The sequence below is a fragment of the Porticoccus sp. genome, assembly GCF_965660005.1.
In the GTDB taxonomy this organism is placed as follows: Bacteria; Pseudomonadota; Gammaproteobacteria; order Pseudomonadales; family Porticoccaceae; genus Porticoccus.
Genome location: NZ_CBFHYF010000002.1, coordinates 1 through 57,671, shown reverse-complemented (window position 1 = coordinate 57,671; position 57,671 = coordinate 1). Strand labels below are relative to the sequence as shown.

51 protein-coding genes and 3 pseudogenes (1 of these 54 running past the window's edge) are annotated in these 57,671 nt (G+C 54.9%); 25 read left to right on the top strand and 29 right to left on the bottom strand.

All coding sequences use genetic code 11. The annotated features are described in order from the left end of the window. Window positions 1–245, top strand: the final stretch of a protein-coding gene (gene coq7, locus ACTF5G_RS01005) for a 2-polyprenyl-3-methyl-6-methoxy-1,4-benzoquinone monooxygenase (RefSeq protein WP_438950953.1). The gene continues 403 nt to the left of window position 1, outside the view; only the last 245 of its 648 coding nucleotides appear in the window; its start codon lies off the left edge, out of view; the stop codon is at window positions 243–245. On the opposite strand, the gene ACTF5G_RS01000 is transcribed toward coq7, so the two are convergent. Then, window positions 246–1,217, bottom strand: coding sequence for a LysR substrate-binding domain-containing protein (locus ACTF5G_RS01000; RefSeq protein WP_438950952.1), 972 nt, complete (start codon window positions 1,215–1,217; stop codon window positions 246–248). 545 nt (window positions 1,218–1,762) lie between these two features. Further along, a complete protein-coding gene (locus ACTF5G_RS00995) occupies window positions 1,763–2,182 on the bottom strand; it encodes an OsmC family protein (RefSeq protein WP_438950951.1) in 420 nt (139 codons plus the stop codon). Between the two features lie 222 nt (window positions 2,183–2,404). Here ACTF5G_RS00995 and crp point away from each other — a divergent pair, with 222 nt between their 5' ends. After that, window positions 2,405–3,010, top strand: a complete 606-nt coding sequence (gene crp / locus ACTF5G_RS00990) for a cAMP-activated global transcriptional regulator CRP (RefSeq protein ID WP_438951005.1) — start codon at window positions 2,405–2,407, stop codon at window positions 3,008–3,010. A gap of 126 nt (window positions 3,011–3,136) precedes the next feature. Here the strand turns inward: crp and trpC are convergent, their stop codons facing one another. The 6 genes from trpC to ACTF5G_RS00960 form a co-directional block, all read right to left on the bottom strand. After that, window positions 3,137–3,946, bottom strand: coding sequence for an indole-3-glycerol phosphate synthase TrpC (gene trpC / locus ACTF5G_RS00985; protein WP_438950950.1), 810 nt, complete (start codon window positions 3,944–3,946; stop codon window positions 3,137–3,139). Beyond that, entirely contained in the window at window positions 3,943–4,974 is a 1,032-nt protein-coding gene (trpD, locus tag ACTF5G_RS00980; RefSeq protein ID WP_438950949.1) for an anthranilate phosphoribosyltransferase, read from the bottom strand. The genes trpC and trpD overlap by 4 nt, the downstream gene beginning before the upstream one ends. Window positions 4,975–4,977: 3 nt before the next feature. Further along, window positions 4,978–5,559 carry an anthranilate synthase component II gene (locus ACTF5G_RS00975; RefSeq protein WP_438950948.1) on the bottom strand — a complete coding sequence of 194 codons (582 nt, stop codon included), beginning with the start codon at window positions 5,557–5,559 and terminating at the stop codon, window positions 4,978–4,980. A gap of 11 nt (window positions 5,560–5,570) precedes the next feature. Beyond that, entirely contained in the window at window positions 5,571–7,037 is a 1,467-nt protein-coding gene (gene trpE / locus ACTF5G_RS00970; RefSeq protein ID WP_438950947.1) for an anthranilate synthase component I, read from the bottom strand. Between the two features lie 213 nt (window positions 7,038–7,250). Further along, the gene (rpe, locus tag ACTF5G_RS00965; protein WP_438950946.1) at window positions 7,251–7,913 is read right to left on the bottom strand and encodes a ribulose-phosphate 3-epimerase; all 663 of its coding nucleotides are present in this window, start codon (window positions 7,911–7,913) and stop codon (window positions 7,251–7,253) included. 123 nt (window positions 7,914–8,036) lie between these two features. Further along, window positions 8,037–9,590, bottom strand: coding sequence for a 4-hydroxyphenylacetate 3-hydroxylase family protein (locus ACTF5G_RS00960; protein ID WP_438950945.1), 1,554 nt, complete (start codon window positions 9,588–9,590; stop codon window positions 8,037–8,039). A 51-nt stretch (window positions 9,591–9,641) separates the two neighbouring features. Here ACTF5G_RS00960 and ACTF5G_RS00955 point away from each other — a divergent pair, with 51 nt between their 5' ends. From ACTF5G_RS00955 to purU, 3 genes are all read left to right on the top strand, one after another. After that, window positions 9,642–10,313, top strand: a complete 672-nt coding sequence (locus ACTF5G_RS00955; protein ID WP_438950944.1) for a TetR/AcrR family transcriptional regulator — start codon at window positions 9,642–9,644, stop codon at window positions 10,311–10,313. Beyond that, window positions 10,307–10,843 carry an isochorismatase family protein gene (locus ACTF5G_RS00950; RefSeq protein ID WP_438950943.1) on the top strand — a complete coding sequence of 179 codons (537 nt, stop codon included), beginning with the start codon at window positions 10,307–10,309 and terminating at the stop codon, window positions 10,841–10,843. Before ACTF5G_RS00955 ends, ACTF5G_RS00950 begins: the two co-directional genes overlap by 7 nt. A 119-nt stretch (window positions 10,844–10,962) precedes the next feature. Beyond that, complete coding sequence (gene purU, locus ACTF5G_RS00945) at window positions 10,963–11,820, top strand: formyltetrahydrofolate deformylase (protein ID WP_438950942.1); 858 nt, start codon at window positions 10,963–10,965, stop codon at window positions 11,818–11,820. Between the two features lie 14 nt (window positions 11,821–11,834). Here purU and ACTF5G_RS00940 read toward each other — a convergent pair whose 3' ends face one another. Together ACTF5G_RS00940 and ACTF5G_RS00935 are read right to left on the bottom strand one after the other, a co-directional pair. After that, entirely contained in the window at window positions 11,835–12,278 is a 444-nt protein-coding gene (locus tag ACTF5G_RS00940) for a potassium channel family protein (protein ID WP_438950941.1), read from the bottom strand. A gap of 2 nt (window positions 12,279–12,280) precedes the next feature. Beyond that, the gene (locus ACTF5G_RS00935; RefSeq protein WP_438950940.1) at window positions 12,281–12,640 is read right to left on the bottom strand and encodes a DUF2784 domain-containing protein; all 360 of its coding nucleotides are present in this window, start codon (window positions 12,638–12,640) and stop codon (window positions 12,281–12,283) included. A gap of 124 nt (window positions 12,641–12,764) precedes the next feature. Between ACTF5G_RS00935 and ubiD the strand changes: the two genes are divergently transcribed. After that, window positions 12,765–14,237 (top strand): 4-hydroxy-3-polyprenylbenzoate decarboxylase, encoded by a 1,473-nt coding sequence (ubiD, locus tag ACTF5G_RS00930; RefSeq protein WP_438950939.1) that lies wholly within the window; start codon window positions 12,765–12,767, stop codon window positions 14,235–14,237. Between the two features lie 63 nt (window positions 14,238–14,300). Here ubiD and ACTF5G_RS00925 read toward each other — a convergent pair whose 3' ends face one another. After that, complete coding sequence (locus tag ACTF5G_RS00925) at window positions 14,301–14,588, bottom strand: encapsulin-associated ferritin-like protein (RefSeq protein WP_438950938.1); 288 nt, start codon at window positions 14,586–14,588, stop codon at window positions 14,301–14,303. 155 nt (window positions 14,589–14,743) lie between these two features. Continuing rightward, complete coding sequence (gene nspC / locus ACTF5G_RS00920; RefSeq protein WP_438950937.1) at window positions 14,744–15,919, bottom strand: carboxynorspermidine decarboxylase; 1,176 nt, start codon at window positions 15,917–15,919, stop codon at window positions 14,744–14,746. Between the two features lie 342 nt (window positions 15,920–16,261). Between nspC and ACTF5G_RS00915 the strand changes: the two are divergent. From ACTF5G_RS00915 to ACTF5G_RS00900, 4 genes and pseudogenes are all read left to right on the top strand, one after another. Beyond that, window positions 16,262–16,558: pseudogene (locus ACTF5G_RS00915) on the top strand (MASE1 domain-containing protein); the annotation flags it as partial. 19 nt (window positions 16,559–16,577) lie between these two features. Then, window positions 16,578–18,110: a CHASE domain-containing protein gene (locus ACTF5G_RS00910; protein ID WP_438950936.1), complete on the top strand. Its 1,533-nt coding sequence runs from the start codon at window positions 16,578–16,580 to the stop codon at window positions 18,108–18,110. Next, window positions 18,088–18,267, top strand: a complete 180-nt coding sequence (locus tag ACTF5G_RS00905) for a hypothetical protein (protein WP_438950935.1) — start codon at window positions 18,088–18,090, stop codon at window positions 18,265–18,267. The genes ACTF5G_RS00910 and ACTF5G_RS00905 overlap by 23 nt, the downstream gene beginning before the upstream one ends. Beyond that, complete coding sequence (locus tag ACTF5G_RS00900) at window positions 18,264–21,839, top strand: EAL domain-containing protein (protein ID WP_438950934.1); 3,576 nt, start codon at window positions 18,264–18,266, stop codon at window positions 21,837–21,839. Before ACTF5G_RS00905 ends, ACTF5G_RS00900 begins: the two co-directional genes overlap by 4 nt. 33 nt (window positions 21,840–21,872) lie before the next feature. Here the strand turns inward: ACTF5G_RS00900 and ACTF5G_RS00895 are convergent, their stop codons facing one another. The 3 genes from ACTF5G_RS00895 to ACTF5G_RS00885 all read right to left on the bottom strand — a co-directional run bounded on the left by ACTF5G_RS00895 (window position 21,873) and on the right by ACTF5G_RS00885 (window position 27,301). Further along, window positions 21,873–23,090, bottom strand: coding sequence for a saccharopine dehydrogenase family protein (locus ACTF5G_RS00895; RefSeq protein ID WP_438951004.1), 1,218 nt, complete (start codon window positions 23,088–23,090; stop codon window positions 21,873–21,875). A 64-nt stretch (window positions 23,091–23,154) separates the two neighbouring features. Next, the gene (speA, locus tag ACTF5G_RS00890) at window positions 23,155–25,074 is read right to left on the bottom strand and encodes a biosynthetic arginine decarboxylase (RefSeq protein WP_438950933.1); all 1,920 of its coding nucleotides are present in this window, start codon (window positions 25,072–25,074) and stop codon (window positions 23,155–23,157) included. Window positions 25,075–25,399: 325 nt separating this feature from the next. Continuing rightward, the gene (locus ACTF5G_RS00885) at window positions 25,400–27,301 is read right to left on the bottom strand and encodes a beta-ketoacyl synthase (protein WP_438950932.1); all 1,902 of its coding nucleotides are present in this window, start codon (window positions 27,299–27,301) and stop codon (window positions 25,400–25,402) included. Between the two features lie 59 nt (window positions 27,302–27,360). Between ACTF5G_RS00885 and ACTF5G_RS00880 the strand changes: the two genes are divergently transcribed. Continuing rightward, window positions 27,361–28,407, top strand: coding sequence for a GlxA family transcriptional regulator (locus ACTF5G_RS00880; RefSeq protein ID WP_438950931.1), 1,047 nt, complete (start codon window positions 27,361–27,363; stop codon window positions 28,405–28,407). Window positions 28,408–28,419: 12 nt separating this feature from the next. Here the strand turns inward: ACTF5G_RS00880 and ACTF5G_RS00875 are convergent, their stop codons facing one another. From ACTF5G_RS00875 to pilG, 10 genes and pseudogenes are all read right to left on the bottom strand, one after another. After that, window positions 28,420–28,836 (bottom strand): MaoC family dehydratase, encoded by a 417-nt coding sequence (locus ACTF5G_RS00875; RefSeq protein WP_438950930.1) that lies wholly within the window; start codon window positions 28,834–28,836, stop codon window positions 28,420–28,422. Window positions 28,837–28,867: 31 nt separating this feature from the next. Continuing rightward, window positions 28,868–29,686, bottom strand: a complete 819-nt coding sequence (gene phaZ, locus ACTF5G_RS00870; RefSeq protein ID WP_438950929.1) for a poly(3-hydroxyalkanoate) depolymerase — start codon at window positions 29,684–29,686, stop codon at window positions 28,868–28,870. A 19-nt stretch (window positions 29,687–29,705) separates the two neighbouring features. Beyond that, window positions 29,706–31,406, bottom strand: coding sequence for an alpha/beta fold hydrolase (locus ACTF5G_RS00865; protein WP_438950928.1), 1,701 nt, complete (start codon window positions 31,404–31,406; stop codon window positions 29,706–29,708). Window positions 31,407–31,602: 196 nt separating this feature from the next. Then, window positions 31,603–32,082, bottom strand: a complete 480-nt coding sequence (locus ACTF5G_RS00860) for a chemotaxis protein CheW (protein ID WP_438950927.1) — start codon at window positions 32,080–32,082, stop codon at window positions 31,603–31,605. An 84-nt stretch (window positions 32,083–32,166) separates the two neighbouring features. Continuing rightward, on the bottom strand, window positions 32,167–37,911 hold the full coding sequence (locus tag ACTF5G_RS00855; protein WP_438950926.1) for an Hpt domain-containing protein: 5,745 nt from the start codon (window positions 37,909–37,911) through the stop codon (window positions 32,167–32,169). Beyond that, entirely contained in the window at window positions 37,912–38,730 is an 819-nt protein-coding gene (locus ACTF5G_RS00850; RefSeq protein WP_438950925.1) for a CheR family methyltransferase, read from the bottom strand. It abuts the gene before it with no gap. 564 nt (window positions 38,731–39,294) lie between these two features. Beyond that, a pseudogene (locus ACTF5G_RS00845) lies at window positions 39,295–41,296 on the bottom strand (methyl-accepting chemotaxis protein); the annotation flags it as partial. A gap of 70 nt (window positions 41,297–41,366) precedes the next feature. Beyond that, a complete protein-coding gene (locus ACTF5G_RS00840; RefSeq protein WP_438950924.1) occupies window positions 41,367–41,900 on the bottom strand; it encodes a chemotaxis protein CheW in 534 nt (177 codons plus the stop codon). Window positions 41,901–41,920: 20 nt separating this feature from the next. Further along, window positions 41,921–42,283, bottom strand: a complete 363-nt coding sequence (locus ACTF5G_RS00835; RefSeq protein WP_438950923.1) for a response regulator — start codon at window positions 42,281–42,283, stop codon at window positions 41,921–41,923. Between the two features lie 46 nt (window positions 42,284–42,329). Beyond that, window positions 42,330–42,722 (bottom strand): annotated as a pseudogene (pilG, locus tag ACTF5G_RS00830) (twitching motility response regulator PilG); the annotation flags it as partial. A gap of 235 nt (window positions 42,723–42,957) precedes the next feature. Here pilG and gshB point away from each other — a divergent pair. From gshB to ruvX, 4 genes are all read left to right on the top strand, one after another. Next, window positions 42,958–43,905, top strand: a complete 948-nt coding sequence (gene gshB, locus ACTF5G_RS00825) for a glutathione synthase (RefSeq protein ID WP_438950922.1) — start codon at window positions 42,958–42,960, stop codon at window positions 43,903–43,905. After that, a complete protein-coding gene (locus ACTF5G_RS00820) occupies window positions 43,905–44,774 on the top strand; it encodes an energy transducer TonB (protein ID WP_438950921.1) in 870 nt (289 codons plus the stop codon). Before gshB ends, ACTF5G_RS00820 begins: the two co-directional genes overlap by 1 nt. 67 nt (window positions 44,775–44,841) lie before the next feature. Beyond that, entirely contained in the window at window positions 44,842–45,423 is a 582-nt protein-coding gene (locus ACTF5G_RS00815; RefSeq protein WP_438950920.1) for a YqgE/AlgH family protein, read from the top strand. Then, window positions 45,407–45,880, top strand: a complete 474-nt coding sequence (gene ruvX, locus ACTF5G_RS00810; RefSeq protein ID WP_438950919.1) for a Holliday junction resolvase RuvX — start codon at window positions 45,407–45,409, stop codon at window positions 45,878–45,880. Before ACTF5G_RS00815 ends, ruvX begins: the two co-directional genes overlap by 17 nt. A 6-nt stretch (window positions 45,881–45,886) precedes the next feature. Here the strand turns inward: ruvX and ACTF5G_RS00805 are convergent, their stop codons facing one another. Together ACTF5G_RS00805 and ACTF5G_RS00800 are read right to left on the bottom strand one after the other, a co-directional pair. Beyond that, window positions 45,887–47,029 carry a PilT/PilU family type 4a pilus ATPase gene (locus ACTF5G_RS00805; protein WP_438950918.1) on the bottom strand — a complete coding sequence of 381 codons (1,143 nt, stop codon included), beginning with the start codon at window positions 47,027–47,029 and terminating at the stop codon, window positions 45,887–45,889. Window positions 47,030–47,095: 66 nt separating this feature from the next. Beyond that, complete coding sequence (locus ACTF5G_RS00800) at window positions 47,096–48,130, bottom strand: type IV pilus twitching motility protein PilT (protein WP_438950917.1); 1,035 nt, start codon at window positions 48,128–48,130, stop codon at window positions 47,096–47,098. A 71-nt stretch (window positions 48,131–48,201) separates the two neighbouring features. On the opposite strand from ACTF5G_RS00800, the gene ACTF5G_RS00795 reads away from it, so the two are divergent. The 4 genes from ACTF5G_RS00795 to ACTF5G_RS00780 are packed head-to-tail and all read left to right on the top strand — an operon-like array spanning window position 48,202 to window position 50,666. Further along, complete coding sequence (locus tag ACTF5G_RS00795) at window positions 48,202–48,903, top strand: YggS family pyridoxal phosphate-dependent enzyme (RefSeq protein WP_438950916.1); 702 nt, start codon at window positions 48,202–48,204, stop codon at window positions 48,901–48,903. Window positions 48,904–48,936: 33 nt separating this feature from the next. Beyond that, window positions 48,937–49,758, top strand: a complete 822-nt coding sequence (proC, locus tag ACTF5G_RS00790; protein ID WP_438950915.1) for a pyrroline-5-carboxylate reductase — start codon at window positions 48,937–48,939, stop codon at window positions 49,756–49,758. A gap of 21 nt (window positions 49,759–49,779) precedes the next feature. Next, window positions 49,780–50,367: a YggT family protein gene (locus tag ACTF5G_RS00785; RefSeq protein WP_438950914.1), complete on the top strand. Its 588-nt coding sequence runs from the start codon at window positions 49,780–49,782 to the stop codon at window positions 50,365–50,367. After that, window positions 50,367–50,666, top strand: coding sequence for a DUF167 family protein (locus ACTF5G_RS00780; RefSeq protein WP_438950913.1), 300 nt, complete (start codon window positions 50,367–50,369; stop codon window positions 50,664–50,666). Before ACTF5G_RS00785 ends, ACTF5G_RS00780 begins: the two co-directional genes overlap by 1 nt. On the opposite strand, the gene rph is transcribed toward ACTF5G_RS00780, so the two are convergent. After that, complete coding sequence (rph, locus tag ACTF5G_RS00775; protein WP_438950912.1) at window positions 50,663–51,391, bottom strand: ribonuclease PH; 729 nt, start codon at window positions 51,389–51,391, stop codon at window positions 50,663–50,665. The genes ACTF5G_RS00780 and rph overlap by 4 nt on opposite strands. 115 nt (window positions 51,392–51,506) lie before the next feature. Between rph and ACTF5G_RS00770 the strand changes: the two genes are divergently transcribed. The 5 genes from ACTF5G_RS00770 to ACTF5G_RS00750 all read left to right on the top strand — a co-directional run bounded on the left by ACTF5G_RS00770 (window position 51,507) and on the right by ACTF5G_RS00750 (window position 56,067). Continuing rightward, entirely contained in the window at window positions 51,507–52,370 is an 864-nt protein-coding gene (locus ACTF5G_RS00770; RefSeq protein ID WP_438950911.1) for a YicC/YloC family endoribonuclease, read from the top strand. A gap of 161 nt (window positions 52,371–52,531) precedes the next feature. After that, entirely contained in the window at window positions 52,532–53,149 is a 618-nt protein-coding gene (gmk, locus tag ACTF5G_RS00765) for a guanylate kinase (RefSeq protein ID WP_438950910.1), read from the top strand. A 106-nt stretch (window positions 53,150–53,255) separates the two neighbouring features. Then, window positions 53,256–53,543 (top strand): DNA-directed RNA polymerase subunit omega, encoded by a 288-nt coding sequence (gene rpoZ, locus ACTF5G_RS00760; protein WP_438950909.1) that lies wholly within the window; start codon window positions 53,256–53,258, stop codon window positions 53,541–53,543. A 19-nt stretch (window positions 53,544–53,562) separates the two neighbouring features. Then, window positions 53,563–55,665, top strand: coding sequence for a RelA/SpoT family protein (locus ACTF5G_RS00755; RefSeq protein WP_438950908.1), 2,103 nt, complete (start codon window positions 53,563–53,565; stop codon window positions 55,663–55,665). A gap of 18 nt (window positions 55,666–55,683) precedes the next feature. Then, complete coding sequence (locus ACTF5G_RS00750; RefSeq protein ID WP_438950907.1) at window positions 55,684–56,067, top strand: RidA family protein; 384 nt, start codon at window positions 55,684–55,686, stop codon at window positions 56,065–56,067. Window positions 56,068–56,075: 8 nt separating this feature from the next. Here ACTF5G_RS00750 and ACTF5G_RS00745 read toward each other — a convergent pair whose 3' ends face one another. Then, window positions 56,076–56,939, bottom strand: coding sequence for an NAD(P)H-binding protein (locus ACTF5G_RS00745; protein WP_438950906.1), 864 nt, complete (start codon window positions 56,937–56,939; stop codon window positions 56,076–56,078). Window positions 56,940–56,995: 56 nt separating this feature from the next. On the opposite strand from ACTF5G_RS00745, the gene ACTF5G_RS00740 reads away from it, so the two are divergent. Then, the coding region (locus ACTF5G_RS00740; RefSeq protein ID WP_438950905.1) for a LysR substrate-binding domain-containing protein at window positions 56,996–57,671 on the top strand (676 nt) is incomplete at its 3' end.

The following is a 57,671-nucleotide window of genomic DNA, read 5'->3' as shown; positions in this document are numbered from 1 at the left end:
ATAAACTCAGCCTCGGCTTTGTATCAGCCACGGAGCAGCAGGTCTGCCAACACCTCGAAAATCATCTTGAAATTCTGCCAGAAAATGACACCCGAAGCCGCGCCATTGTGGAGCAAATGCTGGAGGATGAGGGCAAACATGCGGATCTGGCGAAGGAGGCCGGGGGCCTGGAATTTCCCTCACCAGTGAAGGGGTTGATGACACTCATTTCCGGTGCCATGACCAAAACCAGCTACCGCATTTGATCAGCGAGCCCGAGCTGCCAGCCTGGCCTGCTCTTTGATGTCCTGAACAATGCCAATAATCTGTTCTTTTACCCACTGGTGCGCCGGGGACTTGATGGTTCTGGCATGCTGCACCAGGACCACCGGAACGGTATTATCGAACTCCAGCTCCGCCGGATAGGGTTTGCGCACAATACCGTAAGATTCACTCTCAATTTTCAGGTCGTGCATGGTGGCCATCATCAGGCAATCGGTATGCCAAAGTGCATCCATGGCCGTCATCAGCTGGGTGGTAACCAGCGTTTTTTGCCTTTTCAAACCGTGCTTGGCCAACTCCCGGTCGAAGCGACTCTCGGCATTGGCCGAGATGGGGCCCGTCAGTAGCAAATAATACTGAATAAACGGGTATTCAAGCATTTCCACCAGGGTCAACTTGTCTTTTTTGGCAAGAGGATGCTCAGAGCGCATCCACACAGCCGGTGTAAAACTGCCCAACGGGGTCACATGGTATTCACTGCCGTAGGGACGGGCAATTTCGATGGCGAAATCCAGATCACCATCCTCCAACGCGCGACCTTCTTCCTCGGATTCACTGGTCAACGTCAATGACATCTTTGGCGCCTCCCTGATTATTCTCTGGGTGAGGGTAGGCACCACCTGTACCGCGATGAACTCTGCTGTCATGATGCATATTTCCCCCTCATACGTCAGCGGGTCAAAGCTGCTCCTGGACACCAGTTCCGACACACCGGCCAGCAAGGTCGGCAGATGCATTGCCAATTCGTTGGTTCTGGGTGTGGGGATCAATCCCCGTCCACTGCGGATAAACAGCGGATCATCAAACAGGTCCCTGAGGCGCTGCAGGGTTTTACTCATGGCCGGCTGGGTGATGAACAGTCGTTCGGCTGCCCTCGTCACACTGCGCTCTTCCAGTAACACTTGCAAGGCTACCAGTAAATTCAAATCAACCCGGGACAAAATTTTGGTATCCACAAAAACATTCCTATAGATTATGAACAACATTATCTTAATACATTTGAGTCATATTTTCCCAATGACTATATTGAAACTGTAGCAAGCGGGGCTGAGGAGTGATCTTCACCAAGCGACCCCCCTCACTGGAAATCCGGTGTCGCCGAACCCGAAGTCTCGAGAATGTGCCGGATGAGTAACATACTCCCAGTATCGAATTATCAGGCCATTCAAGTGTAGTTCTCTTACTCCCTCTATATCTTTTCAGGCAGCGCAAGCTGCCTGTTTTTTGTGTGCAGCGCATACATAAATACAGGGAATAAAGCAGATAAATTTAATACATTTCAATCATGGTTAGGCGGGATTTATAGTTATTCCATCGTTTGATTTCTTAGGCTTTTTCAACACCAGCGTCTGCCATTCAAACAAATCGTTGATACTTTTTTGCCTCCCTCACCTCTCTTAGAATCCCTTGGGCAGCTCCGCTGCCCTTTTTTTACCCACGGGTAAGGAGCCGGTGGAGTCAGCAGGGCCGGTCAAGCAGTAGGGTGGCCCAGTTCGAGGCTTCAGGCAGAATGGATTTCGTAGCTGTGGGTTATTTCCACTCCACCTCTGGACAACATGATGGATGCGGAACAGTACTTTTCTGCGGACAGTTTCACCGCGTTACTCACCAGATTCTCCTTCAGGCCGCGACCCGTCACCACGAAGTGAATATGAATGGCGGTGAAAACTGCGGGTACATCATCCGCACGTTGCGCCGCAATTTCTGCCACACAACCTGTTACATCCTGGCGACTCTTTTTGAGAATATGCACCACATCAAACGATGAGCAACCACCCATACCACAGAGAACCATTTCCATGGGACGCGGCCCCTGATTGGTGCCACCGTGATCCGGCGGACCATCCATCACAACCTGATGCCCTGTTTCCGTTTCTGCAGTGAATTTTACATCGCCACCCCAAATCACTTTTGCTTTCATGCTGTTACTCAATCGAAAATTTGCCAAGAGGCTAACATAATTGATGTGCTGTTACTCTTAGAATCGTCTGGCCAGATACATGGATTTCACAATAAGGAGAAATGGATGATGACAAAATCCAACTTGGCCGACGAGGCGTTTGTGCCCATAATGGGTTCTCTGTTCGAAAAACATCAGCTTGAGGAGGACGCCAAGTTGGCACCCGCACCCATTACACCCCACATGCCAAATGCGGAAGCATTCCTCGCCCACTGCCACCGAAGAAAATACCCGGCTAAAAGCACCATTATCTATGCAGGCGATGAAGGCGATACCCTCTCCTATATCATCAAGGGCTCAGTCACTGTGCTGATTGAAGACGACGATGGTCGGGAGATGATTGTGGCATACCTGAATGAGGGTGATTTTTTTGGTGAAATGGGGCTATTCAAGCAGCCGGATCGCAGTGCCTGGATTCGCGCCAAAACGGAATGTGAAGTCGGTGAAATCAGTTACGGCAAGTTTCAGGAGCTGTCCAACCAGTATCCCGAGTTTCTCTTTGCCATCGGCGTACAAATGGCCAAACGCCTTCGTGATACCACCCGGAAAGTAGGTGATCTGGCGTTTCTTGACGTCACTGGCCGAGTCGCGCGAACACTACTGGATCTTTGCAAAGAACCCGATGCGATGACCCACCCCAATGGAATGCAGATCAAAATTACTCGCCAGGAAATCGGCAGGATTGTGGGTTGCTCCCGGGAAATGGTTGGCCGGGTGCTGAAAACCCTTGAGGATCAGGGGCTGGTATCGGTGAAAGGCAAAACCATGATCTTATTCGGTACCCGCTAGGACCGTCAACCATTAAACCTAAGCCGGGAGTCCTCTAAGACAACCGGTGATATCCAATATCGGGCAAAAGAACATATCGCGCAACACCGGAAACAACTCCGCCTTCATCTGCCCAGCTGGCTCGCCCTAATTAAACATTTCCAGTAATTTCAGGCCCGGCTCCTCGGCGCGCATAAACGTCTCACCAACCAGAAAGGTATTGACGTTATGCCCCCGCATAGCGGCGACGTCATCTATAGTGAGAATTCCACTTTCCGTGATCACAATACGATCCTCGGGGATTTTTTCCAGCAGCCGAAAAGTGGTCTCGAGGGTTGTCTCAAATGTTTTCAGATCGCGGTTATTGATACCGATCATGGGATTTTCAATCAACAGGCCCCGATCGAGCTCCGCTTCATTGTGCACTTCAACCAGCACATCCATGCCCAGTCCCACGGCAATATCGTGAAGCTCCTCCAGCAGGGGCTGCTCAAGTGCGGCCACAATCAACAGAATACAATCGGCACCCAGCACGTAGGATTCGTAGACCTGGTATGGATCAATAACGAAGTCCTTGCGCAGTACGGGCAACCGGGTGGCTTCCCGGGCCATCTTTAAATACTCGTCAGCACCGAGAAAAAAGGCTTCTTCCGTGAGCACCGACAGGCAGGCTGCTCCGCCTTTTTCATAACTTCGTGCAATACTCACCGGATCAAAATCTTCCCTGATAAGCCCCTTGCTGGGGGATGCTTTTTTTACTTCGGCAATCACCGCCGCAAGCCCCTGGTCAAGCTTGTGCTGCAAGGCAGCGGAAAAACCGCGAACTTCACGCGGCTCCCGGCATTGCTCCCTGAGCTGATCCATTGAAGCCTTTACCTTTCGACGGTTGACTGATTCAATTTTGTGATCGAGGATTTTTTTCAACACAGTCGGTGTATCCAGAGCAGTATTCATCATCTATCCAGCGCCTTGAGACAGCGAGTGAAGGCTGCCAGGTCGCCCATTTTGGCTTTTGCGAGGCCGCTGCCGAGCGCATCCTGGGCCAGGCTGACGCCTTCCGCCAGATCCTCAGCAACCCCCGCTGCATAGAGTGCAGCACCGGCATTCAATGCCACCATGTCCGAGGCTGCGCCCCCTTTCTCAGAAAGAGCAGACCTGACCTTATCCAGGCTATCCCTGGCATCACTCACCTTCAGACTGTCCAGCGAGCCACGCTGAAAACCGAAATCCTCCGGCCGAATCATATATTCGACAATTTCGCCATCTTTCAACTCGCCCACCAGCGTGTCGGCGGCAATACTGATTTCATCGAGCCCGTCTGTGGCATGCACCACCAGTACATGCCCGGCACCCAGTTCGCGCATCACCTCAGCCACCGGTTTCAGCCAGTGGCGGTCATAGACACCCAGCAACATATTCGGCACCCCGGCCGGATTGGTCAGGGGTCCAAGCAGGTTGAATACGGTCCTCACGCCAAGCTCGCGCCTGGGACCAATGGCATATTTCATGGCACTGTGATGGTTCACCGCAAACATGAAACCGATACCGACCTCTTCAACACAGAGCGCCACTTCTTCGGGCGAAAGGTCCAGTTGCACTCCCGCACATTCCAACAGATCGGCACTGCCGCTTTTGCTGCTCACTGAGCGGTTGCCATGCTTGGCTACCCTTGCACCCGCCGCCGCCGCCACAAAGCTGCTCGCTGTAGAGACATTGAAGATACCGGCACTGTCGCCGCCGGTGCCGACAATATCGACCAGATGATCACCGGTTATCACAACCGGAGTTGCCAGCTCACGCATCACCTGTGCAGCACCGGTGATTTCCGCAACAGATTCTCCTTTCATGCGCAATCCCACCAGAAAGCCACCGATCTGGGCCGCCGTAGCGCCACCGGTCATAATCTGCTGCATCACCAGCCGCATCTCGCTGGCATCGAGGTCCCGACGCTCAAGGACTCTGGCTATCGCTTGCTGTATGTGCATTTTTTATCCGCCCCGGAGAAAGTTGCGCAACAGGTCATGACCGTGCTCGGTGAGAATGGATTCCGGGTGGAACTGCACCCCCTCAATATCATAATCGCGGTGACGCAAGCCCATAATTTCATCGACCTGACCGTCCTCGGTTCGGGTCCAGGCTGTAATTTCAAAACAATCCGGCAGCGTCTCGCGCTCCACTATCAGAGAGTGGTAACGGGTGGCCTCGAAGGGATTGGACAAGCCGCGAAACACCCCGACATCCGCATGATAAATCGATGAGGTTTTACCGTGCATTACCTGTCGGGCACGCACCACCCTGGCACCAAACGCCTGGCCGATACTCTGGTGCCCCAGACAGATACCCAGCATGGGAATTTTTCCAGCAAAGGTTTTCACCAGCGCCACAGAAATACCGGCCTCGTTGGGAGTGCATGGGCCCGGCGAAATCACGATTTTTTCCGGTGCCATGGCCTCTATCTCGGCAATGGTGATCTCATCATTGCGAAAGACCTGCACATCGGCTTTCAGCTCACCGAGGTACTGGACCACGTTGTAGGTAAAGGAGTCGTAGTTATCGATCATCAGTATCACGGCAGCACTCCTCAGATGACCAGATCAGCGGCGCGAAAAATGGCGCGGGCCTTGTTCATGGTTTCCTTCCACTCCAGTGCCGGCACCGAGTCCGCCACAATGCCGGCACCGGCCTGCACATACAGCTTGCCATCCTTGATTACTGCCGTGCGAATCGCAATGGCGGTGTCCATATTGCCATTCCAACCGATATAACCCACCGCGCCGCCATACACACCGCGCTTGACCGGTTCCAGTTCGTCGATGATTTCCATGGCGCGAATTTTCGGTGCACCGCTCAGGGTTCCCGCAGGTAGCGTAGCCCGAAGCACATCAATAGCCGTGGTACCCGGAATGACCTGTGCGGTGACATTGGAGATGATGTGCATGACATGGGAGTAACGCTCCACCGACATTTTTTCCGTCAGTTTGACCGTCCCCGTCTGTGCCACACGACCCACGTCATTGCGGCCGAGGTCAATCAGCATCAGATGTTCGGCAATCTCCTTGGGGTCAGCGAGCATATCCGCCTCCAGCGCACGGTCTTCCTCCGGCGTGTGGCCGCGGCGCCGGGTGCCGGCAATCGGTCGCACGGTCACCTCGCCATCCTCGAGTCGCGCCAGAATTTCCGGCGAGGAACCGGCAATCTGAAAGTCATCCATGTCCAGATAATAGAGGTAGGGCGAGGGGTTCAGACAGCGCAATGCGCGATAAAGGTTGAGCGGCTCCGCGTCGAAATCCATGGAAAGGCGCTGGGAGGGAACCACCTGCATCACATCACCGGCCAGCACATAATCCTTGATTTTGTCGACCGCCTGCTTGAAGTTCTGCTCACCGAAACTCGAGACAAACGCCGACTCCTGCAGACCGCTGCCCTGCATTTTTAGAGGGGGCAGTTCCAGCAGGGGTTTGGCCAGTTTGGTTTCGAGCTCATCCAGGCGGGCCTGGGCGAGGTTCCAGGCATTCGGTTCTGAGGCATCTTCATGTACCACCAGAATCAACTTGCCCAGCAGGTTGTCGAAAATCACCACTTCGTCGGACACCATCAGCAGAATATCGGGTGTTCCCAACGCATCCGGGGGCACGCATTGCTTTAGCCTTGGCTCTATGTAACGAACGGTGTCATAGCCGAAATAGCCCACCAGTCCTCCGGTAAAGCGCGGCAGTTGCGGCAGTTCCGGCATCCGGTAACTGCTCTGGAATTCCTCGATTTCCCGTAGGGGATCTTCCGTGGTTCGCGAGACCAGCTGCTCACCATCGCGCTCGATGGTCAATTGATCGCCGTAAACTTTCAGAATGGTGGTGGCGGGCATACCGATCAGCGAATAGCGCCCCCATTTTTCACCACCCTGAACGGATTCAAACAGATAGGAATAGGGGCCTCGAGCCAGTTTAAGGTAACAGGACAGGGGAGTTTCGAGATCGGCCAGCACCTCGCGGGTCACCGGAATGCGGTTGTAGTTCTGCTCGGCCAGCGCGGCAAATTCTGTCGGGGTCATGGTCATTCCCTTGCGTCATTGGACGCAGATGTATCAGACAACAGGCGGTTGGGATGCCGCCCTTCAGGCAGCGGGTTTCAGCAACTGCGCCATCGCCAGCTGAGGTGTGCAGAAGAACTACAAGATTGGCCGCTACCGGATACCACAGATCCCTCCAACAGTCAGAGGGCGCATTCTAATGGATTCACCAGAACCTGCAAAGTCATCGACCATTCAACGCAATACAGACCGCATGGCCGCAATGGCAGCGACGTAGCTATCGGCACCGAAAATAGCCGAACCGGCGACAAATGTATCGGCACCGGCATCGGCAATCGCGCGGATATTGTCGACCGTCACACCACCGTCAATTTCCAGCCGGATATCGCAACCACTGGTGTCAATCAGCGCTCTCGCCTCACGCAATTTACCGAGTGTCGCGGGAATAAATTTCTGTCCTCCAAAACCCGGATTGACCGACATCAGCAGAAGTATATCGACCTTGTCCAGTACATACCTGACCTGCTCGAGACTGGTGGCCGGGTTGAGCACCAACCCGGCTTTGCAGCCGGCATCGCGAATTAACTGCAGCGAACGATCCACATGTCTTGACGCCTCCGGGTGAAAGGTAATCCAGCTGGCACCGGCCTCGGCAAAGTCGCCGATCAGCTGATCCACTGGCTCCACCATCAGATGCACATCGATTGGTGCATCGATCCCGTAGCTGCGCAACGCCTTGCAAACCATGGGGCCAATGGTCAAATTCGGCACATAGTGGTTGTCCATCACGTCGAAATGGACAACATCGGCGCCCGCTGCGAGAACCGCGTCCACCTCCTCCCCCAGTCGGGCAAAATCAGCCGAGAGAATGGAGGGCGCTATCAGATAGTCTGTCATGGTAAGGCCTGTGTGCTGATCAATGGCGGCTTACTATGCCGCACAACAGACCTAGTCGCAATCTGATACACAGTGACTCCTGATACACGGCGACTGCAGGATTCTGCCAGCGACAACCGTGCACTACTTTCCGGGCGGCGACTCGGGCATGTCACAGCCCTTGATACAGCAGCGGCCGGGCTGTCTTGAAGGACGCTGCCCCTCGTCGAGCACGCCGCGATCCAGCAATCGCTCCACCAGACTCTGCTTTTCATAGACGGGGTAGTTGCGCCAGATCTCGCGCTTCATGGCCTCGGGTGAGCCGCCGCCGTGCAGCGAGATCACCGAGTACCAGCCACCCTGATGCGAAGCCGTCAGATCCTCGATAAACCGGGCCACTTCGAAGCGCTGTGCCGCCGGAATATCCGGTCGACCACCCAGTACAGCGGCCAGTGATGCGGCGGTTTCAGGATTGTGATCTTCATCGGGGCCGGGCAGGGAGACGATCAACCCGCCGGACACATAATGCGCCAGTTTGTGCATGTCATAAATCTTGGTGGCCAGCAACAGCTTGCCGATATTGGCAAAAACCGGGTCCGGCATCGCCACGCCGGCAGGGTCCTGCACGCAGTAAACCGAAGCGGCCACACCACAGGCAAAAAAGCTTTCGGTGATGGTGATCAGCTCCACCATGGCATCCCGAATATGACCGTGGCGATCCGGATCCAGACCGTTGGCCTCGGTGATCAGCGCGCCGGCACCGATCAATAAATCACCAAAACCGGCCCGGGCACCAATACAGGAATGACGGTGGTGGGTGGCATAACTGGTGGTCAAAAAACCACCCTCCTCGTATTCACCCGCCAGAAACACCCGCTCGTGGGGCACGAAGACCTTGTCGAAAATGACCACGCCGGTTGACTGGCCATATTTGGCCGAGAATTTTGCCGCGCTCTCGCCGGGCCGACCTGCGGGCCGGGCTACGATGGTAATCCCCGGCGCGTCGACCGGCACAGCACAGGCCACAGCAAAGTCGGCATCTTCTTCCGTGTGAGTGCGACAGGGCATCACCAGAAACTCATGCATGTAGGGTCCGCCGGTAACAATCGCTTTGGTGCCACTGATGACAATCCCGTCCACCCGGCGCTCCACGATATGCACATAGGTATCCGGATTTTCCTGCTGGCCAGGTCGCCGGGACCGGTCGCCCTTGGCATCGGTCATGGCCACGCCCAGGGTGAGATCCTGTTGCTGAACTTCATGCAGGTAAGCGAGAAAACGCGAGTGGTAATCGGTGCCGTGATTGGCATCCGTCAGGTGGGTTGACTGAAACAGCGCATTCAGACCGTCCTGGGACAGATAGCGCTGGGCACAACCGGATTCAGCACACACCAACCTGACCGCCTCCAGTTTGCTCAGCAGATCGGTGGCAGTTTCATTGATATGCAACATGCGGTTGACCTGCTTACCGGAGGTGCTCTGGGTCGCGGTCATCAATGCTGCATGGCGAAGATTGCAGGCAAAGTCATAGGTCACGCCTACCGCCGCAATACCCGGGGCCAACAGTGGCTCATCCGCCACACTGTCCACCTGCCTGCCATTGATAAATACCCTCGGTTGATAGCGCCGCAGGGATTCACGATACTCAGCCGCTGTCATCAGCATGGAATAATCTCTCAAGTGGTTCTTTGCAGACATAATCTAACACTGTTAAAATTTTTATGTCAAACCAAGCTGAGTCTGTCCGCCATGCCAACTTCGCCGACCAAGCAACCCATCACGAAACCTCGCCCCATCGCCAAAAGCAGGCGCTCCCCGGTCAGCCGCGAACTGAAACGGGACAGCATTCTGCTCGCGGCCCGCCGGGTGTTCGAGACGGAAGGCCTCGAGGGGGCGAGTTTGCGCGCTATCGCCAAACAGGCCGGATACACTCCCGCCGCCCTGTACTTCCACTTCGACTCCAAAGAGGTGGTCTATGCGGAACTGCTGAGCCAGTCATTAGGGCGGCTGAAGGCCGAAATCGAGTCCGCCATCCAGCAGGCCGACAACCCCGCTCTGCAATTCAAGGCCTCCGCCATGGCGTTTTTTAATTACTATCGAAATAATCCCGGCGACCTCGATCTGGGTTTTTACCTGTTCCGCGGCGGTATGAAGCCCAAGGGACTCGGCCGGGCGAGGGATATCGAACTCAATCAACAGCTGCAATCCGGCCTGCAACCCATGGCGGATGCCGCACTGGCCATGAATGCCAGTGCAGCCCGTGCCAGCGAAATAACGGCCAGCGTATTCGCCTACGCCACGGGCCTGCTGTTGCTGGCACATACCGGCCGTATCAGGATTTTCAATGCCAGCGCCGAGCAGATGATGGCCAGTTTTTCCGACACACTGGCCAGCCGGATTTGTGGAGAAACCGCATGCTGACAATTGACCCGACGCAATCCCTGCTGCTGGTCATTGATATGCAGGCCCGACTGTTACCGGCCATCAATCAGGGCGAACAGGTCGTCCGCAACCTCGAACGACTCATTCAATCGGCCAGAACCCTGGGTATACCCGTCGTTTACACCGAACAGTATCCCCGGGGCCTTGGTGCCACAACGCCAACATTGGCCGCCCGTGAGGGGGAGACGGTTCTGGAAAAGATGACCTTTAATGCAGTTAAAACCGGACAACTGCTGGCACTGGCTGGCAGCCGTCAGCAGTGGGTGATCGGTGGCTGTGAAAGCCATGTCTGCGTCCTGCAAACCGTGCTTGGGCTCAGGGAGGCGGGCAAAAAAGTCTACCTGGTGAGCGATGCGGTCGGCTCCCGAAAACCGCATGATCGCGAGGCTGCCATTGCCAGAATGGCCCACCACGGCACTGAAATCGTCACCGCCGAAATGGTAATTTTTGAATGGCTGGGAAGCGCTGAACACCCCCGGTTTCGCGACCTGCTGCAACCGCTGAAATAATCAAAGAAAACCGGCCCGGTAATACCAGCGCCAAAGTCCCGTACTTTTTTGGCGTGGCGGGTGAAATTCACCCGCAAATATGCCACAGTCGAGTTTCGCTAACCCCAGCCCGAACACCCATGAACACACACAGTTTTCGTCTGATCATATCCTGCCCGGACCGGGTTGGCCTCGTGGCCGCAGTGAGCTCATTCCTCGCCAGCGAGGGCGGCCTGCTGACCGAAGCCAACTACTACCGGGACCCCGATAGCAACTGGTTCTTTATGCGCCAGGTGATTGCCGCAGATTCCCTACCCTATGGCGCGGAGGAACTCACTGCCCGCTTCGCTCCCCTAGCGCAGCAATACAATATGCAGTGGCGGTTGACGGATACCAGTAAAGCAAAGCGGGTGGTATTGATGGCCAGCACCCAGGCTCACTGCCTGTCTGACCTTTTGTACCGCTGGCGCAGCGGTGAAATGCAGTTTGATGTTCCCTGTGTGATCTCCAACCACGACGAGCTGCGTAGTTATGTGAGCTGGCACAATATTCCCTACCACCACATTCCGGTGGATCAGCGTGACAGGGCTGCGCACTTTGCAGACGTGGCAACGCAAATTGCCCAGAGCAGGGCGGATGTCATCGTACTGGCCCGCTACATGCAAATCCTGCCGACGGAAATTTGTGCCAACTACCCGGGACAGATCATCAACATCCACCACAGCTTTCTGCCGGCCTTTGTCGGGGCGAAGCCCTACCACCAGGCGGCAGAAAGAGGCGTGAAGCTGATTGGCGCCACCTGCCACTATGTGACCAGTGACCTGGACGCCGGACCGATCATTGAGCAGGATGTGGTTCGCATCAGTCATCACGACAGCGTTCCGGATCTGGTGCGCAAGGGCAAGGATGTGGAAAAAAATGTACTGGCCAAAGGCCTGCGTTATCACCTCGAGGATCGCGTGTTATTGCACGGCAACAAAACCATCGTTTTTGAATAGCCCGGTTTACGCTATCAGCGACCGTTTTTTCCCGACATCCAGAACTTCTGCATCTCGATGTACATGAAGGATGCGGTCCAGCCGATCAGGATAAGGCCGATAAGGGCTTCCAGTACCGCCAGAAAACGAATATGACCGAATGGTTCGATGTCGCCATAACCGAGCGACGTGTAGTTGCTGAAAGAGAAATACACACAATCCAGCAGCGAACCGTCAAAGTTGCCGCCCAAAGCACTGCCCCCCGATTGCAGCAGCAGGTAGTAGGCCGAGGCAAAAACCCATATCTCCGCCACGTGGGCAACAAATGCCACAAAAATTGCCACCAGGACCCGCAACCGTGGCCGGATATCCAGTCTTGGCAGAAGCGTCGCGAGGCGCGACAACACTTCATAGTGAATCAGCACAGCCAGGGCAACCACCACCGAGTTGAAGCCAAAGACACCAGCAAGCTCTGTCAACCCTAACTCCCCACGATGACAAACCGATATGCCCGGTAGTTGAACAGCACCATTGCCATCATCAATACCACCGTAATAAACCACTCGTTGCCCCGCAAACCGATATGGGACCAGAGGTAGTGGCGCAGAAACTCCCACTGGGTTACCAGTCGCTCGCCACGCCGCTCGCGCAACCAGGCCTCCAGCCTGGTTAGCGGGCAACGCCAGCCCACCAGCATAATCGAGATGCCATACAGTGCCCCGACCAGGTGCCACCAGAGTAACACGGGCCACTGAAAGACCAGCAAACCGCCGGCGATCACAAACAGCACAAAACCGAAATGTACTATTGCCACAAACACAATCAGAAAAGGGTAAGCCATGGAACTAATGTAACGCCAATAACCGGGTTTTGCATCTACCCCAACGGCGCCGCACATCATTAGAGTTATTGCATTCGCCAACCGTTGCCGTAACACTTGCCGGAGTTATTGTTCAGGCACACTTATGACGTATTCCGACCTGCGAGAATTTATTCAGTTTCTGGAGCAACGCGGCGAGCTCAAACGTATCTCCGTGGAAATCGACCCCTATCTGGAAATGACCGAAATCTGTGACCGAACCCTGCGCGCCGGTGGTCCGGCGCTATTGTTCGAAAACCCCAGGGGCTTTGATATCCCGGTATTGGGCAACCTGTTTGGCACACCGGAACGGGTCGCGATGGGTATGGGCCAGGAGAGTGTCACCGCCCTGCGCGAGGTGGGCGAACTGCTGGCCTTTCTGCGGGAACCGGAACCGCCAAAAGGCGTTCGGGATCTTTGGGAGAAACGCCATAAATTCAAACCCATTCTGAATATGCCCGCCAAGGTGGTAAAAAATGCACCCTGTCAGGAAGTGATTATTGAAGGCACCGAAGTAGATCTAGGTAAACTGCCCATCCAGACCTGCTGGCCCGGCGACGCAGGCCCGCTGATCACCTGGCCCCTGGTGATTACCCAGGGACCGGAAAAAGAACGCCAGAATCTGGGTATCTACCGGCAACAGGTGATCGGCAAAAACAAGCTGATCATGCGCTGGCTGTCCCATCGCGGCGGGGCACTGGATTTCCGCGACTGGCAACTGGCACACCCGGGCGAACCCTTCCCGATAGCTGTCGCGCTGGGCGCAGACCCGGCCACCATTCTGGGGGCCGTCACCCCAGTGCCTGACACCCTCTCTGAGTACGCCTTCGCCGGGCTATTGCGCGGCGAGAAAACCCGGGTGGTCAAATGCCTGGGCAGCGACCTTCAGGTGCCCGCCAGTGCGGAATTCATTCTCGAGGGTTATCTCTACCCCGATGAAATGGCCGATGAGGGACCTTTTGGCGACCACACCGGTTACTACAACGAGGTGGACCGGTTTCCGGTATTCACCGTGGAGCGCATCACCCATCGTCACAACCCCATCTACCACAGCACCTACACCGGCAGACCACCGGATGAACCCGCGATTCTGGGCGTGGCACTGAACGAGGTGTTTGTACCCATCCTGAAAAAACAGTTCCCGGAAATAGTCGACTTTTATCTGCCACCCGAGGGTTGCTCCTACCGGATGGCCGTGGTCACCATGAAGAAACAATACCCCGGCCATGCCAAGCGGGTAATGATGGGAGTATGGTCATTTTTGCGGCAATTCATGTACACCAAATTTGTGGTGGTCACCGATGACGATATCAATGCCAGGGACTGGCAGGATGTGATCTGGGCCATGACGACCCGCATGGATCCGCGACGGGATACGGTGATTGTCGACAACACCCCTATCGACTATCTGGATTTTGCGTCACCGGTCTCCGGCCTCGGCTCAAAAATCGGCTTTGACGCCACCAACAAATTCCCCGGCGAGACTAACCGCGAATGGGGCCGCCCTATTGCGATGAATCCCGAGGTCAAGAACAGAATCGACGATATCTGGGCATCTCTGGGGATCGAAAAAGACTGATCCCGGGCTGAGCGCCGGAAGAGACGACAGTAGGGCGCCTCTTCCAATCACTCAGGCACCTGTTTACTTGTGGGCAATGGATTTGTCGGTAAACAGATAGTCTTTCAGTTCGTGATCAAACGCGGGATCCTGGCGGCGAATCCACTCCAGCACCATCGCGGCGTGTTCTTTCTCCTCATCGCGGTTGTGGGCAAGAATGGCTTTCAGCTCGGGATCCTTGCAGGCATCCACTCGCTGGTTGTACCAGTCAACGGCCTCCAGCTCCTCCATCAGTGAGGTGATGGCACGGTGCATATCCCGGGTTTTGTCGGACAATTCATTAATGGGTTCGTGGTAACCTTCATTGGCCATATTGGCATCTCCTGTGTATGTCTGATTAAACGATTTCTGTGATTAATCCGTTTGGCCGACTATCAATCTAGCGACTGCCAGCGACGAAATCAAATAGCGGGGGCAGTTTCCAGCAAGCCCTGCTCTGCACCACACTGTCACCATAATACGTCCGATCAGCTCAGGCGTTGCTTGAAATCTTCATAACCAAATTGGCGGATCATCTGCAACTGATCGGTTTCCGGATTCCACAGGGCAATCGAGGGCAAATTGATGCCATTGAATGTCGTCGTTTTGACCATGGTGTAATGGCTCATATCATCAAAGACCAGTCGCTGCCCCACTTCGAGAGGTGACGCAAAGCTGTAATCGCCGATCACATCCCCCGCCAGACAGGTCATGCCACCAAGCCGGTAGGTGTGGGACAATTCGCTGGGCAACCCGGCACCGTTGACGGTCGGACGGTAGGGCATCTCCAGAATATCTGGCATATGACAGGTGGCCGAGGTATCGAGAATTGCCTGTGGCATATCGTTCCAGCTCAAATCCAACACCTCGGTGACCAGCACCCCGGTGTGAATCGCGACCGCTTCGCCGGGCTCGAGAAATACCTGCACCTTGTAGCGGGCGCTGAAATCCCTGATCAGCTCGATCAACTCATCCACCTGATAACCCGGCTCGGTAATGTGATGGCCACCGCCAAAATTGACCCACTCTATCTGTGGCAACAGGTGTCCGAATTTCTCCTCCACCGCCAGCAGAGTCCGCTTCAGGGGTTCCACATCCTGTTCACAGAGGGTATGAAAATGCAGCCCGGTAATACTCTCCAGGGATTGCCCCTCGAATTGCGACAGGGGAATACCCAGCCGGGAGCAGGGGGCACAGGGATCATAGATGGGCACATCGCCCTCGGAGTGCTGGGGGTTGATACGCAGACCAAAGCGCAAACCCGGGCGGGCTTTTCTGGCTTCCTGCAACAGTGGCTGGAAACGCTGCCATTGACCGAATGAGTTGAACACTATATGGTCAGCCAGCTTGAGGATTTCCCGTAGATCCTGTTCGGTGTAGGCCGCCGAAAACACATGCACTTCGCCACCGTACTCCTCTCGCCCAAGCTTCGCCTCATGCAACCCACTGGCGCAGGTGCCGGACAGGTATCTGGCCACCAGCGGTGCCAATCGCCAAAGGGAAAATGCTTTCAGGGCCGCCAGTACCTTCGCGCCACTTTCTTCCTGTACCCGATGCAGAATTTTAAGATTCCGCTCCACCGCCACTTCATCCACCACAAAACAGGGTGAAGGCACTCGGCCGGGATCAAAGGTTTCCAGCGCGTTTTTTGCAGCCTCTGTCATTGCTTTATCACCTATCAAAACTGAAACTCCTGCAGCCGACAAAAACGGCTAACCGGCTTTAACCACCGGACACCACCACTCCGGCACTACACCAAAACGCGCCATTATACGCCTTTCAAAAGCTGGATAACCGCACAGGTACTGCTAAACTGTGGTTCGGTGATAACGCAATGTGCCGCGGCTGGCTTGCGTTTCGCTTTTAACGGACAAACGCACATTGAGAAGATATTTCATCATGGATGCAACTGAACCGCGAGTGGGTGATCAACGCAGAGGGCCCGCCCTACGACAACCCCAGCTATCAGTCGTTCTGTCAGTCAATGGATTGGCTACACCGCCGCCGTGGCAGTACTGTACTTCACCGCGGCCAAAGCATCACTGCTTCTTCAACTCTCCACAGGGCCTGCATCCCCTCTCTGGCTTCCGGCCGGGCTGGCAGTTGCCGTGTTATTGATCGGCGGACAGCGCTTCTGGCCCGGCCTATTGCTGGGGGCTTTCCTGTCAGACCCGATGCTGGCACCCACTGCTGCCGGGGTAACGCTACAGGCGCTGCTCGGCGCAACCCTGGCAAGGCCCTACCTCGACCGGCAGACATTATCGGTTGTATCCGGTCGCGAGTGGCATTTTTTATTGTCGGCAGGTCCACTAGCCTGCCTTAATGTCACCCACTATTGGCATCGCCGCCCGCTATATGCTGGACATGCTGTCTGCCGACGATGTGGCCCAGCAGTGGTTACTATGGTGGGCAGGCGATTCCGTCGGGGTGGTTCTGTTTGCCCCCCTGTTGCTTTTACTCTGGCCCAGCAACCAGCCCGGCGCCATGCCACGTTACCGGTTTCTGTTGCCGCTGTTGATGACCACGATACTGGTAGTAGCAGGCAGTATGACCCTGTCACGACTTGAACTGGCAGAAGCCAGAGCCAAGCTTTCCCAACAGGTGCAAACACTCACGGACCTGAGCTTCCTGACTCTGAAGGAGAAGATTTCGCCACTCTACGCAGTGCAGTCCTTTTTCTCTGCAAGCGAACGGGTAACAGAGGAAGAATTTCTTCGCTTCAGCGAGCATATCTCGAGTCAGCCCCATATTGTGCGGGTCGACTGGGCACCGCGCGTTGCCGCCAATCAGCGGCAGGGCTTTGAGGCCGGGGAGCGTGCGCAGGGCACAAGCAAATTTGCCATCAGCACCGTGGATGAGGATTGGCAAAAAATCAGCGCACCGGCGGGGGAGGATTATTATCCGGTTCAATTCAGTGCCATTTCAGAAGACGCTACTTTCAACTCGGTGGGGCTTGATCACGGCCATTTTGATGATCGCCGCCGTGCCATAAACACCGCCATTCGTACCGGGGAGGCTACTGCCCGGATTATCAACCTGCATCCCTCTCTCACCAATGTACTGGTGTTGTTTATCCCTGTGTTTGAACCCGAGGTGGACAGGGCTTCTGAGCGGCAGGACGGGATCAAGGGCTTTGTGATCGGTATCATTGATTTCAGACAGCTGTTTCTGCCATTTGATCTCGCCGCCCGGGCTAATCAACTTCGTTATCAGATCACTGGCTTCTCGAACGACGGCGACCAGACGCTACTGGCCGGGGCACTGCCTGCCGATACCCTGCCCGCCTGGAGCCACAGCATCCGCGTGGCCGATCAGATCTGGCGACTCGATATTGCAGTCGGGAGAGAGGCCATCAACCGTATGGTGCGCTGGAGTTACATCGGCTTCTCCCTGCTGGCGGGATTACTGGTCGCTTTTGCCGTGCTCAGCAGCAGAGCTTATCAACTGGCGACCGATCAACAGCACCGTGTCATACGCAACAGCAGGGAGTTGCTGAATGCGATTATTGACAGCACGGGCGACCAGGTCGCTGCCGTGGATACCGAGTTCAAAATCACGACATTCAACCCGGCCTACGCTGAATACGTTCAGCAAGTGTTCGAGACGAATCCCCAAGTGGGTCAGGTTATCGACAGCATGCCACCCAGATCCAGTGCCGACATGGAATACGCCAGTGATATTCGCAGCAATATCAAAAAAGCTCTGGCCGGGGATCCCACCAGAACCAGCAAAAAAGTTTCCCTGGCAGGCCGGACGAAGGTCTTTGAAGTCAGCTATACCCCGATTATCAGCAGTGACGGCAGCGTCATTGGCGCCACTCGAATTGCCCGGGATGTCACCCCACAGAGAGCTTGAGGCCGGCCTCAAGCAGCGGCTCGATGAGTTGCGCCGCTGGCAGGAGGCAACACTTGGCAGGGAATCACGCACCCTTGAGCTAAAACGTGAGGTGAATCAATTGCTCGAACAGATGGGCCAGGCCCCCCGCTATGACGACCGGGACGAAACCTCATGAGCGCGGCCTTCCTGCCAATCCTGCAAAATGCAACCCTGTTACTGGCGGTGGTATTGATTTATGACGTCAGTCGAACCCCTCAGCCTCCGGTAAGACCGTCCCTCCGTCAAGTCGCTGTCGGCCTCATCATGGGCAGCATCGCCGTCGCACTGATGCTGTCTCCCTTTACCTTCACACCGGGTATCCAGTTTGATACCCGATCGGTGCTGGTGACGCTGACCGGCCTGTTTTTTGGCCCCTTGCCGACGATCGTTACCGTGATAATCGCCTCTCTCTTCCGGCTTTATCAGGGTGGTGCGGGAGCCTGGACCGGCGTCTCGGTGATTCTCGCCTGCGGCACACTGGGGCTATTGTGGCGACACTTTAGAGTCGCCAATCTGTCCACGCTGGGCTGGTCAGAGCTTTACAGTCTTGGCATTGTGGCGCACATCCTCATGCTGGCACTAATGCTGACCCTGCCCGGAAGCCTGGCAAGCGAGGTACTGATGGCGATCACATTGCCTATAATGCTGGTTTACCCCATTGCGACGGTGCTGCTGGGGATGCTGATGGTAAAACGGCTGCAGCAGGAGCAAAGCGCCAGCCGCCTGGAAGAAAACGAAGAGCGACTCCGGCTGGCATTGGCCGCCGCCGGGCTCGGCCTGCTGGACATTGATCTCCAGAGCGGCAGGCTGGTTGTCAATGAAGGCTACAACCGGATTATGGGACGCAGTCCCGACCAGCTCCACGAAACGCGCAGCAATGCGTTCGCCCGGATTCACCCGGATGACCGACAGAAGGTTCTGGACACCTACCGGGGCTACCTGAGTAACAGTGTGCGCAAACGGCCCGGCGAGCTCTATCAGGAGTTTCGCATCAGGGATAAAAGGGGTCACTGGATCTGGGTTGCGTCACTCAGCAAGCTGGTTGCATGGGATGAGCGAGGAGGCCCCTCTCGCATGCTCGCCACCCTCACCAATATCAATCCGAGGAAAGAGTTTGAACAGGACATGGAAGCTGCCCACCGCGAGACGACCCGCCTACTCAATGAATCAACCCAGGCTCGACTGGCATTGCTGGGTGTGCTGGAAGATCAGCAGACGGCAGAACAGGCCCTGCGCAAGAGTGAAGGCGCGCTCAATGAGGTGAGCCGTATCGCGCTGGTGGGTGGCTGGGAATACGACTGTGACTCGGAAACCCTGCAGTGGACGCAGCAAACCTGTGAAAATTTTGGTCTTGCCAATAACGTTGCACCCAGCTTTTCACTGCTCTATTCGCTGTTTGGTGACACCGATCGCACCACTCTGCAAACATCGCTGGAAAAGTGCCTCGATGAAGGCAAAGCCGTCGACCTCGAACTCTCTCTTACCAGGGATGGACAGCTTGTCTGGTTGCGATTTATCGCTAAAGCCGTACGAAACAGCCGCCACCGCATTACCCGGCTGAAGGGCACTGTGCGGGATATTACCCAGCGCAAGCTAGCCATCGAAAAACAACAGCAGAGCTATAACCTGTTGATGAAGCTGGCCGCGCAGGCCCCCGGTATGATTTTCCAGTTTCAACTGTTTCCCGACAATACCAGCCTTATTCCCTGGTGCAGCCCGGCCATCAAAAACATTCTCGGCCTGGAAGCCGCTGACGTGGCAGTTGATGCATCGGTGGCTTTCCAGCGCGTTCATCCGGATGATGTGAACCGCCTGAAGACCCAGATACGCATTTCGGCCGATGAGCTCTGTCCATTGCATGCAGAATTCCGGGTCATACTGTCAGAAACAGCCTCCGAGTGGCGGCTCTGCGATGCGGTTCCGGAAAGGCTCAGCGACGGCAGTACACTCTGGCACGGTATCACCAGCGATATCCACAGCCGCAAGGAAAACGAGGAGGCCCTCAGGCTGGCAGGACTGGTCTACCAGAACAGTAATGAAGCGATGATGGTCACCGACGCGACCGGCATCATCATTGATGTTAACCAGACGTTTACCATCATGACCGGTTATACCAGCCAGGATGTCGTTGGCCACAACTCCAGTATATTGGGCTCCGGCAAGCATCCGGCGAGCTTTTATGAGCGTATGTGGGAAGCGATGAAAAGCACCGGACACTGGGAAGGGGAGCTGTGGAACAAACGGAAAAATGGCGAAATTTTTGCCGAGTGGCTCTCCATCAACGCAGTCTATAATCCCGACGGATCGGTCCATCGGTGGGTGGCCCAGTTCTCCGATATCACTGAAAAGAAAGCCAATGAACAGCTCATCTGGGAAAAGGCCAACTTTGACCCTTTGACCGAACTGCCCAATCGCCGGATGTTTTACTATCGTCTGGGGCAGGAAATTAAAAAATCTCACCGCTCATCATTGTCAATGGCCGTACTGTTCATCGATCTTGATCATTTCAAGGAGATCAACGATACACTGGGCCACGAAAAAGGCGATCAGCTACTGATTGAAGCGGCCGGCAGAATCAGTCACTGCATCCGTGATACGGACACCGTAGCCCGCCTTGGCGGTGATGAGCTCATCATCATTCTCAGCGAACTGGAAGAGCGTGCAACCATTGAGCGGGTATTGGCCAGCCTGTTGAAACGGTTGCCCGAACCCTATCAGCTCGGCAATGACGTGGCATTTGTCAGTGCCAGTATTGGTGTCACACTTTACCCCGAGGATGCGACAGACATTGAGGGGCTGCTGAAAAATGCTGATCAGGCCATGTATGCGGCCAAAAAAGAGGGGCGCAATGGCTATCAATATTTCACCCCGTCCATGCAGGAATCTGCCCTCAAGCGAATGCGGATCGTCAATGACCTGCGGACGGGGCTGGAAAAGCACGAGCTGTGGGTCGCCTATCAGCCGATTATCGATTTGCGTACCGGCAATATCCACAAGGCCGAAGCCCTGATGCGCTGGCAACACCCTGTCGAAGGATTGATTGGGCCGGATACCTTTATCCCGATTGCCGAAGAAACCGGCCTTATCCATCTGATTGGCGATCGCCTGTTTGAAGATGTCGCGCTGATGTCACAGGCTCTGCGCGCGAATTACCATCCACAATTCCAGATCAGCATGAATGTCTCACCGGTGCAGCTGAACAACCGCAGTAAAACCGTGTTTCAACTGTGGCGTGAGTCGATGTTTGATCAGGGGCTACCGGGGCAGGCGGTGGTACTGGAAATTACCGAGGGACTGCTGCTCGAACACCGTAGCATTGTTACCGAACAGTTGCTGGCCTTCCGGGATGACAGTATTCAGGTGGCTCTGGATGATTTTGGCACTGGCTACTCGTCACTGTCCTACCTGAAAAAATTTGATATTGATTACCTGAAAATTGACAAGATCTTTGTCAGCAACCTGCACCCCGGCAATGAAGACCTGGCCCTGTGCGAGGCCATTATTGTGATGGCCCACAAGCTGGGTATAGAAGTGATCGCCAAGGGGGTGGAAACCGGTGAACAGCGGGATCTGCTGGCCGCGGCAGGTTGTGATTATGCCCAGGGTTACCTGTTTGCCAAACCCATGGCCGGGGAGTCATTTAAAGCCCTGTTGCTGGAGCAGAAAGCACGGCCTGCTACGCAAGCAACAGTTGTCCTGAAACCCTGAGCCGGCAGAGTACCGGTTTATCCCATCCTGCAATCAGGCCTGGTAGTCCTCAATCACCGTCCAGGGCAACCCGTACTTATTCATGTCAGCCATAAAGGGGTCGGGGTCCATCTGTTCCATGTTCCACACGCCCGGTTGCAGCCACTTGCCTTCCAGCATCATCTTGGCGCCGATCATGGCCGGCACGCCGGTGGTGTAGGAAATGGCCTGAGACTGCACCTCGGCATAGCAGGCCTGGTGATCGCAGATGTTATAGAGGTAAACAGTTTTCGGCTTGCCGTCTTTCACCCCGGTGACCACGCAGCCGATGCAGGTCTTGCCCTTGGTGCGCGGGCCGAGGCTAGCCGGATCGGGCAGCAAATGCTTGAGAAACTGGATCGGCACAATCTGCTGGCCATTGAACGCCACCGGCTCGATCCCGGTCATGCCGACATTGCCCAACACCTCCAGATGTTTCAGGTAGCTCTCACCAAAGCTCATCCAGAACTGGGCGCGCTTGAGGCTGGGGAAATTTTTCACCAGTGACTCCAGCTCCTCGTGGTACATGCGATAGATATTGTAAGTGCCGACGCCATCCGGACAGGTGAAGGACTGACTGGTGGACATCGCCGGGGTGGTGACAAATTCACCGTTTTCCCAATGGCGACACTCGGCGGTCACTTCGCGGATATTGATTTCAGGATTGAAATTCGTGGCAAACGGATAGCCATGATCGCCACCGTTGACATCAATGATGTCCAGGGTGTGGATTTCATCAAAGTAGTGCTTGGCAATATAGGCGGTAAACACGTTGGTGGCGCCGGGGTCAAAACCGGAACCGAGCAACGCCATCAAACCGGCATTTTTGAATTTGTCCTGATAGGCCCACTGCCAGCTGTACTCGAATTTGGCGGTATCCAGCGGTTCGTAGTTGGCAGTATCCAGGTAGTTGACGCCCGCTTCAAGACAGGCGTCCATGATAGTCAGGTCCTGATAGGGCAGCGCCACATTGATCACCAGGTCCGGTTTGACGCGATTGATCAGCGCCACCAGTTCCGGCACATTGTCCGCATCCACCTGGGCAGTTTCAATGGGCCGACTGAGCTGCGAGGCGATATGCCGGCATTTTGCCTCGGTGCGACTGGCTAGGACTATCTCCTCGAATACCTCCGGCAATTGCGCGCACTTGTGGGTCACGACGCCACCGACACCACCGGCACCGATAATCAGTACTTTTGCCATGCTGAACTCCTCAACTTCTCTGCTGGCCAGTCCGCAGATACTTTACCCGTACCGCCGACCAGCCCATGGTCAAAAACGGATTGATCTAAAACAATCAGTCACGCTCAAAATAGGTGTAACCATTCAGGCTGTTACTGAAGGTCTTTAACATCCGCTGACGTTCCACCACACTGATACTGCCCAAGCGCACAGCGGTCTCGGCGGAGATACGAAATTTTTCATACAACTCTTTGGGATTGTATTCCACATAACTCAGCACATCGCCAATAGTGTCGCCCTGAATCTCTTCGACAAATTCAAACTGTCCCTCGCCATCGATACGAACACTCACCACATGGGTGTCGCCAAACAGGTTGTGCAGGTCGCCGAGGGTCTCCTGGTAGGCGCCCACCAGAAAAACACCGAGGTAATATTCCTCACCCTCTTTGAGGTCATGCAACGGCAGAGTGCGGGTTTCGCCATCGGCATTGGCAAATAAATCGAGTTTGCCATCGGAATCACAGGTCAGGTCGGCAATAATCGCCTTGTTGAGAGGCGCTTCATCCAACCGATGGATCGGCATGACCGGAAAAATCTGATCGATCGCCCAGGAATCCGGCAGCGACTGGAACAGGCTGAAATTGCCGTAGTAAATATCCGCCAGCGCCTCATCCAGATTGGCCAGCTCCGGCGGAATACGCCGCAACGAGGGCAACAACAGGCGGGTGCGCTGCAATACTTCCAGGTACAGGTTTTCCGCCAGTGCAAGTTCGCGCAGCTGTACCTGCCCCTGACGAAACATGCGCCGCATGTCCTCCCGATAGTGTGCCGCATCGTTACAACATTCCTGGAGATTGGTGTCATTCAGCGACTGCAGGGTTGCCCAGAGATTATCGAGCGATTCAGTACAGTCATCCGGCAACTGGTCGGGAATACCGCTGGACTTGAAATAACTCACGTCGAGAATATTGAACAGCAGCACCGAGGAGTAGGCCACGGTGGCTCGTCCCGACTCGGTAATCAGGGTCGGGTGAGGGATATCGCTGTTGTTGAGCGCCTCAGTGATGGTTTCCACGATATCGACACAGTACTCCTCCAGCGAGTAGTTCTTGCTGTGGGTTTCGTTGGTACGGGCACCGGTATAGTCCACTGCCAGACCGCCACCCAGATCCAGATGGCCGAGCGGGGCACCCTCTTTCACCAGATCCACGTAGTAGCGACAGGCTTCCTGAACCCCATCGCGGATATTGCGAATATTCGGGATCTGGGAACCGATGTGATAGTGCATCAATTGCAGGCAATGCAGCATGTCCGCTTCACGCAACCGGTCCAGCACATCCACCAGCTGAGTCACGGTCAGGCCGAATAGTGAGCGATCACCACTGTCTTCAAACCAGTGGCCCTCAACCTTGGCAGCCAGTTTCAGGCGGACACCGATCAACGGTTCGATACCGAGGCGTTTGCTCTGTTCCAGAATAATTCCCAGCTCCGAGGGGGTCTCGATGACAAAGAAACACTTCAGACCCAGCTTTCTCGCATGCAGGCCAAGCTGAATAAACTCGGCATCCTTGTAACCGTTACAGATAATACAGGCCTCACGATCCTGCAGGTGTGACATGGCGATAATCAGCTCCGCCTTGCTGCCCGCCTCGAGGCCGTGATGATACTGATTGCCAAATTTGGCGATCTCTTCCACCACATGACACTGTTGATTCACCTTGATGGGGAATACACCGCGGTACTCGCCCTGGTAGTTCATCAGGCGGATGGCATCGGCAAAACTCTCGTTGAGATAGGTGATCCGCTGGTCAAGCAGATTTTCAATCCGCAGCAACACTGGCATGGCATGGCCACGCTGTTCCAGACCGGCAACAATATCGAGCAGGGAAATCTGGTGGGAGCGCCCACTGTGAGGCGCAATGACCGTTATTTCGCCTTTCCCGGAAAGACCAAAGTAACCGGCACCCCAATCATTGACGCCATACAGACTCGCCGAATCCGCAATGGACCAGCTGCCGCCTTGATGATCATTCAAGATAATCACTCCGAGATAGTTGCTATATTGCTCTTTGTCTCACTGCCGTACATCACCGGAATATGTCAACGTCATTCCAGCTAACCTTCGGCAGAACATTAAAAACGATACCAATCGTCCCGGCGGGCCCGCACGAAAAACGCAGCGTCACGATTTCGCAACCAGACTGACGGGGGCGCCACTTTCACAAAAAAAGCACCGCAGGGAAAGGTCATTCTAAAGGAGCCGACTTGAAATTCCGACCGAACTTTTTGTCGGGGTCATGAGCATGCTTGCCACAGCGTATGGACAAGCGGCAAACATGCTGTGCAATATCGGAAGGCAACTAACTCATGTCCGCCCAGGGATTCGACTTGTCGAATATCACCGCTTTGCCAAAACCCGGCATTGTCAAGCCATCGCGGCCAAGTTGAATGGCGCTGTCATCAATGATCTGCTCGCCAAACCGGTAAATGACATCGAGCTCAGCCCGGTCTGCCCGCAACGCATAATCCACTGCCCGCTGGTGGGTCTGTTCAAGGCGCAGGCGGTAATCGTCCATTGCCGCTGCGTGACGACGGCTCAGCATTTCCTCAACCTTGCGGGGGGAGATGACCACGGCCGTTGCATTGTTGCCGCCAAAACCCTTGGAGTTGATCAGCGCCAGATCCATCCCCCGATCTTTGACATCCCTATCCTGCAGAGGAAAGGAGGTGTGGGTTTGGCAAACATCGGATGCAACCCGATCGATTGTTTTGATACCCGGAATCAACTGGTATTTAAAGGTGCCCAGTGCCGACATCAACTGATCGCCACTGGCGGACGCAATAGTGTGGCCAACATAGGCCTTGACCGCCGCCACGGGCCAGTCGCTGATTCCGAAAACGGCAGCGACCCGGTTGAAAATTTCTGATTCGGTAACGCGGTTGGCCGGCGTACTGGAACCGTGGGCATGGATAAAACTGTTATTCTTGACCGTGTCCTCACCGAGGATTACCATCGCCGCTGCGACAGCCTTGGCAAATGAAACGTAGTTGCCTACGCCGGGTGCGGAGATGGATTTCTTTAGGCCATCGGCATTGATAAAGACCTCGGGCACAGCACCGTGAATATCGGCACCCAACTCTACGGCCAGCGCATCGTCCATCAACACCACATACTGGGTTCCCTCTGCCAGAGTGAAGCCACAATTTTCACCAAAAGGCCGACTGGCTCGCCGCCAATCCGGGAGGCTGGAACCATCCAGCTTGCAAAGCCCCTCGTCGGTGCCCAGGGCACCCATATTGGTAAAGCCTTCAAAGATCTCCGGTGTCAGACTGGCTTCGGCATTCCCCACCACCGCAACACGGCGTCTACCGCTGCGGATATCCCGCACGGCTGCCTGCAGCACATACAGAAAGGAAGCGCAGGCCCCCGTAATCGCCTCGGTATGCCCAACGCTACCCAACACATAGGCATTCACAAAATCTGCCGGCATGGTATTGAGCCCCAACGCCAGCTGTTTGGAGGAGGTCCGCTCACTGCGCAAACGACTTTGCAATAAGCCGCCAAAACCTTCTGGTGCCAGCTGCCCAAACACACTGGAACCATACACACCAATTTCATCCGGATGAACGGCGGCGACGATCTGTTCCCAGGGGACACCGACGGAATGAATGGCATCACTGGCACCCAGCAATGCCAACTGCAGCCCACGCGGGTGAAATCTGGAGCTGTATTGCGCTGCGGGATCAAACCCGGAGGGTAGCTGCCCGGCGGCTTTGGCCAGCTGCTCGGTCTGCACCGGCACCAGAAATTCTGCGCTATCCCGAGAGTGAATTTCAAAACTGCCGTCCTCAAGCGGACGCACACTCCAGTGTTCGGGAATCTGCGCCGGCATATCCCTGCGGCTCAGGGTAAACCGCACACCGCTCTCGTCGTGTTGCTGCATTTCCACACGTTTGTGGCCAGTGATTTCTTCGGGGTTGTAGAGGGTGTTTTCCAGACGCCGAATCAGTGTGCCAGCCATTACCTGATCAGCAAAAGTCGATGCCACGGCATCGCCATCATAGGATTGCCCCGCCTTGTCACGGTACGAGCTGCCGTCCCACTTCACCAGGCCCATCAGGCAGGCCAGCCCCAACAATGTTTTGTTGCGCTCTGCGAGGGGCAGCGACTCAATCACTGTGCGACGAAAAGCCTGGTGTCCAGAACTACGACCAGCGGCATTGTAGCCACCAAAACCGACAATAACGGGCAAAGCTTGCATGGTGCGTTGCATCCAGTTGAACTAATAGAGACAGTCTATCAGGCATTCATGATTGATTTTTGTCTGATATAGCCATATATTTTTCCATTATGGCCAAAGAACCGATTAATCGCCCACCACCGCTACGGGTTTGCACCCTCCTTTACAACAATTTGCTGGCTACCAGCGCTACCCTGCCAGTGGAGATGCTGCGCACGGCGGAAGCGGCCGACCGGGCAGTCAACCCGAACACCCGCGGTATCGCAGCCACCACTCTGTCGATTGATGACCGGCCTATCACGTCGCCCTCGGGCTTTGCTATCAGTCCCTCGGCAACGATTGGGGAGATAGACCACTGTGACATCATCAGCTTGCCCGCCCTGTGGCGAAATCCCAGACCTGCCCTGCAAAAATACCGCGAGTACATACCCTGGTTACAGCATCAGGTAAGGGAAGGCGCCACGGTCATCGCCGTGGGAACCGGGGTCTGTTTTCTCGCTGAAGCGGGACTGCTGGACCATCAACCGGCTACCACACACTGGCATTATTTTGATCAGTTCCAGCGCGACTACCCCCTGGTCGCACTGAAACGACAGTACTTTATTACCCAGGCCGGCAATCTCTATTGCGCTGCCAGCGTGAACGCCATGGCGGAGCTGATGGTACACCTGGTGGCGAGACTGTACGGGCGCCAGGCGGCAACGCAGGTGGAGCGTAACTTTTTCCATGAAATTCGCAGCTCTTTTGAACCCACCAGCTACTTCTCGGACAATGTAGAGCACCACCCCGACGAACAGGTGGTGCAGGCACAGATCTGGTTTGAGGATAATTTCAACAAGCCCATCAGGATTAGCGATGTGGCAAGACAGTTTGGCTTCAGTATGCGCACCTTTGACCGCCGCTTCAAAAATGCGCTGGGCCAGACACCACTTAAATACCTGCAGCGCACCAGGCTCAACAATGCCAGAGAGTTACTGCAGAAATCCAACCTGTCTGTGGCTGAAGTGGCTGCTCACTCCGGCTACCAGGATGCCGCGGCATTCAGCAAAATTTTCCACCGCCAGTTTGGCACATCACCGATGAAATACCGTGAGACCGTGCGCGCCAAACTGTTTAGCGTGCATTAACTGCCTGTGTGATCACAAAATGTAGAGTAACCATTCAGCGACCATGGCAGGTTTTGGATCATGCTGAATTTCTACGCCAACCTCCACCGTCAGGAGCCGGCCTTTGCCTCTCGGCTCATCCGACAGGACCCGCCAGTTGAGACGAATATGGCTGCCAACCGGAACAGGGGAGATAAAACGCAGTCCATTGACACCATAGTTGATCACTGTCGCATCGCCAATAATGGCCAGCAGATCATCCAGCATCAGGTAGGGCACCATCGAGAGGTAGAGAAACCCATGGGCAATGGTTTTACCGAACGGGCCTTCTGCCGCTCGCTGCTGATCCACATGCAGGTACTGATGGTCGTGGGTCGCATCGGCAAACTGGTTGATCTGGGCCTGAGTAATCTCAAACCAGTCAGACTGACCACTAATTGATTGAGTCATGCAAATATTCCGTTAAGGTCGGGGGACAATATTACCTGTCCAGGAAATCCTGGATCGCTGGTGCAACCGTCTCTGGCATGGTCAGCATGAACAAATGGCCGCAATTCATCAGCCACAGTTCGGCGTTGGGAATCCGGCTGGCGAGAATCTTGGCGTTGACCGGCGGGATGATCGGGTCATCAGTGCCGTGAACAATCAACGTTGGCATAGCGATTTTGTGTAACCAGTGCAAACTCGACCAGGTGGCCAGCGCCAGCAACTGATAGTAGTAACCGCGCGAACTGGTGGTCTGCACCCGGGACACATGCTTTTCCACCTGAGCCGGATCGGTGCGCATTTTACCGCCATAGAGGTCGCCGGCAATACGGGACATGTACTTTTTGTCCAGATAGCGACGCGGACTGATCATTTTTGCCAGAATCGATGGATGCCCGGGAAACATCGCAGAACCACAACTGGTGGCACAGAGCACCAGCTTTGCGCAGCGCTGGGGGTACTGACGGGCGAACTGCTGGGCCAGCGGACCACCCCAGGAGAGCCCGAGGACGTCCACTTTTCGATGATAGCCCAACTGATCGAGAATTTTTGCGGTCAGCCTTGCATAGGTGTGCAACCGCCAGGGCAACATGGGGGCGTCTGACTTCCCTGCACCGGGGGCATCAAAAATAATCACCTCGGTGCCCGGCATGGCCACAATGAAGCTTTCCAGAACCTCAAGACTGGCACCGATAGCATTCAGTAATAACAACGGATTGTTCTGATCATCACCGCCCCGCCTGATAGCGACGCGAATACTCAATCCCATAACGGTCAACCAGTAGACCTGCAATCCGCTGGATTGAACGTTCACAAGATGCTCCTCAATTCTCTCAGCCGAAGACATAGGTGCCGGGGGCATCCTCCAGGGGTTTGAGGCGCTTGTTGCCCAGCACCTTCGGAGCGGCTTTTCGCTCCCCGGAACGGACTGTGAGCCAGTCGGCCCAGTCGATCCACCAGGAACCCGAAAACTGTTCAGCCCCTTCGAGCCACTCATCGGCAGTCTCGGGGAGGTTTTCATTACTGAAATAACGCGCCCTGTTATTGGAGGGGGGGTTGACCAGGCTTTGAATGTGACCACTGGAACTGAGCACAAACTTAATGTTTCCTCCGACAATCTGAGTCGTCTTGTAACAGATTTTCCAGGGCGTGATATGGTCTGATAATCCGGCGGTTACATACTTGTCGCAATCCAGGGCAGCCAGATCAATGGTCACCCCATCAATTTTCATTTCCCCGGTTTCCAGTGAATTGTGTTCATAAATATCCAGGAAGTCACAGTGCAACTCCGCCGGCAAGTTGGTTGAATCACTGTTCCAGAACAAAATATCAAAGGCGGGCGGCGCCTCGCCCATCAAATAATTATTGATGTGATAATTCCAGACCAGGTCATTGGGGCGCATCCAGCTGAATACCCGGGCGAGCTCGGCACCTTCCAAGATACCCCTTTCCCGGGATTTGATCCGCGCCGCCTGCAGGGATGCCGGTGAAGTAAATACACCCAGCTCCATCTCCCGGGAACTCATACTGAGCATACAGACGGACAGACTCAGAGAATGCACTACTTTGCGGCCCGTCTGCTTGAGATAGGAAGACAGAATCGAAGCCGTAATCCCGCCGGCACAGGCGCCGACTATATTGATTGATTGACTGCGGGTGATAGCGAGGATGGCATCGACGGCTTCGATAGCCGCTTCGATATATTGTTGCATCCCCCAGTGCGCCTGAGCGTCCGACGGGTTTCTCCAGCTGACGGCAAATACCTGAAATCCCTGATCGAGACAAAAACGAAAAAAACTTTTCTCCTCTGTCAGATCATAGATGTAAAACTTATTGATCTGGGGAGGGATGATGAATAACGGCCTGCGGAACACCCGGTCAGTACGTGGCTTGTACTGGATCAGTTCGAGCAACTCATTGCGAAAAACCACAGCCCCTTCCGTCGTTGCCAGATTGGCTCCCACCTTGAACTGGCTTTTATCCACCTGAGCAGGCATGCCGTTGTTGTCTTTCAGATCATGGGCGTAGTTCTTGAGTCCTTTCAGCAAACTATTGCCACGGGTTTCAATGGCCTTTCTGAGCGCTTTTGGGTTGCCCAGGAGAAAATTTGTCGGCGCCATGGAGGTAGTGAGCATTTCCTTGACAAAACGAGCCCGTCTCTCATCCAGCCCATCCAGATCCAGGTCATCCACCAGTTCATCCATCGACTCTTCCCAGGCAAAATATGCCTGCTTGAGCTTGTGATAAAGCTTGTTTTCTTCCCAGGAAGGATCATCAAAACGTCTATCGCCCTTGCGTCCCTCGTACTTGTCCGTGCCTTTGAGGATATCGGAGACCTTACCGGCAAACCGCTTGCTGTGGCGCAGCACCTTGGATGGCTGTGCCGCCGTCTGTTTGACTGTTTTCTTGACAGCCGCCTTGAGGTCTTCCGTGCTGACACCGACCAGCGGATTGAGTGACACTGTCGTCTCAATCGCTTTGGCCAGCAGCTCCTCATGCATCTGGGCAGCCGATTTTTTACGCTCTTTGGACACTATTGCACCCTCAAAAAACACTCACTTTGAAGCGGGGAAGGGACACCAGATATTTGTACTCTACCACCAGCACCAGAGATGCGCATAGTACAGGGTTCATTTGCCGGCCTGACCCAACGTCGCGGACAAGACATCCTGGCCATGCCGATCAGGGCCGGATAAACCAGAAGCACAGGGTGCAGGGGCCAGATTGTGTCTAGAGCGCCTCGGCGAGAAGCTGTTCCAGCTTGTCCAGATCAGGTATCAATAGCTGTTGTTCACCGATCGCCACCATCATCAGCGCGTAGGGCGATAACGCCGGCAGAGAAACCTGCTGTAACATGCCGTCGTCAGCCAACCTGATCAAATGGGGGAAATCCTGGATTTGCAGGGCATAAAATTGGCTCAAACCGTCCGGCAGTATGCGGTATAACACCAGCGCCATCGCACGATCACCCAGCGTTATCTGCTCATCACCGACAAGCGATTCAAACGACAGCAGTGGAATTCGCTGGGTACGCCAGTTTATCCAGCCTTGGAGCCAGGGAGGTTGATGGTCATCAGCCTGGCAGTCGATCTGCTGTACAACCTCAGCTACCGCTGTCATGGGAACCAGCAGGCTTTGCCCGCTGAGTGGCACGAACAGGCTATCAACTTCAGAGGACAGGGAAGGGTTATCGGCAACCGGTTTACTCACTTCCCGCCCCCTCAATCGATTCAGCTTTTTTCAGGGCTTTCACTCCCGTAGAAGTACCATTTGCCCGGGTAGAAAACGGCACAGCTATTCTCCTGATTCTGTTGCCACGTGCATGACGTTAGCCATGGCATTCAGAAGCTCCTGCTCCTGATAGGGCTTGCCCATATAGTGCTCGACACCCAGTGAGGAAGCCCTCTCCCGATGCTTGTCTCCCGACCTTGAGGTGATCATGATAATCGGTATGCATTTCAGTTCACTGCTGCCCTTGACGCGGCGCGCCACTTCAAACCCGTCCATGCGGGGCATCTCGATATCCAGCAGCATGACATCAGGCTTGTGTTCCCTCAGCAGGGTCATCGCCTCGAGGCCGTCTCTGGCGGTGATCACAGAAAAACCCTCCCGCTGCAAAAAACGGCTGGTCACCTTGCGGACCGTCACAGAATCATCCACGACCATTACCTTGGCAACAGGGGCCGGGGCGTCTGGCTCACCGATGGCGTCACTGTCAGCAACAGAGGCGGTCATTACCCGGCTGCGCAATAACGCCAACAGATCCAGAATAACCACAACCCGACCATCACCCATGACCGTGGCCGCCGACAAGCCGGGCACTTTACTGAACTGGACACCGAGACTCTTCACCACAATTTCCATACTGCCCGCCAGGCCATCCACCTGAATGGCGAAGTGGCGGGTTTCGGTATGAACCAGAATGAGGAATACTGACTGGCTATCCATATCCAGTTTTGGAATTGGGCGATTGTGCAACAGGCTGTCCAGATAGCGGACCTCGTAAAACTCTCCGGCATATTCAAGCCGCGCATCCGGGTAGCGATAGTAATACTCAAGCTCCTTTGGGCTGACTCGTACCACACCATCCACGCTGCTCAGGGAAAGTGCATACAGCTCATCACCCATTTCAATCATCAGCGCCCGGTTGACCGACACGGTGAAAGGCAAACGCACGGTGAAACGGGTACCCTTTCCGGGATTGGTGATGATTTGCACCGAGCCACCCAGTTCCCGCACCTGGCTGTTGACCACGTCCATCCCCACACCGCGACCGGAAACCTGAGTCACTTTTTCCGATGTGGAGAACCCCGGCTGGAAGATAAACTCGATCACGTCCTGGTCATCCAGACGACTGTCCGCAGGCACCAGACCCCGCTCGATCGCCCGACGGCGGATGGCCTCGACATTTAGTCCCCGACCATCATCGGACAGCAGCAACAGAATATCACCGGCCTCTCTGGCCAGGCCCACAGAGATAACCCCGGTTTCCGGTTTTCCAGCAGCGAGTCGGTCTTCGGCAGCCTCAATCCCGTGATCAATTGAATTGCGAATCATGTGCTCCAGTGGCGCTAGCATCTGTTCCATCACAGAGCGGTCCATCTCACTATCAATGTTGATCAGCTGCAGTTCTACTTTTTTCCCCACCTCATCACTGACCTGCCTGACCATACGGCGCAATCTGGGCACAATACGACTGAACGGCACCATGCGGGTGCGCATTAAACGCTCTTGAAGGTCACTGTTGATACGAGACTGGATCAATAACTGTCCTTCGGCAGACTTGGCTTTTTCCGCCAGCGTCTCCTTCAGGTCCTGAATGTCGTAGGCGGACTCCAGCAGTGCCTGTGATAACTGCTGCAGATGGGAATAGCGATCCATTTCAAGCGGATCAAACCCCTCCACGGATTGCATCGCTTCCATCTGCTCCTGCCGAAACATCATATGCGCCTCGGTTTCGATGCCCATACGGCGGACTTGATCCCGAAGACGGGCAATCGTGGAACCTATTTCATCGAGCGTGAATGCAAAATCACTGATCTCTCGTTCTACCCGGCCCCGGGAGATACTGGTTTCACCGGCAAGGTTTACCAGACTTTCCAGCAGCGGAGCCGACACTTTGACTGTTTCAAGAGACGTCACTACTTGGTGCTGGGGTGGAGAGATGCCGGGTATTTCAGAGGCACTGGCCGGTAAAGGGGGGGGGATTCGATTGACCTCGGACGCCCCCTCACAGGCGACTGTCTCGACAACCCCGGCTACGGATTCTGTCGGGCTAGCATCCGCACCTTCACCGCCAAGTAACTTCCTCGCTGCCGCCAACGCCAACTGGAGCTGATCCTGCTGATGCAACCATCGACTGAACACCTCATCGTCAAGCCGGTCGGGCTGATGTTCGATGGCAAGAATGTCAGTTTCAAAATCATGGCTCAAATCACCGAGCTGCTGCAACCCGGCCATTCTTGCGCCGCCCTTGAGGGTGTGCAGGGACCGCTTGAGCGACTCGACCGCCTCACGACTCTGCAAGTCCTGTTGCCAAACCTGCAGACAGCGATCAATATCTTCCAGCAGCTCGTCGGCCTCCTCGAGAAAAATCTCAAGAATATCCAGATCGATTTTTTCACGATCAAGCGGGGTAATCTCCAATGCCGGGAGGGAACTGCTTTCAGCGGTACTGGCAGAGGTATCAGCAGAGTCACTGGGCTCGATGGACGATACAGCGTCAACGGCTGGCTCTGGCTCTGGCTCTGGCTCTGGCTCTGGCTCTGGCTCTGGCTCTGGCAGAGAGGTTACCTCAGAAATTTCCTGATCCGGGACCGCGGCCAGATCCATTGTGTTGGTAACTGCCGCAAACGAGGAGTCTTCCTCTATTGTCGCGGCTTGTTCCGGCACCTCCGCTTCCGCCACCGCTGAGCGGGACAACATTTCCAGCCGTTGAAGCAGGGCATTTTCCGGACTCGGCAAATCCTGGTTGGCGGCGACAGCATCCACCATTGCCAACAACAGCTCATGGCTCTCGGATGCCGCATCCAGAAGCTCGTCAGAAGGGGGGCGGCGGCCCTCTAAAAGTAGTCCGTAGAATTGGCTCAATCCTGCCGCCAGCTGCTGCATGGTCGGCATACCCGCCCGGCCTGCCGCAGGAGCCAACGTCTCCAGCTCTTTCTGCAGCTGTGTCAGCACGCTGAAATCCTCAGGCTGATCCCGCCATTGCCTTAGATGCTGGTCGGCATCGAGCAACGGCTGCATGCCATCCGTCATCAACAGACTGAGAAAATCGGGGTCAACCTTTAGGGATGGCTTCGCCTCGTCACTGAGAATGGCCAACATACATTGATCGCGGAGCTCCGTCAGACGCTCGAGAAAGGCGGGCAGCTCGGGAATGCTCTCTACCCGCTGCAAATCCTGTACTGAAGCGAGTGACAGGGTGCAATAACCCGCACCATCATCGAGTAAATCGACAATATCGCGGGTCACATCGAGATGGTAGCTGTATAGCTCCTTGATGAAATGTTCCAGAGGCGTGACCAGATCGCCAATGGATTCCACACCGGCCATTCGCGCACTGCCCTTCAGTGTGTGCAGGGCACTCTGTAATGCACTGGTGGGCGGAGAGTAAACCGGCGCCTGCTGACGCTGTTCCAGAACAAAATCTTTTATGGCATCGAGATAGGTCACCGCCTCTTCCGCAAAGATTTCCAGCAGCTCAGTATCTTCGGTATCCAACGTCAGGACAGGGCTATCATCGACCGCTGTTTCAGCACCTGCAACCACAGGATCATCTGTGGTTGCAGGGTAGGGTTCTGCCACGTCATCATCGTGGCGATCATCAATACTTTCGGGTAGTGCCGCATCTTCACCCCTGGCCAGCGCCTCCGCTGCAATCACCAGTTGGGCCACGTATTCCGGCCGGGGGTAATCGGTATTTTCTGAAAAGGCCCGGGTCAGCTCAGGCACCACATCCTTCGCCAATCCCACAACCGCCATAAGGGTTGGGGTAACGGACACTCTTTTTTCAATCAACCGGTTAAGCAGATGTTCGACTGCCCAGGCGATGCCGGCAAGCTGGTCTGCACTCACCATACGGCCACCCCCCTTTAGGGTATGAAAGGCTCGGCGTATTTCAACGACAGGCCCCTCCGCATCGGGTGAGTCGACCCACTGCTGATAGGCAGCTTCGATGGTGGCGAGGATCTCGCTCACTTCCTCCAGAAAAACCTCAATGATTTCCCGGTCAATCGCATCAGCTTCAATTGCCATGGGCTGCTGCTCGACACTTTCGCTCTTGGTCACCGAGGGATCCGTCAACGCTTCGGTGACAGCAATGTCTGATTCGTGTTGCGCGACTGGCTCGGCAGCCAGCGCGTAACCCAGGCGGGCAATGCTCTGCTCAGCCAGCTCGAGAATCGACTGTTGAGATTGAACGTCCTGCTGATCAAGCACATCCAGGTAATATTCGACACTGGTGATTGCCTCAGCCAGGGCATCGAGCATATTCCAGTTGGGCACACTCCGGGTTGGCAACACCTGCTCATTGAGGAAGCGATTACAGGCACCCAGAACTGCCGCAGCGCGAGGTAGCTCCAGAATCAGTAGTGCACCACGCACATCCATGACCAGCCCGGAGATGCCATTAAGTTTATCTCTCCGCCATTGAGAGGCAATAAAGTCGACAATGACGTCTTTGACCTGGTCAAGGGTGTGCCGGGCTTCTACCAGCAATGTCGCCTGGGCACGGTTTACCTCAACCTGCATCTCCTGGCTGGCAGCGCCACCCTCGATCAATTGTCGATTGAGTTCCAGCCAACCGTGCAAGCCGGTTTGTGCCTCCACCAGACAACTGGCCACTGCTGCCAGATGAGGGGAATCGACTGCCGGGTCGGCAATAAAGTGTTGCAGTTGTGAGAGTGCTTGCTCCAGTAATTCCCGCTGCCTTGGCCTGCCCAGCATGGTCACGGCATCCACCAGTTTTTTCAGCCGATCCCGGGATTCATCGAGCAGTGTCGGGCGGGTATCGTATTCTTCAATTAAACGGGACAGGCACTCTTTGAATTGCTCAATTTCCTGATCCAGCGCCGACACGATCAGTCCGGCTGCGTTTGGTTCATAAACGGGCGACAATCCGTCTTCAGTCTCCTCTATGGCGACATCGTGGGGCAGTGACTGATCCAGTCGGTAGTCCTTCCGCACTGTCATCGCCCTGGGACCTTTGCTGCGGGCAAAGGCAATATAAAACAACAGGTTTTTAAACAGAACATCGGGCAGGGGCTGGGTCAGCCCATCGTAACCTGCCTGAGCCAGCCGGCGGATCTCACCTTCAAGCTCTCTCAACAGCATTTTCAGTGCATAGCCCAGCGGCACGTCTCTGCCGGCGATGACTTCAAGTAACGCGAGCACGACATGCCACAGCGGCTCTCGCGGCATGCCCTTGCTCAGCTCCTTGAGTCGCGAAAAAACCTTGTCCAGATAACTGAAGTTCTCCTCGATTTTTTCGCCCTTCAACAACCCCTGCAATGCGTACTGATACATTTGCCGTAATTTGCGCAGCAAGTTGGCCATCACCACCGGATCAGGCTGGCGATCATAGGGTTTACTGAGCCGACGGGAAGCGTCGATATGAGGGGAAAAGAAAGAGGTTTCCGAGACCAGTGGTTCGCCCCTGACTGCCCGCAGCTCGTTAAGCAGGAGCAATAATGACTCCGGATTGTCCCGGCGACTGACCATCACCTGCCGCAGGTAATTTGGTAGCTTCAACATGGCCTGAACCAGAACATCACAGCCGTCGGATACAACCGTTATTCGTCGCTGGAGAATACGCTCGGCAAGCACAGCCATCTCTTCAGCCAACAGCAGAGGGCCATAACAGTCGACAATTTTCAGGGATCCCCTGACCTGATGAATGTAGTCAACGCACTGGCCAATGCTGGTGGTGTCGGTTGAATCCTCCAGAAAAGACTCAAGCGACTCATAGGCGAGCTTCAACGTGGCATCGACTTCATCGGCAACCCAAGATAATCCCTGCAATCTTCCGGTCAGTACCATTTAAGGTCCCCAGGCCGACTTGCGGGAACGTCTGTAGGCGAGCACATTGGGATCGCGACGATCCCGCAACATCGGGTCCGGCGGCGTGCCGACAAACTCACCGGGCGCAAGAATCAGGCAGCCACCGGGCCTGAGCGCATCCGCCAACTTGTCCAACAGCATTTTTCTTCGTGTCGGTGCGACATAGATCAGCAGGTTCTGGCAGAAAATAACATCGAAGGGCTTGCCAATTTTCACGGGAAGCGGATCGAGGAGATTATGCAGGGCAAAGGCCACACGCTTTCTCAAAGTCGCCTTGACACGCAGAGACTTTTCACCTGCCGCATCAAAACAGGCAAGTTGCATGGCATTGAGATGCCCCAGACGGCTCCGCAGATATTCGCCCCGCCTGGCAGCAATCAGAGCCGACCGGGACACGTCCGTAGCGAGCAAACGCAGTGGGGACCTCAATTTACCCGCCTGACAGAGTTGCTCAGAGAGCATCGCCAGAGAATAGGCCTCTTCACCACTGGCACAGCCAGCGCTCCACACACTGAAACCGGATGGCGGCTCGGCCTGTGCGTTACCGGCATCATCCGTCAGAAAATTTGCCACATAATTGAACGAGGCTGGATGGCGAAAAAAACGGGTTTCCTTGATCAGCAGACGATCCACCAGAGCTTGCAGGCCCCGCGTGCCAGTCTCCGCGTTTTGAAGAAAGGCCTGACACTCGGCCATACGACGACGGGCATAGTCCACCCAGCAAGGGCTCACCACAACACCGGTGTGTGATTCAATCAGACGACACCCGTGCCTGAATTCGTTCTCAGTCAGTTCCATGGCGGGGTCCATCGGAAAATTCCGCCATCAATCAAGCCTGGTTATCCGGGGCGGATGGATTCTTCTTCTCGCCGTTACCCGCCCGATCACCGGTATGATCTTCCCATTCTGCAGAGAACGCCTCATCTTCACCCAATCCCTTGGCCAGGTGGTCAAAGTCCATGTCTGCATCATCTGCCTGCAGGGACTTGAGGATTGCCTCTTCATCGTAGCTGTCGTCATCGTCGGGGGCGCTCACTTGACGCGCAGCCTCACCAGCGGATTCTCTACCTTCAGCAGCGGTATTACTCGTTGCGGGTGAGGGTGCATGACCCTGATAAAGCGCCTTTTCTAACGCATCTGCCTCATCCTCGCTGAAGCTTGCACCGCGCATGGGCTGGCGAACCTTGGCGGGTGTTTTAGCTACTGCACTGTCTTCTGGCTGGTCGACCTCATCCGCTGGTGATTCTTGGGCGAGGTCCTCGACAGGTGCATCATCAACAATGTCTTCGAAAAGTTCGTCATCACCAAACTCATATTCAGAAAAATCCCCGACCTGATCTAACTCCCGGTGCTCGTGCCGCTCCATGGAGGCAGGCAACTTGAACCCGGAAACCGAGTTTCTCAGGTCAACGGCCAGCTCTGCCAGTTCGCCAATGGACTGGGCGGTGTTGTTGGTACCGGAAAGCGTCTGGGAGGTGATATCCTGAATCACGTTCATCGTTCTGGAAATGTGTCCAGCCGTGGTGGCCTGATGTTTGGCCGCCGTGGAAATGTCCTGAATCAGCTCTGCGAGATCGGCAGACACGGTTTCGATTTCTTCCAGCGCCCCACCCGCCGCGTGGGCCCGCTCGGCCCCTCTGACGACTTCAGACGTGGTTTGCTCCATCGAGCTGACAGCTTCGTTGGTATCGGTCTGAATGGTTTTCACCAGCGAGGCGATCTGTTTGGTTGCCCCTGCAGAGCGCTCAGCAAGACGCTGGACTTCATCGGCAACCACGGCAAAGCCGCGTCCGGCATCACCGGCCATCGATGCCTGTATCGCAGCGTTGAGTGCAAGAATATTGGTCTGGTCAGCAATGTCATTAATCAGCGATACAATGTCACCGATTTCCTGGGAGCTCTCCCCCAGACGCTTGATACGCTTTGACGTATCCTGGATTTGCTCACGAATGGTATCCATGCCACCGATCGTATTCTGTACGACCTCAGCGCCTTTTTTGGCAATCGATACCGATTTTTCCGCCACCGAGGCCGATTCAGCCGAGTTTGCCGAAACCTGATCGATCGTAACGGCCATTTCGTTAATGGCAGCCGAGGCACCGGCAATTTCCTGTGCCTGATGTTCAGAGGCTTCCGCCAATTGCAGCGCCGTGGCACGGGTTTCATTGGCCGCCGCCGAGACATTTTCAGAGGTATCCTGTATCTGCGCCACCAGGATTCGCAGCTGGTCGATGGCGTAGTTGATGGAGTCTGCAATTGCACCGGTGAAATCTTCGGTGACAGTGGCATGACTGGTAAGGTCCCCTTCACCAAGACCGGCGATCTCATCCAGTAGACGCAAAATAGCCTGTTGATTCTGTTTGTTATCCATCGCCGTTTCCTGCAGCCGGCGACGGGTTTCCGCGGAGATCAGCATACCCATCAACGCCATGATGATCACACCTATGACACCGGCGTACAGCGCCGTTTGATAGGTAAAATTCCGGCTCTGCAGCAGCGCGGCAATTGCATCAGAAATGCTGTTGATCCGCTCCTGCAGGAGGGGCGATTGATCGAGAATACTCTTGTTCGCCTGACTGGCACTGAACAGCGCCGGCGTCGCGTCAAAAATCTCCTGAATGGAGCTGCTGACAAAATCAAAATGATCGGTACTGCTGTCCAGGTTCTTTCTTGCCCGAGGCACGGTAACAGGGCTGATACCCAGGCTGGCATCACCGTTCTTCATACCCGCAAGCACCTGCCCGAACATTTTCACATCGCGGGAAAACTGGTCGGCGGCGTTTTTTGCATCGGAACTGCCAGCCAGCATTTTGTCCACATTGCGGCCAATTCTCTCGGCACGCCAGGTCTGTGCCTGAGCAACCGCCACCTGTTCAGAGGGCGCTCTGCTGGCCAGCAGAATATCCACCACTTCCATATGTTCCTGCTGCAACTCTGGCAGGCTCTCATTCAGGGTCGCTGCGACCTTGTTGAGGAAGATGACGGTGTCCTGATTATCGATAATTGTCTGGGCATTTTGCTGGGCACTGGCCCATCCCTCCTCGAGGGAACTCAGTTGCGGAGATGCTATCTCATCCTCCAGATTGCCATGCAATATGCCCCAGCTTTCCTGCATTCGGTCCACCAAACCCTGCAGCTCACCAAAGGCATTCTCGTTGCCGGCCGTTGCTTCCTGAGACAGGCTGACCAGCCGATAGGATAGCGCCCGCAACTCCGACATGAGCTGCAGGCTTTCCTGATCCCTGGCATTCTGATTGAAGACCACCAACAGGTTAAAGCCGAGGAAAATGACCACCACCATCAGCAGCACCGACAGAAGGGTGATCAGGGATTTATTTTTGGATTTGTTGACCGCCGTTTTCATGTGAACATCACTCCAAGCCTGTATTGCGGCTACCTTTGGCAGATCCGCATAAATTTTTTCAGGCGGCCATCTACGCCGCTACTTCTGTAAATCGCCGGTCAGCCAGCAATTGGCTGGGGCGCAGCAAAATCCAGATACCATCTGTCTGGACAAAGCCCCCCTCAGCGTAGGGCGCGAGCCTATCGGGGATATCACCCGGGTTCCGGGTATAGGTATCTACCTTGAAATGACGCATGCCATAAACACGGTCAACTGTCAGGCCGACAAACATACTCATCATATCAATCACCATCACCCGCTGCTGCTTTACTGAACCGGACAGTTTGCCGCCCAGGAACGCCGGCAGGTTGAGCACAGGCAACAACCTTCCCCGAAGATTTGCCATACCAAGCACCCAGCGTTTGACCCTTGGCAGACGGGTGTATTGAGGCAATTCAATAATTTCTGTGAGCTCTTCCAATGCAATCACCAGATTCATGCCGAGCATGGAAAAGCACACCACCTTGCGCGAGGGAATGATGTCCTGCTGCGCGGGCAAGCCCCGTTTGGCATTATTAAACCGCTGGGACAAAGCGAGAAGTGTATTGAACGGTGAACTGGCCATTGCGTTTTAGCAACCAGTCTTCAACTGATTACTTCCTTCAGAATGCTGATGAGATTTTTTTCATTCACTGGCTTGGTGAGATAGGCTTTGGCGCCTTGGCGCATTCCCCAGACCTTATCGGTTTCCTGGTCCTTGGTGGTAACAATGATCACCGGAATATGTTCTGTCTCGCTGGCCTTGCTCAACTGCCGGGTTGCCTGAAATCCGTTCACACCGGGCAACACAATGTCCATCAGAACAGCATCTGGTTGCTCACTCAAAGCCACGGCATAGCCGGCTTCACCGCTATCAGCCGCCAGGACTTCGTAGCCATTTTTTTCCAGCAGGCCAGTGAGTCGATGTGTCTCAGTGGGCGAATCATCAATGATCAGTACTCTCATCATACGCGCCCCCATCAGGGATGTCGGTAGGTTGTTCCGCCGTTGAATCCGAGGCAGTCGCTCGGGGAGAAAATTTCTCCAGCGCCTCAAACAGCTCGGCTTTGCTGAACGGCTTGGTAAGATAAGCATCGGCTCCCACTATCCGTCCTTTCGCCTTGTCAAACAGGCCGTCCTTGCTCGATAACATAATGACCGGCGTGAATTTAAAATGGCTGTTGTTCTTGATCAGGGCACAGGTTTGATAACCATCCAGTCGCGGCATCATGATATCGACGAAAATGACGTCCGGTTTGGTATCGGCAATTTTTGCAAGCGAATCAAAACCATCTATGGCCGTGATCACCTCGCACCCGGCTTTACTCAGCAGTGTTTCAGCTGTGCGACGGATGGTATTGCTGTCATCAATAACCATCACTTTAAGGCCGCTTAATTGCTCTTCCATTGTTTTTGCCCCAATTTTTAATTCTCACAAGCCCGCGACACCCGGATGGACTTATGTAACACAATCATCAGGTTTTATCTATAACCGACTGTTGGGACTGACCACTGGACAGCGTTTTCAAACACAGGTATTGCGCTGGCAAGGCACTGGCCTTAAGTTACTGCCATGAATCGCAAAACCACAGGGCTATCATAAATAACATCCCTTCCTTCATGGCGTGATGCAGGTAACAATTATGACGAGGACACTCGGTGTGGTCATGGACGCCATCGACCGTATCAATCCGAAAAAGGATACGACATTGGTGTTATTGCTGGCGGCCCAGAAGCGCGGCTGGCAACTTATGTTGATGACGCAATCCGACCTGGCGCTGGAAAACGGTGAACCCACCGCCAGGATGACGCCGCTGAGGGTCCGGGATGATCTGCTGGACTGGTTCTCGCTGGACGAACCCCTGCGACGCCCCCTGTCAGAACTGAACGTGATACTGATGCGCAAGGATCCGCCTTTCGACAGTGAGTACATCTACTCCACCTATATCCTTGAAGCGGCAGAGAAGCGTGGCGTACTGGTCGTCAACAAACCCCAGGGATTGAGAGACTGCAACGAAAAAGTATTTGCCACGCTGTTCCCTCAATGTACTCCCCCGCTACTGGTCAGCCGCGATGCGACAATGCTCAAGCAATTTCATAAAACCCATAGCAATGTGGTGTATAAGCCCCTGGATGGCATGGGCGGAACTGCTGTGTTTCAGGTTCGCCCCGATGACCCGAATATCAATGTCATCATCGAAACACTGACCATGAATGGTTGCCGAACCATCATGGCACAGAAATTTATTCCGGAAATCCGCCAGGGTGACAAACGTATTCTCATGGTAGATGGTGTGCCGGTTCCCTTCTGTCTTGCCCGAATTCCGCCGGAAGGTGATATCAGGGGCAACCTCGCTGTCGGTGGCAGCGGCATTGTGCAACCCCTCAACGAGAGGGATCAGTGGATTGCAGCGCAGATCGGCCCGGTGCTGCGGGAAAAAGCCATTCTGTTTGCCGGGCTGGATGTGATCGGCGACTATCTGACAGAAATCAATGTTACCAGTCCCACCTGTGCACGGGAGATTGACCAGGCTCAATCCACTGATATTGGCGGCAAACTGATGAATGCCATTGAGGCGAGATTGATCTGATGCCTATTGCCATGCCGGAGATGGAATCACCGCAACAATTCGACCGGTTGGGGTTTTCAATTTTTCTGGCCGTGGCCGTACACGCAATGATCATCTTTGGTATCGGCTTCAAGCTCTATCAACAAAAGCCGCCAGCACCCACTCTGGAAGTAACCCTGGCCCGGCATCAGCCCCCCACTGACAATGAAACACCAGACTTTCTCGCCCAGCAACAACAGCGAGGCAGCGGTAATGAGCAGGCCATAGACAAGCTGACCACTGATCAGCAGCCGGAACTGAGTGCCCAGCACCAGCAGCCGGCATCACTGCCCGAACAACAGCAGCAACTGGAGCGCCAGGGTTCAGTCGCAGTGGTATCGACAACAACCCCAGCTGCGATTGCAGCGCCCACAGAAACAGCTCGCGAAAACCGGGAGGGCGATAGTGCCGCGCAGTCACCACCTGCCATGACACCGGAGTTTGCCAGCCTGCAAGCGAAACTGGATAAGAAAAAGCAGGAATACAGCAAGCTGCCCGATGTATTACGGGTGACCTCTGCCAGCACCAGAGCTGCTGAATATGCCGCTTACCTCCAATATTGGATTGATCGTATCGAGGTCATCGGCAATAACAACTATCCGGAAGAAGCCCGTCGAAAAGCCATCTTTGGCGACCTTCGGCTCGCTGTGACGCTATTGCCGGATGGCTCGGTGGAAAAAATTGAAATTCTGCTCAGTTCGGGACAAAGAGTACTGGATCTGGCAGCAGTAAGAACCGTGCGGCTGGCATCCCCTTTTGCACCTTTCCCGCAGGAAATGAGGCAGTGGGACAAACTAGAAATTATTCGCACCTGGCAATTTGAACCCGGACACCGACTCAACACCCAGTGATCGCTATAGTGAGAATAAGGCAATACATATAACTTGTTTTCTCTCACATTGAACCCATAATCTGAATATGGGTTCAATATCATCCAATCAACACTTCGAAAGCCTGAGCAACCATTTTTTGGTGGCCATGCCGGGGCTTCTCGACCCCAATTTCTCTCACGCCGTGATTTATATTTGCGAGCACAGCCCTGACGGCGCCATGGGGTTGGTTATCAATAACCCACTGGACATACCGATTAGCCAGATTTTTGAGCAATTCGAGATGACCTACTCACCCCATATTGGCGCTCAACCGCTGTTGTCTGGAGGGCCCGTGCAAATTGACCGGGGGTTTGTGCTACACCGTGCAGGCGAAAGGCAATGGGAATCCACCCGGACGATTTCCGGTGAAATCAGCCTCACGGCCTCACGGGACATTATTTCGGATATCGCTGTTGAACGGGGTCCGGGCGAGTTGATCATCACTCTGGGCTATGCGGGCTGGGGGCCGGGTCAACTCGAAGAGGAATTGGCACATAATGCCTGGCTCACTGTACCCGGCGATGCCAACATCCTCTTCAATACGCCCTTTGAGCAGCGGGCCTCGGCGGCGGCGGCAAAAATCGGTATTGATCTGAACATGCTGAGTACTGATGCCGGACACGCCTGATCAGAATGTTTTGCCGAAAAAGCCTGTCACACTGCTGGCGTTTGATTTTGGTACTGGCCAGATTGGCATTGCGGTGGGGCAGAGTCTGACCGGCAGCGCCAACCCACTCACCGTTATCAAAGCCCGCAATGGCGTTCCCGACTGGGATCAGATTGGCCGACTGCTGGCGGAGTGGCAGCCGGACCAACTGGTGGTAGGCCTGCCATTGAATATGGATGGCTCAGAGAGCGCCTTTTGCCGCAGGGCCCGGAAGTTTGCCAGACGGCTCAATGGTCGCTTCGGCCTAAAAGTCACAATGGTGGATGAGCGCCTTTCTACTTTTGAGGCCAAAGAACAATCGAAAAGTCACTCCCAGCGACACACTGGCAGTTATCGACAATCACCGGTGGATGATCTGGCCGCCGTGCTGATACTCAACACCTGGCTATCGGATCCCACTCTGGCTCTGGACCCCTGATACGGATCAGAAACGATTGATGCGGTCACCACTATCTTCCTCTACCTGCAATTCGTCGGCCGCATTGGACAGGTAGCCCGCATCGGTTTCCGACTGGAGTTTGATCAGCAGCCGCAGATCATTCTTCGAGTCCGCATAGGTCATGGCATCCTCGTAGGTGATCAAACCTTCATCGTAAAGGGCGTAGAGTGCCTGATCAAAAGTCTGCATACCCTGCTCGGTGGAACGCGTCATCAACTCTTTCAGTTTGTGCACTTCACCCTTGCGGATCAGATCCCCCACCAACGGTGTATTAATCAGAATTTCAATGGCAGCGCGGCGACCATTACCATCGGCCAGGGGTATCAGTTCCTGGGCAATCAAGGCCCGCATATTGAGCGACAAGTCCATCCATAACTGGCCGTGACGCTCAGCAGGAAAAAAGTGCAGGATTCTGTCCAGCGCCTGATTGGCATTGTTGGCATGAAGGGTTGCCAGCACCAGGTGACCGGTTTCAGCAAAGGTAATCGCGTGTTCCATGGTCTCACGGGTACGGATTTCACCAATCAGAATGACATCCGGCGCCTGACGGAGAGTGTTGCGCAGGGCGACCTCGAAAGACTCGGTATCCACACCCACTTCGCGCTGGGTAACAATACAGCCGGCGTGCTGGTGGACAAATTCGATAGGGTCCTCTACCGAGATAATATGACCATGGCTGTTGCGATTGCGATGACCAATCATCGCCGCCAGTGACGTGGACTTACCGGTGCCAGTGGCACCGACAAAAATAATGATACCGCGTTTGGTCATCACCAGATCGTTCAAGATCGGTGGCAACAGCAGCTCTTCCACCGTGGGGATAATGCTTTCAATCCGGCGTAGCACCATGCCCGGCTCGTTGCGCTGGAAAAACGCACTGACCCGAAAGCGGCCGACACCATGGCGGCTGATAGCAAAATTGAGCTCCTTCTTGTCGCGAAATTCAATGCGCTGTTTTTCATCCATGATGCTTTCAACTACCTGGTGGGCCTGGTCGGGTGATAACGGCGTTTTACCCACCGGCACAATGGTGCCGTTGATCTTGATACTGGGGGCGACGCCTGTGGTAATAAACAGGTCGGAGGCCTCTTTTTCCACCATCAGTTTAAGCAGTACATCAAAATCCATTACATTCTCCGCAACTCAAATACTGTTTTTTCAATCAGTGTTGGCAGGGGACACCAACAAATCAAATTAGAACTCATCCGGCATTTTGGCTTTTTCACGGGCTGTCTCCCGGGTGATCACTTTCTGGGCTACCAGTTTGTGCAGATTTTGATCCATGGTCTGCATACCGTGGGATGCCCCCGTCTGAATGGCGGAATACATCTGGGCAATTTTTTCCTCGCGGATCAGATTGCGGATTGCCGGTGTGCCAATCATGATTTCATGGGAGGCGATACGACCGCCACCGATCTTCTTCATCAGGGTCTGCGAAATGACCGCCTGCAGTGATTCGGACAACATCGCCCGCACCATGGATTTTTCGGCCGCCGGGAACACATCCACAATACGGTCGATGGTTTTCGCCGCCGAGGTGGTATGCAGTGTGCCAAACACCAGGTGGCCGGTTTCCGCCGCTGTCAGCGCCAACCGGATCGTCTCCAGGTCGCGCATTTCACCCACCAGAATAATATCGGGGTCCTCCCGCAATGCGGAACGCAACGCCTCGCTGAAGCCGTGGGTATCGCGGTGGACTTCCCGCTGGTTAACCAGACACTTTTTACTTTCGTGAACAAATTCGATGGGGTCTTCAATAGTGAGAATGTGCTGATAGCGGTTCTCGTTGACATAATCCATCATCGCGGCCAGCGTCGTGGACTTGCCCGAACCGGTCGGACCCGTGACCAGCACCAGGCCCCGCGGCAGCATGGAGAGATTGCGGAACACCTGTCCCAGGCCCAGGTCCTCCAAGGTCAGAACCCGGGAGGGAATGGTACGAAATACTCCCGCAGCACCCCTGTTCTGATTAAATGCATTGACCCGGAAACGGGCCACACCGGGCACCTCGAATGAGAAATCTGTCTCCAGAAATTCTTCATAATCGCGGCGCTGTTTGTCGTTCATGATGTCGTAGATTAACTGGTGAACTTCCTTGTGCTGCATGGGGGGGAGGTTCACCCGCCGCATGTCACCATCAATCCTGATCATCGGGGGCAGACCACCCGAAAGGTGCAAATCTGACGAACCCTGTTTTACGCTAAAAGCCAGCAGTTCCGTAATATCCATGCGTTAATCCTGTTATTCTGGGTTAATCTACTGCTCTACTGAAAGCCATAATGCCGGCCGATGACAAGTATATGCATAATATAGCCGACAATCTCAACCGAGTTCACCGACAGATTCAACAAATCGCTGATCGGGCAGGTCGCGATGCAGGGGAAATTCAACTGCTTGCGGTCAGCAAGGGACAGCCCGCTGCGGCAATTCGCATGGCTTACGAACTGGGTCAGCGCCATTTCGGCGAAAACTATCTGCAGGAGGCGCTGGAGAAACAACAGGCACTGGTGGACCTGACCGATATCTGCTGGCATTTCATTGGCCCACTGCAGTCCAATAAAACGCGAAAGATCGCCGAACAATTTGACTGGATACACAGCGTTGACCGGTACCGTGTGGCACAGCGTCTCAGTGCCCGGCGGCCTGAAACCGTCGCCCCGCTGAATGTCTGCCTGCAGGTCAATATCGATGATGAGCCCAGCAAGTCCGGCGTTATAGTGGAAGCACTGCCGACCCTGGCAGACGAAGTGATCAAATTGCCCCGACTCAACCTCCGTGGGCTGATGTGTATCCCGCGCAGTCAAACTGACCTGCAACAGCAGCGCCGTGCCTTTGCCCATCTGGCGACACAACTGGGCAGCCTTCGGCACTCCACTCAGCTCGCCAGATTGGATACACTCTCGATGGGTATGTCGGATGACCTTGAGGCCGCCATTCTCGAGGGTGCCACCATCGTACGTATTGGCACAGCCATTTTTGGTCCCCGGCAAAGCACGGCATGACCATTCACCAGCTATCGCTTTAAGGAAATACCTGTGAACAAACCCACACTGACTTTTATCGGTGGCGGCAATATGGCCAACAGCCTGATTGGCGGCCTCATCGCCAAGGGCTATCCGCCAGACGCCATCACTGTTACCGACCCACTGGAGGCCAATCGCCAGCATTTGGCCAGTGCCTTCGGCGTTCAAACTTCAACCGATAACACCGCCGCTGCGGCTAAAGCCGAGGTAATTCTGCTGGCAGTAAAACCACAGGTCATGCAAACCGTGACCGAAACAATCGCCGGTGCTCTGGGTCACCGGCCCCTGATTATTTCGATCGCGGCGGGAATATCCATGACGTCGCTGGAACAGTGGCTGGGCGCTGGCCTGCCCATTGTCCGTTGCATGCCCAACACGCCGGCACTGGTTCAGGCCGGGGCCGCCGGATTGTTTGCCAACGTGCAGGTGTCCGGCGAACAAAAGCAGCTCGCCAGTGATATCCTCAATGCCGTGGGAATATCCTGCTGGCTCCAGAGTGAAGCAGAGATCGATGCCGTCACTGCAGTTTCAGGTAGCGGCCCTGCCTACTACTTTCTGATCATGGAAATCATGCAGGAAATCGGTGTGGAGCTCGGACTGTCAACAGAAATTTCAAGGCAGCTCACCTTGCAAACTGCCCTTGGGGCGGCAAAAATGGCCAGCAGTAGCGATGTCGATGCTGCCGAACTGAGGCGGCGAGTCAGCTCTCCCGGCGGCACGACGGAACGCGCTATACAGACTTTCGAAGCCGGCGATATAAAAGCACTGTTTCGCGAGGCAATGAACAATGCCCGGAAACGCGCAGTAGAGATGGCCGACGAACTGGCAAATTAACCGTCAAAAACAAGGCAACCCATGAGTACATTTACCCAGGCCGGCACGTTTCTGATCCAATCCCTCGGCAGCTTTTATCTGGCGGTGGTGACACTGTGCTTTCTCCTCCAGCTCTCCCATGCCGACTTCTACAATCCGATTTCCCAGTTTCTGGTGAAGGCCACCCATTTGCCCAGCAAACCCCTGCGCAAATTTTTGCCCACCTATCGGAATTTTGATCTGGCCACTATCGTGCTGGCACTGCTGTCCCAATGGCTGGCAATTCAGCTCACCGCCTCGGTCAACGGCCTCGGCATGGTCAATATTCTTTCGGCCCTGGCCTGGGGTGCGATGGGCGCCATTTATCTGGTACTGAACCTGTATCTCTACGGTCTGCTGATCGTCATTATCGTCAGCTGGGTGGCACCACAGAGCAATCACCCCGCGCTGACACTGCTAAACCAGTTGATTCGTCCCGTTATGGCACCCTTTCAGCGGATTATCCCGCCGCTGGGCGGCCTGGACCTGTCGCCCATTTTCATGTTTTTGGTGATCAATATGCTGCAGATTTTTGTCCATGGCGCAGCCAGGTCGCTGCAGGTGCCATCAGGTCTTGTTCCCGGCATCTGATGGCTGAACACTATCGGTGGCAGGATGGCTGCCTGCTGTTGCGTTGCCGACTGCAACCGCGTGCGACAAAAGATGAAATTGTCGGACTACAGGGAGATCGGCTGAAGATCCGGATTACTGCACCGCCATTGGATGGCAGGGCCAATCAGCATTTGATAGCACTGGTGAGTCGCTGGTTCGGCACACCCAAATCCGCCGTCAGTCTGGTGCAGGGAGAGACTGGCAGGCAAAAAATACTGCGGATTGAAAAGCCCTCCCGGCTACCTGATGAAGCCGCTATCGGGGAACTCCCGGGTTAACGGCTCGGACTCGCCAGCGCCATTTGCTGCACCCTGACCAGATCGGCGATACCACGCTTGGCCAGCACCATCATTTCTTGCAGCTCCGCTTCGGTAAAAGGCGCCGCTTCAGCCGTACCCTGTATTTCGATGAAACCACCACTGCTGTTCATGACTACGTTCATGTCAGTCTCGGCCGTCGAGTCTTCCGCGTAATCAAGATCCAGTACCGGCACACCCTGATAAATGCCTACCGAAACGGACGCCACCATATTGGCAAGGGGATTGGTCTTGATTTTACCGCGTTCCTGCAAGTGACTGACCGCGTCGGCAAGTGCGACACAGGCACCGGTGATGGAAGCGGTTCGAGTACCGCCGTCAGCCTGAATCACATCACAATCCACCGTAATGGTATGCCCCCCCAGGGCGCTCAAATCCATTGCCGCCCGCAACGAGCGTCCAATCAACCGTTGAATTTCCAGGGTGCGCCCCCCCTGCCTGCCTCGGGAAGCCTCACGAGCCATACGCTCACCGGTAGAGCGAGGCAACATGCCGTATTCAGCAGTCACCCAACCCTGTCCTTTACCGCGCAAAAAACGCGGTACCGTGGACTCGACACTGGCGGTGCAAATGACTTTGGTTTCACCAAACTCCACCAACACGGATCCCTCTGCATGCCGGGTGTAACTGCGAGTGATTTTTACAGCGCGAAGCTGCTCGGGACGACGGCCACTGGGTCGGGACATGAAAAATTTCCTATATCTTGAAATGGAGAGGGGACTGCCATTCTAACCGAATTGTCGACGCTGTGTGGCGGCGTGTTACCATGGATTATCAATCCAACCCACCCTGGAGATACCCATGCCCAGCAGCATGACTGCCTTTGCCCGCCACAGTGTCGAGTGCCAGTGGGGAAGCGCCACCTGGGAAATCCGCTCGGTCAATCACCGCTATCTGGAAACCGGTTTCAGAATGCCGGAAACCGTCAGGGATCTTGAAACGACCCTGCGGGAACTGGCCAGAAAACACCTGCAACGGGGTAAAGTTGACTGTAGCCTGCAACTCAATATCGCCAAACAATCCGGTGACATAGCGATCAATCAATCACTGGCGAGTCAGTACATTGCCGCCGGCGAACAACTGGCCCGCCTGATGGCCGATCCGGCAAAAATCTCACCGCTGGACATCCTGCGCTGGCCGGGCGTGCTCAGCGAACCCGAAATCAACCGGGAGGAACTCAAGAACACACTGTTGCGGTTGTTTGAAGAAACTCTGAATCAACTGGTGGAGGGCCGTCGCCGGGAAGGTGGAAAGCTCGGTGAGCTGGTCGAACATCGGTTGGATGGCATTGCCGTACAACTGGCTACCGTGCGATCGCGATTGCCGGAACTGCTGGCTGCCCAGCGCCAGAAGCTCGTTGACCGACTGCAGGAGGCGAGTGCCCAGCTGGATCAGAATCGACTGGAACAGGAGCTGGTGTTGATTGCCCAGCGGGCTGATGTGGACGAAGAACTCGACCGGCTGGATACCCACCTGGGTGAAATCCGCCGGGTGCTGAAGCGTCAGGAACCGATTGGTCGACGACTGGACTTTCTGATGCAGGAACTCAACCGCGAAGCCAATACCCTGTCCTCAAAGTCGATCGCCACCGATACCACCAATGCAGCGGTAGAGCTGAAAGTCCTGATCGAACAGATGCGGGAGCAGATCCAGAATATTGAGTGATTCACGGCTCATCCGCTGTGATGACAGCATTTGATAATTCAATAAAAGCACTGCCTCTCTGGTGCAGTGGATGCGCGATTACGTTATTGTAGCAAGCTTCAAATTTAGTGCTGTGTCACCCACCTGCAGCGACCAAGAAACTGGCGGAGCATCGGATATCAATGTCGACCACAGGCACCCTGTTCACGGTATCAGCACCTTCCGGTGCCGGAAAAACCAGTCTGGTTAACGCCCTTCTTGAGCACTGCCAGGACATCTGCGTTTCCATTTCCCACACCACCCGGCCAATGCGGCCCGGTGAACAGGATGGTATCAACTACCACTTTGTCGATCAGGCAACATTCAGTACCATGCTTGAGGAAAAAGCATTCCTCGAACATGCCAGGGTATTCAATAACTACTACGGCACGTCGCGCAGCTGGGTTGAGCAGACACTTGCCGACGGGCTTGATGTCATTCTTGAAATTGACTGGCAGGGGGCTGCACAAATCCGCCGTCTGGTCCCGGGTTGCATCGGTATATTTATTCTACCGCCGTCACTGGCCATTCTCGAACAGCGCCTCCATGACCGCGGACAGGATGAACCAGCCATCATCCGTCAACGACTGGCGGAGGCACAATTGGAAATGTCTCACTACACAGAAGCCGACTTTCTGGTGATTAACGACCATTTCGATACGGCCCTGACGGAACTCCAATCAATTATCATCAGTCACCGCCTGAAATTGGACTACCAGTGCCAACGCAACCGCGATTTACTCAAGGATTTGTTGTCCTGATACCCGCAATTTTGTAAACTGGATGTCGCCGTGGCATTGCCGCGGCTTTTTGTCTATGCAGATTACCAGCCAATAACACCCTCACTGAAAAGAAACGGAATCTAATATGGCCCGTATCACCGTCGAAGATTGCCTTGATCATGTGGAGAACCGCTTTGAACTGGTCATGATCAGTTCCAAACGAGCACGCCAACTTGCCGTTGGCGGCAAACAACCCCATCTGCCTTGGGAAAATGACAAGCCCACCGTCATGGCATTGCGCGAAATTGAAGAGGGCTTCATCGATGCAAGCATCCTCAAGCAAAAAGAAGAAGCTGAAGAAATGCTGCTGGAATATGGTGATTTTGAGGAGACCTCTACTCCCGATCTGCCGGTAGCCCCTGAGGCCGAGTAAACCGTAACCGGGGGAAGTCTTGCAAGCCGTTGATGCACTGAGTAACAAGCTTTCTTCCTACCTCGAACCGCAAGAAGTCCAGGACATTCTCGACGCCTATCAGTTTGCAACGGGCTGCCATGAAGGCCAGTTGCGCCAGAGCGGCGAGCCCTATATCAGCCATCCCCTCGCCGTCGCCAATATTCTCGCGGACATGCACCTCGATGCAGAAAGCCTGATGGCGGCCATGTTGCACGATGTCATAGAAGATACCGGTGTCAGCAAAGAGGATCTCACCGAGCGCTTTGGCTCCACTGTCGCCGAACTGGTGGACGGCGTTAGCAAACTGACAGAAATCGAGTTTGCCTCCCGGGCAGAGCAGCAGGCAGAAAACTTTCAGAAAATGACTCTGGCCATGGCTCGGGACATACGGGTTATGCTGGTGAAGCTGGCAGATCGGCTTCACAATATGCGGACCCTGAAAGTACTCAGTGCGACCAAACGACGACGGATTGCCAAAGAGACACTGGATATCTACGCCCCCATCGCCCAGCGCCTCGGGATCAATGATATCCGGGTAGAATTCGAAGATCTCGGTTTTGCGGCCATGTATCCGGTTCGCCATCAGCGTCTGCGGGCCGCCCTGAAAGCGGCCCGCGGCAATCGCAAGCACATCGTTGAAGAAATCAAGGACAGCATTGAAATTCGTCTCGAAAAAGAGCTGATCTCTGCAGAAGTCACGGGGCGTGAAAAACATCTCTGGAGTATCTATCAGAAGATGAAGTCCAAGCGAAAATCCTTTCGCGATATCATGGACGTGTTTGCCTTTCGCATCGTGGTGGACACAGTGGATGACTGTTATCGCACCCTGGGCGTCATCCACAACCTCTTCAAACCGGTTCCCGGTGAATTTAAAGACTATGTGGCTATTCCCAAAGTCAACGGCTACCAGTCCTTGCACACGGTACTGATTGGTATGCACGGGGTACCTATTGAGGTGCAGATTCGCACCCGGGACATGGATGCCATGGCCAACTTCGGAATCGCTGCACACTGGCTCTACAAGTCGCGCGAAGAGGGCAACCCAAGAACCAATCGCTGGGTGCAGGGGTTGCTGGAGATCCAGCAGAAAGCAGGGAACTCCCTGGAATTTATCGAACACGTCAAAGCCGACCTGTTCCCTGATGAAGTGTATATCTTCACACCCGGCGGACAGATTATTTCATTGCCCTCGGGGGCAACACCGGTCGACTTCGCCTACGCGGTTCACACCAATGTGGGCAATACCTGTGTGGCCAGCAAAATTAACGGACAACTAACCTCCCTCTCCGAGCCGCTGCAAAGTGGCAGCAAAGTGACTATTATCAACACCAAAGGCGCACAGCCCAATCCCTCCTGGCTGAATTTTGTCGTGACGGCCAAGGCCCGCAGTGCTATCCGCCACTTCCTGAAACATCAGCAGCATGAGGAATCAGTTGACCTGGGCAAGCGTCTGCTCGACCGGGCGCTGGAGACCTTCGGCAGTAACTATAAAAAGATCCGAAAATCCTGGATCAAGCGCCTGCTGGTTGAAACCGGTGCCGCCAACTTTGAAGAAGTTCTGGAACAGATTGGCCTGGGCAACCGCCTTGCCTATGGGGTAGCCAACCTGATGGCGCCACCCTCAATGCGCAAGGAGTACGTCCCCGAGGAATTTGAATCACCCATCATGATCGACACTAGTGATGGCCTCATCATCAGTTATGCCCGCTGCTGTCACCCGATTCCCGGCGACCCTATTCTCGGCCATCTCAGCCCGGGGCGGGGTCTGGTGGTACACCGTGAATCCTGTAAAAATCTCAATGAAATCCGCACTAACGTCGAAAAATGTATGGCACTGAACTGGTCTCCCAAGGTCAAGGGAGACTTCTCGGTGGAGTTCAAAGTGGAATTGACTTCCGAGCGCGGGATCATCGCCGCCCTTGCCGCACGTATTTCCGAAAGCGAAGCCACTATCCAGCAAATCAGCATCAAGGAGCGGGATGCCCACTCCAGCATTGTGGACCTCGTGATTGACGTCAAAGGGCGCATTCACCTGGCCAACGTGATGCGCAAAATTCGCAACTTGAAACAGGTGCAGCGCGTTTATCGCACCAAGAATTAATTCCCGGAGGACAACCTCATGTTAAACAAAGCTGTAATCAGTACGGACCATGCGCCCGCCGCCATCGGCACCTACTCCCAGGCGATAAAAGTCAGCAATACCGTGTATCTGTCTGGCCAGATACCACTCGACCCCGACAGCATGCAGGTGGTGGAAGGGGGTGTTGCGGCAGAAATCGATCAGGTATTCAAAAATCTGGCCGCCGTCTGCGAAGAAGCCGGCGGCTCTCTGAAGGATATGGTCAAACTGAACATTTTCCTGACTGACATGGGCAATTTTGCCACCGTCAATGAAATCATGGCACGCTACTTTACGGAACCCTATCCGGCGCGGGCAGCCATTGGCGTCAAGGAATTGCCCAAAGGGGTTGGCGTGGAAATGGACGGTATTATGGTCATCTGAAAAGTCGCCTACTCCGGCGATTCGGATATCAGCGCGGGGTAACCTTCCCTGAAAGTGGGGTAGAGAAACTGGTAGCCACTTTCAAGCAGACGCCGATTGCTGCAACGACGATTACCGGTCCGGCCAACACTGGTCGTTGTGACGGAATTAGACAGGCTTACGCCCATTTGCCCTGCCAGCCAGTGGTGCACCTCATGGAGAGGAGTGGGATCGCTGTCCGTCGCAAGATAGAGCTTGTGCAGCGGCTGATCAGTCCTGTAGCACTGCAGCAAATGCACCAGCACCCCGGCGCAATCCTCTGCATGAATGCGATTACTCCACTGTACGGGTTGTGGTGGCGCCAGCTCCCCTCTTTTGATCTGCGTCAGCATGCGTCCCCGACCGGGTCCATAAATACCCGAGTAACGAACTATCACAGTGGGCACTGTCAATCGAATTATCAGACCCTCGGCTTGAAGTAAGCGCTTACATCGATAGGACGCCGGCGCTGTGTCCGACAACTCATCAACCCACTCACCCCCGTCCTGACCATAAACCCCAGTACTGGACACCCAAAGTACCGGACCAGAACACCAGCCACTGTCTTTGATCGCTCTGGCCAGCGACCCTGCACCGGCCACGTAACTGGCCCGATAACCTTCATCGCTCATCTCTCCCGGCGTCAGGGTAACGACGATTGCGTCAACACCGGCGTTACGCAGCAATTCAGTGAGCTCAGGCGTATCGCAAATATCCCCCGTCACCGATGGAATCGCTGCGGGCAGCCGATCTGGATGACGGCGCATCGCCAGACCGGCCCACCCTTGCAACATCTGCAGCCTTCGAATAGCGCGAACCCCGATATCACCACAGCCAATAAATAATACTTTCAATCGTCTTTCCTTTTTCAATTTGTTTTGACTATTATTGGCATCAGGAGGAACATGATATGACCTTAACCGAACTGCGCTATATCGTCACTTTGGCACAGCAGCAACACTTTGGCCAAGCGGCGGAATTATGTCACGTCAGTCAACCCACCCTGAGTATCGCCGTCAAAAAACTGGAACAGGAGTTGGGCATCGATCTTTTTGAACGCTCCAAGAACAGTGTCCGACCAACGCCCATCGGCGAGCAGGTGGTCGCTCAGGCACAGCGGGTGCTGGAGGAGAGTGCATCGATCAAGGATATTGCCTCATCTGGCAGGGACCAGCTAAAGGCGCCGCTCTACGTGGGCGCTATTTTCACTATCGGCCCATACCTGTTTCCGCACTTCATTCCGGCTCTACAGAAAACCGTGCCACAAATGCCACTGGTGGTCGAAGAAGGCTTTACCGCCACACTGCGACAACGGCTGCGCAAGGGCGAACTGGATGTAATTATCGTGGCGTTGCCATTTACTGAATCCGACGTGGTGACCCAACCGCTGTTCTCCGAACCTTTTGTCGTATTGATGCCCAAAGACCACCCCCTCGGCAAAAAGAAGACCATCCGCCCAAGTGATCTAGACAACGAGAATGTCCTGCTGCTTGGTGAGGGACACTGCTTTGGCGATCAGGTCAGGGAAGCTTTACCCAATCTTAACCAGCACCTCGATGAAACCCAGAGCCAGATTCGCACCCACA

Coding starts and splice junctions, on each gene's coding strand:
- ACTF5G_RS00910 (WP_438950936.1), top strand. CDS start 16,578: ATGTCACCCACTATTGGCATCGCCGCCCGCTATATGCTGGACATGCTG.
- ACTF5G_RS00960 (WP_438950945.1), bottom strand. CDS start 9,590: ATGTCTGCAAAGAACCACTTGAGAGATTATTCCATGCTGATGACAGCG.
- ACTF5G_RS00875 (WP_438950930.1), bottom strand. CDS start 28,836: ATGACTCAATCAATTAGTGGTCAGTCTGACTGGTTTGAGATTACTCAG.
- ACTF5G_RS00900 (WP_438950934.1), top strand. CDS start 18,264: ATGAGCGCGGCCTTCCTGCCAATCCTGCAAAATGCAACCCTGTTACTG.
- rpoZ (WP_438950909.1), top strand. CDS start 53,256: ATGGCCCGTATCACCGTCGAAGATTGCCTTGATCATGTGGAGAACCGC.
- gmk (WP_438950910.1), top strand. CDS start 52,532: ATGTCGACCACAGGCACCCTGTTCACGGTATCAGCACCTTCCGGTGCC.
- rph (WP_438950912.1), bottom strand. CDS start 51,391: ATGTCCCGACCCAGTGGCCGTCGTCCCGAGCAGCTTCGCGCTGTAAAA.
- ACTF5G_RS00840 (WP_438950924.1), bottom strand. CDS start 41,900: ATGGCCAGTTCACCGTTCAATACACTTCTCGCTTTGTCCCAGCGGTTT.
- ACTF5G_RS00820 (WP_438950921.1), top strand. CDS start 43,905: ATGCCTATTGCCATGCCGGAGATGGAATCACCGCAACAATTCGACCGG.
- ACTF5G_RS00855 (WP_438950926.1), bottom strand. CDS start 37,911: ATGGTACTGACCGGAAGATTGCAGGGATTATCTTGGGTTGCCGATGAA.
- trpC (WP_438950950.1), bottom strand. CDS start 3,946: ATGATGAATACTGCTCTGGATACACCGACTGTGTTGAAAAAAATCCTC.
- rpe (WP_438950946.1), bottom strand. CDS start 7,913: ATGACAGACTATCTGATAGCGCCCTCCATTCTCTCGGCTGATTTTGCC.
- ACTF5G_RS00995 (WP_438950951.1), bottom strand. CDS start 2,182: ATGAAAGCAAAAGTGATTTGGGGTGGCGATGTAAAATTCACTGCAGAA.
- ACTF5G_RS00955 (WP_438950944.1), top strand. CDS start 9,642: ATGCCAACTTCGCCGACCAAGCAACCCATCACGAAACCTCGCCCCATC.
- ACTF5G_RS00750 (WP_438950907.1), top strand. CDS start 55,684: ATGTTAAACAAAGCTGTAATCAGTACGGACCATGCGCCCGCCGCCATC.
- ACTF5G_RS00935 (WP_438950940.1), bottom strand. CDS start 12,640: ATGGCTTACCCTTTTCTGATTGTGTTTGTGGCAATAGTACATTTCGGT.
- ACTF5G_RS00795 (WP_438950916.1), top strand. CDS start 48,202: ATGCATAATATAGCCGACAATCTCAACCGAGTTCACCGACAGATTCAA.
- ACTF5G_RS00805 (WP_438950918.1), bottom strand. CDS start 47,029: ATGGATTTTGATGTACTGCTTAAACTGATGGTGGAAAAAGAGGCCTCC.
- trpE (WP_438950947.1), bottom strand. CDS start 7,037: ATGACCCCGACAGAATTTGCCGCGCTGGCCGAGCAGAACTACAACCGC.
- ACTF5G_RS00785 (WP_438950914.1), top strand. CDS start 49,780: ATGAGTACATTTACCCAGGCCGGCACGTTTCTGATCCAATCCCTCGGC.
- gshB (WP_438950922.1), top strand. CDS start 42,958: ATGACGAGGACACTCGGTGTGGTCATGGACGCCATCGACCGTATCAAT.
- crp (WP_438951005.1), top strand. CDS start 2,405: ATGCCAAATGCGGAAGCATTCCTCGCCCACTGCCACCGAAGAAAATAC.
- ubiD (WP_438950939.1), top strand. CDS start 12,765: ATGACGTATTCCGACCTGCGAGAATTTATTCAGTTTCTGGAGCAACGC.
- ACTF5G_RS00770 (WP_438950911.1), top strand. CDS start 51,507: ATGCCCAGCAGCATGACTGCCTTTGCCCGCCACAGTGTCGAGTGCCAG.
- ACTF5G_RS00950 (WP_438950943.1), top strand. CDS start 10,307: ATGCTGACAATTGACCCGACGCAATCCCTGCTGCTGGTCATTGATATG.
- ACTF5G_RS00905 (WP_438950935.1), top strand. CDS start 18,088: ATGTCACCCCACAGAGAGCTTGAGGCCGGCCTCAAGCAGCGGCTCGAT.
- purU (WP_438950942.1), top strand. CDS start 10,963: ATGAACACACACAGTTTTCGTCTGATCATATCCTGCCCGGACCGGGTT.
- ACTF5G_RS00850 (WP_438950925.1), bottom strand. CDS start 38,730: ATGGAACTGACTGAGAACGAATTCAGGCACGGGTGTCGTCTGATTGAA.
- ACTF5G_RS00800 (WP_438950917.1), bottom strand. CDS start 48,130: ATGGATATTACGGAACTGCTGGCTTTTAGCGTAAAACAGGGTTCGTCA.
- ACTF5G_RS00925 (WP_438950938.1), bottom strand. CDS start 14,588: ATGGCCAATGAAGGTTACCACGAACCCATTAATGAATTGTCCGACAAA.
- ACTF5G_RS00780 (WP_438950913.1), top strand. CDS start 50,367: ATGGCTGAACACTATCGGTGGCAGGATGGCTGCCTGCTGTTGCGTTGC.
- ACTF5G_RS00815 (WP_438950920.1), top strand. CDS start 44,842: ATGGGTTCAATATCATCCAATCAACACTTCGAAAGCCTGAGCAACCAT.
- ruvX (WP_438950919.1), top strand. CDS start 45,407: ATGCCGGACACGCCTGATCAGAATGTTTTGCCGAAAAAGCCTGTCACA.
- trpD (WP_438950949.1), bottom strand. CDS start 4,974: ATGCACATACAGCAAGCGATAGCCAGAGTCCTTGAGCGTCGGGACCTC.
- nspC (WP_438950937.1), bottom strand. CDS start 15,919: ATGACAGAGGCTGCAAAAAACGCGCTGGAAACCTTTGATCCCGGCCGA.
- ACTF5G_RS00835 (WP_438950923.1), bottom strand. CDS start 42,283: ATGATGAGAGTACTGATCATTGATGATTCGCCCACTGAGACACATCGA.
- ACTF5G_RS00885 (WP_438950932.1), bottom strand. CDS start 27,301: ATGCAAGCTTTGCCCGTTATTGTCGGTTTTGGTGGCTACAATGCCGCT.